Source organism: Fundidesulfovibrio sp. (assembly GCF_058402725.1).
In genome coordinates, this window is record NZ_JBZVFJ010000010.1 from 1 (window position 1) to 45,164 (window position 45,164).

At 68.4% G+C, this 45,164-nt stretch carries 44 protein-coding genes; 30 read left to right on the top strand and 14 right to left on the bottom strand.

What is annotated here, in order from left to right:
- Positions 1 to 263: toprim domain-containing protein (locus ACV4UX_RS02630; protein ID WP_491591779.1), on the bottom strand; the 263-nt coding region annotated here is incomplete at its 3' end.
- A gap of 85 nt (positions 264 to 348) precedes the next feature.
- On the opposite strand from ACV4UX_RS02630, the gene era reads away from it, so the two are divergent.
- From era to hisG, 3 genes are all read left to right on the top strand, one after another.
- Complete coding sequence (gene era, locus ACV4UX_RS02635) at positions 349 to 1,266, top strand: GTPase Era (protein WP_491591780.1); 918 nt, start codon at positions 349 to 351, stop codon at positions 1,264 to 1,266.
- Between the two features lie 104 nt (positions 1,267 to 1,370).
- On the top strand, positions 1,371 to 3,038 hold the full coding sequence (locus ACV4UX_RS02640; RefSeq protein WP_491591781.1) for a GGDEF domain-containing protein: 1,668 nt from the start codon (positions 1,371 to 1,373) through the stop codon (positions 3,036 to 3,038).
- Positions 3,039 to 3,158: 120 nt separating this feature from the next.
- A complete protein-coding gene (gene hisG, locus ACV4UX_RS02645) occupies positions 3,159 to 4,037 on the top strand; it encodes an ATP phosphoribosyltransferase (RefSeq protein ID WP_491591782.1) in 879 nt (292 codons plus the stop codon).
- 741 nt (positions 4,038 to 4,778) lie between these two features.
- Here hisG and ACV4UX_RS02650 read toward each other — a convergent pair.
- The 4 genes from ACV4UX_RS02650 to ACV4UX_RS02665 form a co-directional block, all read right to left on the bottom strand.
- On the bottom strand, positions 4,779 to 7,799 hold the full coding sequence (locus ACV4UX_RS02650; RefSeq protein WP_491591783.1) for a glycosyltransferase family 39 protein: 3,021 nt from the start codon (positions 7,797 to 7,799) through the stop codon (positions 4,779 to 4,781).
- The gene (locus tag ACV4UX_RS02655) at positions 7,796 to 8,341 is read right to left on the bottom strand and encodes a tetratricopeptide repeat protein (protein WP_491591784.1); all 546 of its coding nucleotides are present in this window, start codon (positions 8,339 to 8,341) and stop codon (positions 7,796 to 7,798) included. Before ACV4UX_RS02655 ends, ACV4UX_RS02650 begins: the two co-directional genes overlap by 4 nt.
- Entirely contained in the window at positions 8,338 to 9,198 is an 861-nt protein-coding gene (locus ACV4UX_RS02660; RefSeq protein WP_491591785.1) for a glycosyltransferase family 2 protein, read from the bottom strand. Before ACV4UX_RS02660 ends, ACV4UX_RS02655 begins: the two co-directional genes overlap by 4 nt.
- A 290-nt stretch (positions 9,199 to 9,488) precedes the next feature.
- Complete coding sequence (locus ACV4UX_RS02665; RefSeq protein WP_491591786.1) at positions 9,489 to 9,959, bottom strand: CBS domain-containing protein; 471 nt, start codon at positions 9,957 to 9,959, stop codon at positions 9,489 to 9,491.
- Between the two features lie 248 nt (positions 9,960 to 10,207).
- On the opposite strand from ACV4UX_RS02665, the gene ACV4UX_RS02670 reads away from it, so the two are divergent.
- The gene (locus ACV4UX_RS02670; RefSeq protein WP_173086153.1) at positions 10,208 to 11,545 is read left to right on the top strand and encodes a glutamine synthetase family protein; all 1,338 of its coding nucleotides are present in this window, start codon (positions 10,208 to 10,210) and stop codon (positions 11,543 to 11,545) included.
- 240 nt (positions 11,546 to 11,785) lie between these two features.
- Here the strand turns inward: ACV4UX_RS02670 and ACV4UX_RS02675 are convergent, their stop codons facing one another.
- Positions 11,786 to 12,286 carry a hypothetical protein gene (locus ACV4UX_RS02675; RefSeq protein WP_491591787.1) on the bottom strand — a complete coding sequence of 167 codons (501 nt, stop codon included), beginning with the start codon at positions 12,284 to 12,286 and terminating at the stop codon, positions 11,786 to 11,788.
- Positions 12,287 to 12,573: 287 nt separating this feature from the next.
- Between ACV4UX_RS02675 and ACV4UX_RS02680 the strand changes: the two genes are divergently transcribed.
- Positions 12,574 to 12,801, top strand: a complete 228-nt coding sequence (locus tag ACV4UX_RS02680; RefSeq protein WP_491591788.1) for a hypothetical protein — start codon at positions 12,574 to 12,576, stop codon at positions 12,799 to 12,801.
- A gap of 18 nt (positions 12,802 to 12,819) precedes the next feature.
- On the opposite strand, the gene ACV4UX_RS02685 is transcribed toward ACV4UX_RS02680, so the two are convergent.
- Positions 12,820 to 13,320 (bottom strand): hypothetical protein, encoded by a 501-nt coding sequence (locus tag ACV4UX_RS02685; RefSeq protein WP_491591789.1) that lies wholly within the window; start codon positions 13,318 to 13,320, stop codon positions 12,820 to 12,822.
- Between the two features lie 289 nt (positions 13,321 to 13,609).
- On the opposite strand from ACV4UX_RS02685, the gene ACV4UX_RS02690 reads away from it, so the two are divergent.
- Both ACV4UX_RS02690 and ACV4UX_RS02695 read left to right on the top strand, forming a co-directional pair.
- A complete protein-coding gene (locus ACV4UX_RS02690) occupies positions 13,610 to 14,740 on the top strand; it encodes an aminotransferase class V-fold PLP-dependent enzyme (protein ID WP_491591790.1) in 1,131 nt (376 codons plus the stop codon).
- 68 nt (positions 14,741 to 14,808) lie between these two features.
- A complete protein-coding gene (locus tag ACV4UX_RS02695; protein WP_491591791.1) occupies positions 14,809 to 15,051 on the top strand; it encodes a hypothetical protein in 243 nt (80 codons plus the stop codon).
- Positions 15,052 to 15,194: 143 nt separating this feature from the next.
- On the opposite strand, the gene ACV4UX_RS02700 is transcribed toward ACV4UX_RS02695, so the two are convergent.
- Positions 15,195 to 15,488 carry a hypothetical protein gene (locus ACV4UX_RS02700; protein WP_491591792.1) on the bottom strand — a complete coding sequence of 98 codons (294 nt, stop codon included), beginning with the start codon at positions 15,486 to 15,488 and terminating at the stop codon, positions 15,195 to 15,197.
- Positions 15,489 to 15,659: 171 nt separating this feature from the next.
- Between ACV4UX_RS02700 and ACV4UX_RS02705 the strand changes: the two genes are divergently transcribed.
- The 4 genes from ACV4UX_RS02705 to ACV4UX_RS02720 all read left to right on the top strand — a co-directional run bounded on the left by ACV4UX_RS02705 (position 15,660) and on the right by ACV4UX_RS02720 (position 18,568).
- Entirely contained in the window at positions 15,660 to 16,196 is a 537-nt protein-coding gene (locus ACV4UX_RS02705; RefSeq protein WP_491591793.1) for an HD domain-containing protein, read from the top strand.
- 48 nt (positions 16,197 to 16,244) lie between these two features.
- On the top strand, positions 16,245 to 16,613 hold the full coding sequence (locus tag ACV4UX_RS02710; RefSeq protein ID WP_491591794.1) for a molybdenum cofactor biosynthesis protein MoaE: 369 nt from the start codon (positions 16,245 to 16,247) through the stop codon (positions 16,611 to 16,613).
- 201 nt (positions 16,614 to 16,814) lie between these two features.
- Positions 16,815 to 17,822 carry a phosphotransferase family protein gene (locus ACV4UX_RS02715; RefSeq protein ID WP_491591795.1) on the top strand — a complete coding sequence of 336 codons (1,008 nt, stop codon included), beginning with the start codon at positions 16,815 to 16,817 and terminating at the stop codon, positions 17,820 to 17,822.
- Positions 17,819 to 18,568 carry an HAD family hydrolase gene (locus tag ACV4UX_RS02720; RefSeq protein ID WP_491591796.1) on the top strand — a complete coding sequence of 250 codons (750 nt, stop codon included), beginning with the start codon at positions 17,819 to 17,821 and terminating at the stop codon, positions 18,566 to 18,568. The genes ACV4UX_RS02715 and ACV4UX_RS02720 overlap by 4 nt, the downstream gene beginning before the upstream one ends.
- A 139-nt stretch (positions 18,569 to 18,707) precedes the next feature.
- Here ACV4UX_RS02720 and ACV4UX_RS02725 read toward each other — a convergent pair whose 3' ends face one another.
- The 3 genes from ACV4UX_RS02725 to ACV4UX_RS02735 form a co-directional block, all read right to left on the bottom strand.
- Positions 18,708 to 20,543, bottom strand: a complete 1,836-nt coding sequence (locus ACV4UX_RS02725) for a methyl-accepting chemotaxis protein (RefSeq protein WP_491591797.1) — start codon at positions 20,541 to 20,543, stop codon at positions 18,708 to 18,710.
- A 483-nt stretch (positions 20,544 to 21,026) separates the two neighbouring features.
- Entirely contained in the window at positions 21,027 to 22,154 is a 1,128-nt protein-coding gene (locus ACV4UX_RS02730; RefSeq protein ID WP_491591798.1) for an alginate O-acetyltransferase AlgX-related protein, read from the bottom strand.
- 3 nt (positions 22,155 to 22,157) lie between these two features.
- On the bottom strand, positions 22,158 to 23,531 hold the full coding sequence (locus tag ACV4UX_RS02735; protein ID WP_491591799.1) for an MBOAT family O-acyltransferase: 1,374 nt from the start codon (positions 23,529 to 23,531) through the stop codon (positions 22,158 to 22,160).
- A 148-nt stretch (positions 23,532 to 23,679) separates the two neighbouring features.
- Between ACV4UX_RS02735 and ACV4UX_RS02740 the strand changes: the two genes are divergently transcribed.
- The 12 genes from ACV4UX_RS02740 to ACV4UX_RS02795 all read left to right on the top strand — a co-directional run bounded on the left by ACV4UX_RS02740 (position 23,680) and on the right by ACV4UX_RS02795 (position 32,461).
- On the top strand, positions 23,680 to 24,105 hold the full coding sequence (locus ACV4UX_RS02740) for a response regulator (protein ID WP_491591800.1): 426 nt from the start codon (positions 23,680 to 23,682) through the stop codon (positions 24,103 to 24,105).
- The gene (locus ACV4UX_RS02745; protein WP_491591801.1) at positions 24,102 to 24,425 is read left to right on the top strand and encodes a MerR family transcriptional regulator; all 324 of its coding nucleotides are present in this window, start codon (positions 24,102 to 24,104) and stop codon (positions 24,423 to 24,425) included. The genes ACV4UX_RS02740 and ACV4UX_RS02745 overlap by 4 nt, the downstream gene beginning before the upstream one ends.
- Positions 24,422 to 25,141, top strand: a complete 720-nt coding sequence (locus ACV4UX_RS02750; RefSeq protein ID WP_491591802.1) for a FecR family protein — start codon at positions 24,422 to 24,424, stop codon at positions 25,139 to 25,141. Before ACV4UX_RS02745 ends, ACV4UX_RS02750 begins: the two co-directional genes overlap by 4 nt.
- 81 nt (positions 25,142 to 25,222) lie before the next feature.
- Positions 25,223 to 25,867 carry a hypothetical protein gene (locus tag ACV4UX_RS02755; protein WP_491591803.1) on the top strand — a complete coding sequence of 215 codons (645 nt, stop codon included), beginning with the start codon at positions 25,223 to 25,225 and terminating at the stop codon, positions 25,865 to 25,867.
- A 44-nt stretch (positions 25,868 to 25,911) separates the two neighbouring features.
- Positions 25,912 to 27,342 (top strand): hypothetical protein, encoded by a 1,431-nt coding sequence (locus ACV4UX_RS02760; protein WP_491591804.1) that lies wholly within the window; start codon positions 25,912 to 25,914, stop codon positions 27,340 to 27,342.
- Positions 27,343 to 27,488: 146 nt separating this feature from the next.
- Positions 27,489 to 28,259 (top strand): hypothetical protein, encoded by a 771-nt coding sequence (locus ACV4UX_RS02765; RefSeq protein ID WP_491591805.1) that lies wholly within the window; start codon positions 27,489 to 27,491, stop codon positions 28,257 to 28,259.
- A 12-nt stretch (positions 28,260 to 28,271) separates the two neighbouring features.
- Positions 28,272 to 28,901 carry a tetratricopeptide repeat protein gene (locus tag ACV4UX_RS02770; protein ID WP_491591806.1) on the top strand — a complete coding sequence of 210 codons (630 nt, stop codon included), beginning with the start codon at positions 28,272 to 28,274 and terminating at the stop codon, positions 28,899 to 28,901.
- 1 nt (position 28,902) lies between these two features.
- Complete coding sequence (locus ACV4UX_RS02775; protein WP_491591807.1) at positions 28,903 to 29,355, top strand: hypothetical protein; 453 nt, start codon at positions 28,903 to 28,905, stop codon at positions 29,353 to 29,355.
- A 19-nt stretch (positions 29,356 to 29,374) separates the two neighbouring features.
- On the top strand, positions 29,375 to 30,259 hold the full coding sequence (locus ACV4UX_RS02780; protein WP_491591808.1) for a hypothetical protein: 885 nt from the start codon (positions 29,375 to 29,377) through the stop codon (positions 30,257 to 30,259).
- A gap of 65 nt (positions 30,260 to 30,324) precedes the next feature.
- Entirely contained in the window at positions 30,325 to 30,600 is a 276-nt protein-coding gene (locus ACV4UX_RS02785) for a hypothetical protein (RefSeq protein WP_491591809.1), read from the top strand.
- A 19-nt stretch (positions 30,601 to 30,619) separates the two neighbouring features.
- Positions 30,620 to 31,495 (top strand): hypothetical protein, encoded by an 876-nt coding sequence (locus ACV4UX_RS02790; RefSeq protein ID WP_173082989.1) that lies wholly within the window; start codon positions 30,620 to 30,622, stop codon positions 31,493 to 31,495.
- Positions 31,496 to 31,540: 45 nt separating this feature from the next.
- Entirely contained in the window at positions 31,541 to 32,461 is a 921-nt protein-coding gene (locus ACV4UX_RS02795) for an RluA family pseudouridine synthase (RefSeq protein ID WP_491591810.1), read from the top strand.
- A 466-nt stretch (positions 32,462 to 32,927) separates the two neighbouring features.
- Here ACV4UX_RS02795 and ACV4UX_RS02800 read toward each other — a convergent pair whose 3' ends face one another.
- Positions 32,928 to 33,746 (bottom strand): TrmH family RNA methyltransferase, encoded by an 819-nt coding sequence (locus tag ACV4UX_RS02800; RefSeq protein WP_491591811.1) that lies wholly within the window; start codon positions 33,744 to 33,746, stop codon positions 32,928 to 32,930.
- A 162-nt stretch (positions 33,747 to 33,908) separates the two neighbouring features.
- Between ACV4UX_RS02800 and ACV4UX_RS02805 the strand changes: the two genes are divergently transcribed.
- Positions 33,909 to 35,873, top strand: coding sequence for a LysM peptidoglycan-binding domain-containing protein (locus tag ACV4UX_RS02805; RefSeq protein ID WP_491591812.1), 1,965 nt, complete (start codon positions 33,909 to 33,911; stop codon positions 35,871 to 35,873).
- Positions 35,874 to 36,093: 220 nt separating this feature from the next.
- Here ACV4UX_RS02805 and ACV4UX_RS02810 read toward each other — a convergent pair whose 3' ends face one another.
- Together ACV4UX_RS02810 and ACV4UX_RS02815 are read right to left on the bottom strand one after the other, a co-directional pair.
- Positions 36,094 to 36,303: a TOBE domain-containing protein gene (locus ACV4UX_RS02810; RefSeq protein ID WP_491591813.1), complete on the bottom strand. Its 210-nt coding sequence runs from the start codon at positions 36,301 to 36,303 to the stop codon at positions 36,094 to 36,096.
- A 340-nt stretch (positions 36,304 to 36,643) separates the two neighbouring features.
- Positions 36,644 to 37,441, bottom strand: a complete 798-nt coding sequence (locus tag ACV4UX_RS02815; protein ID WP_491591814.1) for a 2-amino-3,7-dideoxy-D-threo-hept-6-ulosonate synthase — start codon at positions 37,439 to 37,441, stop codon at positions 36,644 to 36,646.
- A gap of 255 nt (positions 37,442 to 37,696) precedes the next feature.
- On the opposite strand from ACV4UX_RS02815, the gene ACV4UX_RS02820 reads away from it, so the two are divergent.
- The 6 genes from ACV4UX_RS02820 to ACV4UX_RS02845 all read left to right on the top strand — a co-directional run.
- Positions 37,697 to 37,930, top strand: coding sequence for a hypothetical protein (locus ACV4UX_RS02820; protein ID WP_491591815.1), 234 nt, complete (start codon positions 37,697 to 37,699; stop codon positions 37,928 to 37,930).
- Positions 37,927 to 38,148, top strand: a complete 222-nt coding sequence (locus ACV4UX_RS02825) for a MoaD/ThiS family protein (protein ID WP_491591816.1) — start codon at positions 37,927 to 37,929, stop codon at positions 38,146 to 38,148. Before ACV4UX_RS02820 ends, ACV4UX_RS02825 begins: the two co-directional genes overlap by 4 nt.
- Positions 38,149 to 38,189: 41 nt before the next feature.
- The gene (gene moaA / locus ACV4UX_RS02830) at positions 38,190 to 39,212 is read left to right on the top strand and encodes a GTP 3',8-cyclase MoaA (RefSeq protein ID WP_491591817.1); all 1,023 of its coding nucleotides are present in this window, start codon (positions 38,190 to 38,192) and stop codon (positions 39,210 to 39,212) included.
- Positions 39,213 to 39,234: 22 nt separating this feature from the next.
- Positions 39,235 to 40,473 (top strand): molybdopterin molybdotransferase MoeA, encoded by a 1,239-nt coding sequence (locus ACV4UX_RS02835; RefSeq protein WP_491591818.1) that lies wholly within the window; start codon positions 39,235 to 39,237, stop codon positions 40,471 to 40,473.
- Positions 40,470 to 42,434: a molybdopterin biosynthesis protein gene (locus ACV4UX_RS02840; RefSeq protein WP_491591819.1), complete on the top strand. Its 1,965-nt coding sequence runs from the start codon at positions 40,470 to 40,472 to the stop codon at positions 42,432 to 42,434. Before ACV4UX_RS02835 ends, ACV4UX_RS02840 begins: the two co-directional genes overlap by 4 nt.
- A gap of 338 nt (positions 42,435 to 42,772) precedes the next feature.
- On the top strand, positions 42,773 to 45,164 hold a 2,392-nt coding region (locus tag ACV4UX_RS02845; RefSeq protein ID WP_491591820.1), incomplete at its 3' end, for a ribonucleotide reductase barrel domain-containing protein.

A 45,164-nucleotide genomic window follows, 5' to 3' on the forward strand; every position in this document is an offset into this window, starting at 1 on the left:
TCGCCTTCACGGTCCGGGTCGGGGGCCAGGAAGACGGTGCCCGCCTTGGCGGCGGCCTTGGCCAGCTGGTCGACCACCTTCTGTTTGCCCGGAATCACTCCGTACTGCGGTTCGAAGCCGTTGGCCTCGTCCACGCCGAGCTTTTTCTGGGGCAGATCCCGGACGTGGCCCACGGAGGCCTCCACGACATACTTGTCGCCCAGGAACTTCTTGATGGTCTTCACCTTGGCCGGGGACTCGACAATGATGAGGTCTTTCGTCATGACAGGGCGGCTATAGCCATCGTCAAGAGGGAAGGCAAGGGGCGTCAGCCCCGCCGAACACGAACAACCCAACCGGAGGCCATCCTTGAGCGCCCACCGCTTCGGCCACATCGCCCTTCTGGGCCCCCCCAACGCGGGGAAATCCACCCTGCTCAACGCCCTGCTGGGCCAGAAGCTGGCCATCGTCAGCCCCAAGCCCCAGACCACGCGCAACCAGCTGGCGGGCATCCTCACGCTGGAAGACGCCCAGATCGTGCTCATCGACACCCCCGGCGTGCACGTGCCACGCGGCTCTCGCCTCAACTCGCGCATCGTGGAGGCCGCCTGGCAGGCCCTGGCCCAGGCCCAGGCCATCGTCCTGGTGCTGGACTGCCCCTTCTACCTGCAGAAGCCCGATCTCCTGGAAAAGGACATCAAGCTCCTCTCGCGCCCCGTGGAGCGCTCCGGCCTGCCGGTGATCGTGGCCCTCAACAAACTGGACGCCCTGGCCGACGTGAAGAACATGCTCCCCGTGATGGCCCGCCTGGGCCAGGCCTGGCCCGGGGCCGAGATCGTGCCCGTCTCCGCGCTCAAGGAAAAGGGGCTCGACCAGCTCCTGGCCGTGATGACCGCCCGCCTCCCCGAAGGCGACTCCCTCTACCCCGAGGACGAGCTGACCACCGCCCCCATGCGCTTTCTGGCCTCGGAGATCATCCGCGAGAAGCTTTTCCTGGCCCTCTCCCAGGAACTGCCCTACAATACGGCAGTAGCCATAGAACATTGGCAGGACACCCCCAAGGGCGCGCGCATCAACGCCGTGATCTACGTCTCCCGCGACCGCCACAAGGGCATGGTCATCGGCAAGGGCGGCAAGGTGCTCAAGGACGTGGGCAGCAAGGCCAGGCAGGACCTCATCGAACTCATGGGCGGCCCCGTGCACCTGGAGCTGTTCGTGAAGGTGCGCGAGGGCTGGACCGAAGACGAGTTCTTCCTCAACGAACTGGGCGAGGAGCAGGGATCCTAGGCGTACGGATCGGGCCGCCGCCCCACGGACAAGGAGCCGCCATGACCCGCCGTCATCCTCCGCTCCGGCCGGACGCCCCCCATCAAGGCGCGACGCCGCGCTGCTTGTCGCGCATCTGGCGGCGCGCGCTCCTGCTGGCCCTGGCCCTGCTCCTGGCGGGGCAGGGTCAGGCCCCGGCCGCCGAGACCCGGCGCGTGGCGGTGCTCCTGGCCTGCGAGCCGACGCTGCCCTGGGCCCGCGAGTTCCTGGCCGGTCTGGCGGACGCCAAGGCCCGCCACGGGGCCGCGCTGGAACTCGCCATCGAGCCCCTGGACCGGATGCGCTTCTCCACCCCCGCCCAGGAAAAGGCCCTGCGCGACCTCCTGGCCGCCCGCCACGCGACCGCCCCGCCCGACGCCGTGGTGGCCGAGTCCCCCGACGCCCTGCGTTTCCTGGAGCGCCACGGCCGGGACATCTTCAAGGATGCGCCGGTGGTGCTCCTCGCCACCCCGGGGCAGGACCACAAGGTGGCAAACGTCCGCTCGGCGCTCGACAACGAGCCCTGGATCCAGGCCACGGCCCGCCTGATCCTGGCCGTGGCCCCCCGGACCGGACGCGTGCTCGCCATCGGGGACGCCGAGGGCCAGGGCCGCGTGACGCTCGACCTGGCCCTGGCCGCCCTGACGGCCCGCAAACCGACCCTGGAGGTGGAGGTGGCCGCCGGGCTCAGCGTGGAGGAGACGGCCCGGCGCGCCGCGAACCTGCCGCCGGGCTCGGCCGTGCTCTACACCCTCACCCCGTCCGACAGCCCCGGCAGCGCGACCGGAGACGCCGTGGAGCGCCTTGCGGCGGCCTCCAGCGCCCCGGTCTTCACCTTCCACGAAACGCTCATGGGCCGGGGCATCGCGGGAGGCTACCTGGTCAGCCCGCGGCGCATGGCCTCCCTGGCCGTGGACGAGGCCCTCTCCGCAGCCCGGGGCGCCCCCCCGGCCCTGCCCTCGGTGCCGGACCCGCCGACCTTCGACCGCCGCGCCCTGGACCGCTGGGGCATTCCGGCCAGCGCCCTCCCGGCCGGGTCGCGCGTCCTGTTCGATGAGCCGCCTTTCTACAGGCGCTACCCCGGGGAGACGGCCATCATCGCGGCCGTGACAGTCCTGGAGGCCGCCCTGATCGCGGCCCTCTGCCTGCTCCTGGCCCGGCGCGGGCGGGAGGCGGCCAGGCTGGCCCGGGCCCACGCCCTGCTGGAGGAGCGCGTGGGCGAACGCGCGGGGGAGCTGGCCCGCCTGGCCGTCACCGACGAGCTCACGGGCCTGCCCAACCGCCGGGAGTTCACCCGTCTGGCCGCCCGGGAGGCCGAGCGCGCCCGGCGCTCCGGCCGGGCCTTCTCCCTGGCCATGGCCGACCTGGACCGCTTCGTGGAGGTCAACGGGCTTTCGGGCCACGCGGCGGGGGACGCCGTGCTCCAGGGGGTCGCCGCCCTGCTGGCCGCAAACCTGCGCAAGGCCGACGCCGTGGCCCGCTACGAGGGCGACGCCTTCGTGATGCTCCTGGCCGACACCGGGCCGGAGAGCGCCCAGCTGGCCGTGGAGAAGCTCAGGCTGCTCCTGGAGGGCACTGCCTTCGACGCGGGAAGCGCCGCCCCCCTGCACATCACCGCAAGTTTCGGCGTGGCCGGGTCCGCCGAGACCGGCAACGACCTGGACTCCCTGCTCCAGCTGGCCGGACGCAGGCTTGCCGACGCCAAGCAGGCCGGGCGCAACCGCGTCTGCGGCCCGCCCGCCCACGCGGCCTGAACGGACCCCGTTCCCGTCACCGGACCGCCGCTTGCCAAGCGTGTCAAAGCGGGCTACCAAGCCCGTCCACGCCTTTCGATGCAAAGAATCCGGGACGCCGGGACACGACAGGAGACCGCCATGAGCGCACCCAAACTGAAACTGGGCATCCCCAAGGGATCGCTCCAGGATGCCACCATCAAGCTTTTCGAGAAATCCGGCTGGAAGATCAAGGAGCATCACCGCAACTACTTCCCCGAGATCGACGACGACGAGATCACCTGCTCCATGTGCCGCGCCCAGGAGATGAGCCGCTACGTGGAATCCGGGCTCATGGACTGCGGCCTCACCGGCAAGGACTGGATCCTGGAGAACCAGTCCGACGTGGTGGTGGTCACGGACCTCATCTATTCCAAGGTCAGCTCGCGCCCGGCGCGCTGGGTGCTGGCCGTGGCCGGAGACGCCCCCTACCGCCGCCCCGAAGACCTCCAGGGCAAGCGCATCGCCACCGAGCTGGTGGGCTACACCAAGCGCTACTTCGAGCAGGCCGGCGTGAAGGTGGACGTGGAGTTCTCCTGGGGCGCCACCGAGGCCAAGGTGGTGGAAGGCCTGGCCGACGCCATCGTGGAGGTCACGGAGACGGGCACCACCATCAAGGCCCACGGCCTGCGCATCATCGCCGAGGTGCTCGTCACCAACACCCAGTTCATCGCCAACAAGGAAGCCTGGGCCGACCCCTGGAAGCGCCGCAAGATCGAGAACATGATCATGATGCTCCAGGGCGCGCTGCGGGCCGAAAAGCTCGTGGGCCTCAAGATGAACGTGCCGGCTGCCGCCAAGGACGCCGTGCTCTCCCAGCTGCCCAGCCTCAACTCGCCCACGGTGTCCCACCTGCTGGACTCGGACTGGCTCTCCGTCGAGATCGTGGTGGCCGAGGCCGTGGTGCGCGACCTCATCCCCAGGCTCAAGGACGCCGGGGCCGAGGGCATCATCGAATACTCGCTGAACAAGGTCGTCTAGACCCGTCCGGCCGCAAGGGAATAACGCCCGCGTCCCCCAGGGGATGCGGGCGTTTCGCGTTCGTCGCGCCCGGACGCGGCCCCCCGAGTGGGCGGGCTCGTCTGGCGCGCTCGCCGAAAGCCCCCGGCCCGGAGTCGGCGGTCCTTCTCCCGCGCCCCCTCCCGAGCCCGCTCGCCGGCCCCCTGGCCCGCCCACGCGGCGGGAGTGCCACCCGCTGGCCTCGTCGAGCCCGTCGGAATTATTCGCACCCCCCCCTTGCGCCCTGCAAAGACATGCTTACATTGTTTCTCACGAGCGAGGAGACAGCGAAGACCCGGCGGACCGAATCGGCGGAACGCCCCAAGAAGAAATCCCTCGCTGGGCCGCAAGGCCCGACGGACCGCGCGGAGAACGAACGCCCTGCCCGGACGGCGAAATGCCCCGGAAGGACAGGAGCAGACCGGAAAGCTCCCCCGCGCGGCGTAACGTGAAAGGCTTCGGACCAAGGCAACCGGGAAACCAACTTCCAAAGGGGCGCTCATGGCCCCGGGAGAGCCGGGCGAGAAGCCATCCGGGAGCGCAGCCCCCAGAAATGCCCCGGGTGAAACAGAAGTCTGATGATGTCCGGCTCGGTTTTCGGCCAGGCCCCGGACCCAGGCAACAAGAAAACCAACAGGCAACGCTTCCGGAACGCGCCTCATGCGCGAACCGCTTTCGGCCCCTCTCCCCCTCGGGAGGGGGGCCTTCTCGTTGCCCGCGCCCTCACGGCGCGGAGCGCAGGCGATCCATATCCCAATCCTTGCGACGGAGACGATCCTGAAAATCCCACGGGGCGCTGGTGAGAGCCATGCGCACGGGAGCGACTCCCTCGTCCTCCCGGCGCGCCGCCCAGGGGGAGGTCTCCAAGGCCGGAGGGGCGAAGTCCCTGCAATCCATGCCCATCTCCACGCGTACGGGGCGTTCGGGGTCTGCAACCAGGGAAGCGCCGTCGCCGGAGAGCTCCAGGCGCAGGGTGACCTGCCGGGAGGGGGCCGGAAGGCGCGCCTTGCCCGTGCGCGAGGACCGGCCGCGCAGCGCGCCGAATCCCCGGGAGCGCGCTTCGTCCAGAGGATGGTAGACCGTCCCGTCGGTGGACCAGCTGACGCGCACGGCATTGACCCGCTCCGGGTCGTCGCCCAGGCCGACAACCTGCGACAGGGCGATCCAGGTGAACGGATACTCCGATTCGAAACGGAATACCGCGAAGCAGGACATCTCCCCGGCGCAGGTCAGGCCGGGCTCGCCGCGCGCGGGGGCGAGGCCCTGCCCGGAGTGGGCCAGTTCCGCGAGCTTTCCGGGCAGGCGGTTCACGTCCGGCCGGAACACGAGACGCCCTTCCCCGCCGGGCTGGAGGTACAAGGTCGCGCCCTCCGGCGCGACGAAGGGCGCGGGAAAGGGCTTGCCGCCCAACCGGAGGCGGGGCCTGTCCAGGGGGCCCTGCAGGGCCACGCCGCCGGGGACCAGGGGGAGGCTGTCCAGGGAAAAGAGGGCCTCCCCCGAGGCCGGGACCGTCAGGAAGGGGTCGGCCAGGCACGGATCGAACAGCAGGACGCAGGGCCTGCCCTGGGCGTCCTCCAGCGCCAGCGAGGGTTCCAGGTCCGGATGGAGGGCGCGCAACCGGGCGAGCCGGTCCGGCCCTTCCAGCCCCGGGCGCTTCCCGGCCAGCGCGGGGTCCGTCGTGAAGGCGTGCAGCGTCATGGCGTTGTGGAGCGGCGCCTTCTCGTCCCAGGGCAGCACGGCGACGCGGCGGGCCACGTGGTCCAGGCGGCGCAGGACCAGTTCGGAGCCCTCCGGAACGCCCCCGGCTGCGCCGGTGACCTGCAGGCCGAGACCGGACACCTCCAGGAGTCCGTCGCGCGTGCCCGGCTCGAAGCGGACCTTCACCAGAAAGCCCTCCGGTGCGTCGACGACATCCTTCGGAACGTCCAGGTCCAGGCCCAGGCGTTGTTCCTCGCGGGGCCTGGGCACGGCCGGAGCCCCCTGATCCACGAAGTCCGGACCGGCGAGCAGCGCAAGCCTGCGCCACGGCTCCCCGGGCCTGGCCACGGCCACTTCCAGCGAGGCGTCCGGCCATCCCGGGAAGTGCGGCTGGGCCACGGCCTCCAGGGTCAGGCGCGCCCCGGCGCCCTGCGGGAGCAGCACCTGCCAGGCGGCCTCGCCCGGCTTGTGCGGGTCCAGGAGTCCCAGCCGCCCCTCGCGAGGCCTGGGGGCCACGTTGTCCAGGGCAAGGCAGTCGCGGTAGAGCGCCGGGCCGCTGAAGTCGGCGCGCCAGCCCCGGGCGTCCGGGATCAGAGGGGCCTGGTTGACCAGGCGGACCCGCGACAGGCGAGTGCCCTGGGCCAGGGCGTCCAGCGGACCCCAGGGGACTGCCCCGGGGAATGGACCGGCATCGGATGTTGCCACCCACCAGACCCTGGGCGATCCGCCCGCGTAGCGGTCCAGGAAGTCGAAGCGGTTCTTCAGGTACGGGCGCATCACGGCGCGTTGCGCCCCCGAGTCGAAGGCGGCCGCCTGGAGCCCCAGCCCGTTCTCGGCCATCTCCAGGGCGGCTTCGCGGTATCCCGAGATTTCGTTGCGCACGTACCGCGGATAGGGTTCCATCAGCGGCGCGCTGAGCGCGAGCACGCCCAGGAGCCCCAGAGCGGCGCGCGCGGGACCGGCCCACTCCCCGGCCCGGGCCGCCGCCAGCCCGCAAAGCCGGTCCAGGCCTTGGGCCGCAAGGAGCATCAGAACGATCTGCAAGCTGAAGAAGTATCGCGGATGCAGGTCCATGCGCGTCTTGACCAGCAGGGTCATGACCACGGGGAGCAGCGCCCAGAGGCCCCAAAGCCACAGGAGCGCGCCATGGCCCCTGCGGGCTGTCCAGGCTCCTGCCAGAGCCAGGATCAGAACGCCCGGCGCGGCCCGGAATGTCCCCGCGTTTTCGTGCGCGAAAAGAATGTCGACGAAAGACCAGAGCTGGCCCAGGTCCAGCCGCTTCACGGCCGTCGGGTCCTGGATGATGGCGAAATTGAAGAGGTGGGCGGGCAGCCAGGGCAGGTAGGCCAGGCCCACCACGGCGAAGCTCAGCCCCCCCCTGGTCAGGACGCCCAGGGTCTCCCGGCGGGGAGCGCCCCCCCGCGCAAGCCGCCACACGCCCCAACCGGCCAGGACCGCTCCCTGGGCCATGAGGCAGGAGGACGCCATGTAGGACGTGTAGCACAGAAGGACGGAAGCCAGGGCGTGCGCCGCCCAGAACCGGATCTTCCCGGTCCGCAGCCCCTCCGCGAAGGCGGCCATGGACAGGCACGAGAGGAGCAGGAAGAGCGTGTAGGGACGCACTTCGCGCGCGTAGTGGATCTGGAAGAGGTTCAGGGCCAGCATCCAGGCGGCGAGCACCCCCGTCCAGGTCCCCAGGGTCCGGCGGGCCAGGATGAAGACGGCCGGGACGCACAGCACGCCGAAAACGACGCTCAAGAGCTTGGCCCGGGCAGGGTCGGGCCAGGGACCCGCCGTGACGCGCAGCAGCACATGGTACAGGGGCGGGAAGAGGTCCACCTGGGCGTCGGAGGGCGACTGCGTGGCCAGGGCGCGCCAGATCTGCTCCGGCTCCAGCGCTGCCCGCAACAGCGTGACCATCTCGTCCCACCACAAGCCGGGCACGTCCAGACGCCACAGGCGAAGGCCCAGTGCGGCCAGGACGGCCAGGGCGAGGATCACCCCCGGCAGCAGGGTCCGCGCGGGTTCTTCCCGTGCGGCAGTCACTGTCCGGGGCCTTTCGCGACGGAGGCCTCGATGCGTTCCCGAAGGGCCGGAGGCGTCTTCTGGCGGGCCAGGGCCGCGACCTTCCCCGCCTGCTCCCGCTCCCGGGGGGCGAGTTCGTCGCCGGTCAGGGCCAGGCTGGCCCAATAAAGTGCCCAGGCCGCATCCTGAGGCAGCCCCCTGCCTTCCAGGTACAGGTTCGCGATGCAGGCCTGCGCCGGGCCATTGCCCGCCTGGGCGGCTTTCAGGAGCCATTTCTGGGCCTCGGTGGGATCTGAGGAGCCACCCAGGCCATCCAGGATCATGCGCCCGTAGGCGTTCTGGGCGTCGGGCAGCCCGGCGCGCGCCGCAAGGCCGAAGAGTTCCCTGGCCTGGGACGCCTGTCCGGCCGCCAGCAGGTCGGCGCCCCGGGTCACCAGCGCGCGGGCCTGGGCATCGGCCCCCTGGGCCGATGCCCAGGCGTGCCGCGTCCGATCCGCTCCGAGCGAGGCCAGGGCCAGGCAGGCCAGCAACGCCGACGCCAGGAGCAGCCCCCGGAGCGTCATCGCGGGGCCTCGTCGCGCTCCCGGCGCAGTTCGCGCACGGCCCGCTCCAGGGTGTCCAGGCGGGCCTCCACGCTGCCCGGCGACCAGCCGGTCTGGCGTCCCGCGACCTTCTCGGCGATAAGGTCGTCGCGGATGAGGATTTTCTCGAAATAGATCTTGATGAGCGTGGAGAGGTAACGCCGCCCCATCTCCTTGAGGTGCAGGTTGGAGCTGCCCCAGGTGCGCCCCTGCCACGAGATGGGCATCTGGAGGATGTTGTAGTCGCGGATGAGCGCGGAGAGCGACAGTTCGATGGTGATGTTGAAATGACTGGCCCGATAGGGTCCGCATGCGCGCAGCACATGAGACCGATAGGCCTTGAAGGAGTTTGTCAGGTCGTTGAAGCGAGTCCAGAAGAGAACGCGCAGCCCGAAGTTCACGATACGGTTCACCGCGAGCTTCAACCGGGGATAGTTGCTGGCGCGCGCTCCCTTGATGAAGCGCGAACCGAACACGCAGTCGTACCCGTTGCAGATTTCCTGGTGATAACGCACCACGTCCTCCGGGTCGTCCGAGGCGTCGGCCATGTAGATGACCACCACCTCGCCGCCCGCGGCGTCCAGGCCGGCCCGGATGGCCCGGCCGAACCCCCTGGGCGGGTTGCGCTGGACGGGCCGGATGCGGGGGTTCTCCTCGGCCAGCCGGGAGAGGATGCGCCCCGTGCCGTCGGTGCTGTTGTCGTTGACCACCACGATTTCGTAGGAGATCCCCGCCGCATCCAGGCGTTCCCAGAGGGGCCGCAAGCTCCCCGCCAGGTTCATCTCCTCGTTGTGCGCCGGGATGACGACGGAAAGCGTCAGTTGCTTGGAACCGTTCATGACGAGGGTCTAGTGAAAACGGTGGCTCCTCGTCAATGCGACACGTCCGCGTCCGTGGGGGCGTCCGTCGGGGCGACCTTCATGCGCCCCTTGCCGCGTCGCCCATGGAGAGGATCGTCTCCGGGCCGTTCGCGCGTCCCCCGCGCGCCTTGCCGCGCCTCGGACGCGGCGGACGGGCCAGGTCCCCGGCGCAGGACGGGAGGCTCAAAACGACGGTTACGGATGAAAGGACGGACCGCCGGGGCCGGCGGAGGGGATCGGGACGGCGCTCCCCGGGCGGTCCGCGCGCGTCAGCCCGCCTGGGGAACCGGGCAGCCGCAGCTTTTTCCGAGGAAGGTGAGGATGTCGCGGCGCGTCACCACGCCCAGGAGCACGCCGTCGGCGTCCAGCACGGGCAGGGCGTTGACGTGGCGCTCGCGGACAAGGGCGCTGGCCTCCAGGAGGGTGTCGTCGGGGCGCAGCCAGCCGAACTCCACGTTCATCAGGTCGCGGGCGGCCTTGTGACTGTTGGATTCTGCGAGGGTCCGGGCCAGGTGCTCGTCGTCGGCCAGAGCGCGCATGAGGGTGGAGTCGAAGTAGGACGGCAGCACCTGCTTGAGGAAACCGTAGTCGCTGATCACCCCCAGGAGCCTGTTGCCGGAATCCACCACGAAGATCACCCGGAAGACCTGGTCGCTGCAATACGTGCAGAGGATGGTCTGGAAATCGGTATCGGGCGGCATGGTGAGCCGGGGCTTGCGCATCACTTCCTGGACTTTCATGGACGCCTCCGCCGCGTTCGCGCGGCCTTTGCGGTGGTTGGAACGCAACTCTTCTGATGCCACGCCCGGCGGGAATCTGTCCATATCGTTAGAAAACAAGGACAATCTTCCAACGCCGCCGCCCAGGCGCCGCGCCGGTCCCAGAGGCTGCGCTTCCGGGGCCTCATGGGTCTTGAAGCAGGCCCCTGATGTTGGTAGCGTTGCCGATCGGCCCGCAGAAGCGACCGACCCACTCAAGGAGGCCATCCATGGCTGTGTTCAAGTGCAAAAACGCCGACGACGTGCTCAAGGCCGTCAAGGATTACAACGTCTCCTTCGTGCAGTTCTGGTTCATCGACATCCTGGGGATGCTCAAAAGCTTCCAGATCACCCCGCGCGAACTCGAAAGCGCCTTCGACGAGGGCATGGGCTTCGACGGCTCGTCCATCACCGGGTTCACAAAGATCCACGAATCCGACATGGTGGCCTTCCCCGACCCCACCACCTTCCAGCTGGTGGCCTGGCGTCCCTCCGACCGCCCCGTCGCCCGCCTCTTCTGCGACGTGCGCAACCCCGACGGCACCCCCTTCGCGGCCGACTCGCGCCACGTGCTCAAGCGCATGCTCGGCAAGGCCTCGGACATGGGCTACACCTTCTTCGTGGGGCCGGAGCTGGAGTTCTTCCTCTTCGCCAACTCCAGCGAGCCCCGCATCCTGGACAAGGGCGGCTACTTCGACGCCCCGCCCCTGGACCTGGCCAACGACGTTCGCCGCGACATCATCTTCGCCCTGGAGTCCATGGGCATCGCGGTGGAGTACTCCCACCACGAGGTGGCCCCCTCCCAGCACGAGATCGACCTGCGCTACAACGAGGCCCTGGCCATGGCCGACACGGCCATCACCTACCGGGTGGTGGTCAAGGAAGTGGCCCGCAAGCACGGCTGCTACGCCACCTTCATGCCCAAGCCCCTCTACGGCGAGAACGGCTCGGGCATGCACGTGCACCAGTCGCTCTTCAAGGGCTCGCGCAACGCCTTCTACGACGCCTCCTCGCCCAACCACCTCTCGGTGGAGGCCCAGGCCTACATCGCGGGGCTTCTCAAGCACGCGCCGGAGTTCACCTGCGTCACCAACCAGTGGGTGAACTCCTACAAGCGCCTGGTGCCCGGCTACGAGGCCCCGGTGTACATCGCCTGGGCGCAGCGCAACCGCTCGGCGCTCATCCGCGTGCCCATGTACAAGCCCGGCAAGGAGTCGGCCACGCGCATCGAGCTGCGCAGCCCCGACCCGGCCGCCAACCCCTACCTGGCCCTGGCCGTGATGCTGGGCGCCGGCCTCAAGGGCATCGAGGCCGGGTACAAACTGGCCAAGCCCGTGGAGGACAACATCTTCCACATGTCGGAGAAGGAGATGCGCAAGCACGGCATCGCCTCCCTGCCCGGCTCGCTCCTGGAGGCCGTGGGCAACCTGGAGCGCTCCACGCTCATGAAGGAGGTCCTGGGCGACCACCTGCACGCCGCCCTGGTGGACTACAAGTACGACGAGTGGGACCGCTACCGCACCCAGATCACCGAATGGGAGCTGGAGAAATACCTGCCCATCCTCTAGGAGGGGCGAGGGAACGCGCAACAAAAAAGGCCGCCCGACGACGGGCGGCCTGTGGCTGCTGACGAAGCCGGCTTTGCGGCTTTTTCAGCAGCCCTGCGCGGAGCGCAGTCTGGAGCAGGGCGGCTCTGCCAAACCCCGTCTTCCGGGTTTGGCATCACGCTGAGGGCCGCCCGGCGACGGGCGGCCTCGACCCCCTTCCCGGGGGATGGGTCCGTACGTTGAGGACGGCCCGGGCACGGCCTATTTGGCCAGCTTCACCGGGTCATTCTTCAGGTTCCTGGCAAGCTGCTCCCGCAACTTCACACTGTAGGCCGCACTCCTCACTTCATGGGTCTTGTCGTTGCACTTGATCTTCAGTTCGACGTCCTCGGACATGTTGCAGCGATACTCCGTCCAGTCCCCTGATTTCTTCACTTTGATCTGCTGGCCAAAAGCCGCCTTCATACCGCTCAGCACCTCTTCCTTGTCCCTTCCGAACACCTTGATGATCCTGGCGTAATATTTTCCGTCAACAAATGCGTAAGAGATTGCAGGGCAAGCGTTCTGATGCACCTGAAGGCGGCAATGACCTACATAATTGTAGTACGAGACGCCATCGAGCTGCTTGTACAGGATAAAATTCCCGTCATCCAGATCACTGAGCTTTGCTCCGAAGTCCAGCTTTCCGCAGTCGAATGCGTACGAAGCGGTGCAGAAGAACACAGCGAACACAAACGAACACGTTGCAGTGAGAATTCGCATTGGCATCCCCCTCCTTTTCGTGTGCATCTCTTTTGAACTCTTATTGATCACTATAAAACGCCCCTCGCGCTGTCAAACCGGCTCGGCTGCATTTGGATCGACTCGGCGTTCCATGCATCAGAACTATCATGCTGCCACGCTCCGATTTGTCGGAACAGCAGAAGTGTCGCGAGCTGGCGGCGGTTCTTCACGAAACGTACGGCCATGAGGAACGATACGAGGGGCCGACGAATTGCGCAGCGCCCCAACCGGGTATCCTGCCCCCACCGAGCCACCCAGGAAGCCTTATGATTCCCTGCCAGCGCCAGCTTTTCGGCGTGCCCGAGAACGTCTGCCACCTGCACTGCGCCTACACCCCGCCTCTGCCCCAGCCCGCCCTTGAGGCCGGACGCGCCGCCATGGAGGCCAAGCGCTCCCCCTGGGCCATGACGCCGGACCTCTTCTTCCCCGGCCTGGAGGCCGCCCGTCGCCGGGCGGACCGCCACCCACCTCCCCGGGGGTTCCCACAACGTTGAGGAACGCCCGGCCACAGGCTACTTGGCCAGATCCACCGGGTCATTCTTCAGATTCCTGGCAAGCTGTTCCCGCAACTTCACACTGTAGGCCGCGCTTCTCACTTCACGGGTCTTGTCGTTGCACTTGATCTTCAGCTCGACGTCCTCGGACACCTTGCAGCGATACTCCGTCCAGCCCTTTGATTTATTCACTTTGATCTCATGCCCATAAGCAGCCTTCACATCATTCAAGACATCTTTTTTATATCTTCCGAACATCTTAATGATCATGGCGTAATACCTGCCGTCGACAAATGCGTAAGAAATTGCAGGGCACGTGTTCTGATGCACCTGCAGGCGGCAACTTCCGACATAATTGTAATACGACACGCCATCAAGCTGCTTATACAGAACAAAGTTTCCATCATCCAGATCACTGAGCTTTGCACCGAAGTCCAGCTTGCCGCAGTCGAATGCGTATGAAGCGGAGCAGAAGAAAACCGTGAACACAAACAAACACGTCGCAGTGAGAAATCGCATTGTCACCCCCTCCTTGTTCGTGTGAATCACTTTTAAAGTCGTATCAATCACTATAAAACCCCTCTCCTGCTGTCAAACCGGCTCGACTGCGTCTGGATCGGCTCGGCATTCCATGGATCAGAGCTCTCCGGCCGACACGCGCCGATTTGTCGGGACAGCGGGAGTGAGGCGTCAGGGCGGCGGTTCTTCGCGGATCGTACCGCCATGAGGAAAGATACGAGGGGCAGGCGAATTGCGCAGCGCCCCCCAACCGGGTATCCTCCCCCCACCGAACCAGCCAGGAGGCCTCATGATTCCCTGCCAGCGCCAGCTTTTCGGCGTGCCCGAGAACGTCTGTTACCTCAACTGCGCCTACACCTCGCCCCTGCCCCAGCCCGCCCTTGAGGCCGGACGCGCCGCCATGGAGGCCAAGCGCTCCCCCTGGGCCATGACGACGGACCTCTTCTTCTCCGGCCTGGAGGCCGCGCGCGAGGCCTTCGCCGCCGTGCTCGGGGCCGACGCCGACGGCGTGGCCGCCGTCCCGGCCGTGTCCTACGCCATAGCCCTGGCCGCCAGGAACCTGCCCCTGGACGCCGGACGCCACGTGCTCCTCCTGGACGAGCAGTTCCCTTCCAACGTCTACCCCTGGCTCAAGATGGCACCGGGCCGCGTGCGCGCCGTTCCCCGCCCCGCCGAGGGCGCGTGGAGCGAAGCCGTGGCGGCCCACATCACGCCCGAGATCGGGCTGGTGGCCCTGCCGCACTGCCACTGGATCGACGGCACGGTATTCGATCTTGCCGCCGTGCGCGCCGCCTGCGACCGCGTGGGCGCGCTCCTGGTGGTGGACGCCACCCAGTCCCTGGGTGCCATGCCCTTCGACATGGCCGCCGCGCGGCCGGATTTCCTGGCCGCCAGCGGTCACAAGTGGCTGCTGGGCCCCTACGGCGCGAGCTTCTGCTGGGTGGCCCCCCAATGGAGGGAAGGAGAGCCCCTGGAGGAGAACTGGCTCAACCGCGAAGGATCGGAAGACTTCTCGCGCCTCACGGAATACCGCGACGCCTACCGCCCCGGCGCGCGCCGCTACGACGTGGGCGAGGCCAGCAACTTCATCCTCATGCCCATGGCGGCGGCGTCCCTGGGGCTCATCAGGGAGTGGGGCGTGGCCGAGATCGCCGCGACCCTTGCGGGGGTCACCCGCCGCCTGGCCCTGACCGGCCAGGCCTTCGGGCTCACGCCCACCCCGGCTGCCGAGCGCGCCCCGCACCTGCTGGGCCTGCGCCTGGCCCACGGCAAGGCCGCGCCCGTGGCGGCGGCCATGGCCCGCGAGGGCGTGCACGTGTCGCCCCGGGGCGCGACGCTGCGCGTGGCCCCGCACCTGCACGTCAACGACGCCGACCTGACGCGCTTCGCCAACGCCCTCTCCCGGGCTCTCTCCACATAGGGCCTGGGGGATTTCCCCTCGCGCCCCGCCGTGCTAGCACGACGTCAACCGCCGCCCAAGGAGCAGCCATGGCCCCCGAATGGACCAAGCACGACGACGCCACCTACTACATGAGCCTGGGCAAGGCCCTGCTGGTGACCGTGGTCTACGATCGCCTCACCCCGCCGGGCTGGAAGGTCCAGGTGGGACAGCGCGCCCTCAAGGACAAGTTCGCCTCCCTGGAGGACGCCCAGAAGGTGGCCATGGCCTTCGCGGACAAGGTGGCTGCGGCCATCCGCGCCGACCTGGACGCCCTGCGCCCCCCGGCCTAGTGTCGCGATCTTGAAAAACACGAGTATGTTTTTCAAAATCAAATCAATGGCTTTGGCTGCCTCCCCTGGCAATCCGAAGGCACTGGTTTTGAGGACGCAGCACGAGCCGCCTGCCGGGCGGGCGCCCCGCGCCGGGCCGTCCCCTACCGGGCCGGGCTGCCCAGCACCTCGCGCAGCTTGCCGCCGTCCTGCAGCCCCTGGATGTAGGCGAAGCGCACGTAGAGGTGGCGCACCCGTTCCGACAGCCCGGACATCTCCGTGATCAGGGCCTGAAGCTCCGCGCGCCGCTCCGCCGGGGCCAGCTCCAGGGCCTTCTCCTCGAGCTGGCGCAGGGCGTCGAAATACTGCGGGGCCTCCTCGCCGGGCAGGGGCGCCGCCCACAGGTCCTCCAGGCGGGAAGTGATGATGTCGGGAAAGACCGTCCTCGGTGAATCCATGCGCGCCTCCTTGCGTTGATCGTTCGTCCTGCCCGCGAGCGCCAAGGCGCCGGGGCTGGCCTGCCGGAGCATCTTCCCGTATGCTGGGCGACCGCGATGCCGCCCTCGTGACCCCGCCGTGGCGGCAGGGTCACGCCTGCATACCAGAGCATCGTCCTCAGGAGAACCGCCATGACGCGAAAAGACGCCCTGGAACTGCTCGAATCCCTGACGCCGGAACCCCACATGACGCTCCACGCCCTCCAGACCGAGGCCGTGCTGCGCGCCATGGCCCAACGCCTGGGGCAGGACGCCGAACTCTGGGGCGTCACCGGACTGCTCCACGACCTGGACTTCCCCACCACCAAGGACGCCCCCGAACGCCACGGCCTGGACGCCGCCGCCCTGCTGGAAGGCAGGCTGGACCCCGCCGCCGTGGCCGCCATCGCCGCCCACAACGCCGAGATGAACGGCCGCCAGCCCGCCGCGACGCTCGACTACGCCCTGCGTTGCGGCGAAACCGTCACCGGCATCGTCCACGCCGCAGCCCTCATGCGCCCCACCGGCTACGACGGCCTGGAGCCCAAGAGCGTGAAGAAGAAGATGAAGGACAAGGCCTTCGCCCGCAACGTCCGCCGCGAAATCATCCTGGAGTGCGACAAGGCGGGCCTGCCCCTGGACGACTTCCTGGCCCTGGCCATCGAGGCCATGCGCGCGGTGCGCGCCTAGCCGCGCCCGAGCCCGCCACCCGATCACCCCATCCGCGAGGAGGACTTCATGGACATCTCCAAAGCCATCGCAGAACTCAAGAAACGCCCGGGCTTCACCGAGAACGTGGGCATGGTGCTCGTGCACAACGGCGTGGTGCGCGCCACCCGCCGCGCCGACTCCGCCCCCGTCACCCGCCTGGAAGTCCACCCCGACCAGCAGAAGATCGACGCCATCTGCGCCGAACTCTCCACCCGCCCCGGCATCTTCGCCGTGGAGGCCAAGGCCCTCTCCGGGACCTTCCAGCCCGGAGACGACCTGCTCTACATCATCGTGGCGGGAGACTTCCGCGAGAACGTCCACCCCATGCTCCTGGAGGCCCTCAACCGCATCAAGGCCGAGGCCGTCTCCAAGAGCGAACACGTCCGCGTGGACTGATCCCGCCCTGCAAACCCGCCGTCCGGCCGGACCGACGCCGGGCCGGACGGCATCGCCTCCCGATCCCCGCGGAGCTTCGCTTCCCCCCTCTCCCGCCCCCCCAATTGTTACGATCTCATGACAACCGCCCGGCAACGTGTCATACCGGAGCCGGAACGCCATCAGGCGCTCTGAAGCATCCAACGCAGCGCGGAGCGCACGATGAACATCCGGCGACTGGGCCGCCTCGACCACGGCGACCCCCTCCACCCCTACCTGCGCGACCACATCCTCCCCCAACTCGGGGCCTGGCGCGCGGACGCCTGTTTCCGCGTCTTCCAGTCCGACTGCTCGCGAGACGTCTACCTCTACGAGGAGGTGCACCACGGCCCGCGCGTGGTCTGCAAGTTCTACCCGCCCAAGCCCGGCCGCCCCGCCTGGCCCAGCCCCGGCGAGACCGAGTTCCGCAACCTCGTCCACCTGCGCTCCCTGGGCTTCCACGCCGCCCCGCACTACGTGGTGCGCCCCCTGGGCTTCGAACACCGCCTGGGCAACGTGCTCGTCATGGAATGGCTGCACGGCGACAGGCTCTGCCAAGTGATCGAGGACGCCGTGCACCAGGGACGCCGCGCCCGACTGCTGCGCAAACTCACCGCCCTGGCCTGGTTCCTGGCCAGCCTGCACAACCGCACCGCAGGCGACTGGTATGTGGACTTCGACCACGCCCACGCCTACATGGGCCGCCTCGTCGACTCGCTCGTCCACAAGCGGGGCATGGGGCACGACCGCTCCCACGCGCTCTGGAGCCTGCGCGAAGACTGGCGACGCCGCGACATCATGCGCGAAGACCGCGCCGTCCTCTGCCACGGCGACGCCACGCCTTCCAACTTCCTCTTCGGCCAAGGGCTCGACGTCCTGGCCATCGACCTGGAACGCATGCTCTGGGCCGACCGCGCCTTCGACCTGGGACGCCTCTGCGGCGAACTGGCCCACTTCTTCCACCGGGGCCTGGGCGACCCCGCCCTGGCCGAACCCTTCATCGGCCACTTCCTCTGGGAATACTGCTGCCACTTCCCGGACCGCCGCGCCGCCTTCCACTCCATCACCCGGCGCATCCCCTTCTACATGGGCATCACCCTCCTGCGCATCGCCCGCAACTCCTGGATCGATCCAGATTACCGCTGGCAGCTCGTCCGCCACGCCACAACCATCCTCGGAGCCCTGCCATGACCTTCAAAGCCATCGTCTTCGACCTCAACGGAACCCTCGTGGACATCAACACCGACGAAGGCAACGAGCAGATCTACCGGGCCGTCAGCCACTTCCTCACCTACCAGGGCATCCGCGCCTCGCGCTGGGAAGTGCGTGACGAATACTACCGCATCATGGACGAACAACGCCGGGCCAGCGGCGAGGAATTCCCCGAATTCGACGCCGTGAACCTCTGGCGCGAATACCTCAACCGCCGCCCCGAGGCCCTGGCCGCCCTGCCGCCGGAAAAGGTCCGCTGGATGCCCCTGTTCCTGGCAGAAATGTACCGGGGCATCTCCCGCAACCGGCTGGAACTCTACCCCGGCGTGAAAAACGTCCTGGACGGGCTTGCCCCCCGCTACCGCCTGGCCGCCCTCTCCGACGCCCAGTCCGCCTGGGCAGTGCCCGAAATGCTCGCCGCAGGACTTGGCGGCTACTTCCAACCCGTCGTCGTCTCGGGCGACCTTGGCTACCGCAAGCCGGACACGCGCATCTTCCAACTGGCCCTCGACGCCCTCGGCCTCCCGCCGCAGGAAGTGCTCTACGTGGGCAACGACATGTACCGCGACGTGTTCGGCGCGCACCGCATGGGCATGAAAACCGTCTTCTTCTCCTCCAATCAGGGCCGGAAAAAATTCTCCGGCGCGGAACCGGACTACATCATCTACGACTTCTGGCAGATGCTCCAGGCCGTGGACTTCCTGGAAGCGCAAGAGACAACCTGAGGGCGCAGGCGCTAGCGGAGCGGGCCGGAGGCACTTCCTCCAACCGCGCCTCCCGCACGCCGCAACCTCTGCACACGCCAACGAAAGCGGCCGTCGGGGACATCCCCGACGGCCGCCGTGCGTTGTTGCCGTGACGCGCTCAGGCTTTGAGCGCGCGGGGTTTGGCCGGTGGGAGGCTCTGGCGGGCCGGTGTGGCGGCGAGCAGTTTTCCGGAGGTTCCGCCGCCTTCGGACTTGAGTTCCACGATGAGCCGGGCGAGGGCCTGGGCCTGATCGGCCAGTTCGTTCACCGCGCGAGAGGACTGGTTCATGGCTTCCGAGGTTTCCAGGGAGATGCGGCTCACGTCTTCGATGGCGCGGTTGATCTCGTCGCTGGCGGCGGACTGCTGCTCCGAGGCCGTGGCGATGGAGCGCACCTGGTCGGTGGAGAGATCCACGAGCTGGACGATGTTCTGGAGGGCCTCGCCGGACTTTCCCGCGAGTTCGGTGGCCTTGCCGATCTGTTCCACGGTGCGGTCCACGTTGGCGATGTTCTTGCGCGTGCCGTCCTGGACCGCGCCGATGGCCTGGCCCACTTCCTTGGTGGCGCTCATGGTTTTTTCTGCGAGTTTGCGCACCTCGTCGGCCACCACGGCGAAGCCTCTTCCGGCCTCACCGGCGCGGGCGGCCTCGATGGCGGCGTTGAGCGCAAGGAGGTTGGTCTGGTCGGCGATGTCGGAGATCACGTTCATGATCTTGCCGATGGCGTCGGCCTGGGCGCCCAGGGCGGTCATGTCGCTCTTGAGTTCCTCGGCCTGGCGTCCCATCTGGCCGATCTCGCGGACCACGTCGCCCACGATGCCCGCGCCGTCCTGGGCGCGGCGTTTGGCGCGGTCGGCGGTCTCTGCGGCCTGGGAGGCGTTGCGGGCCACCTCGAGCACGGTGGCGTTCATCTCTTCCATGGAGGTGGCGGTTTCGCCCACGCGTCCGGCCTGGACCTCCGCGCCCCGGCTGGACTGTTCCACCTGGGCGGCAAGCTCCTCGGAGGCGGAGGAGATGACGGCGGCCACGTCTTCCAGGCGCGCGGCGGCCTGGAGCATGCCTTCGGCCTTGGCGCGTTCGGCCTGGGCCGTGGCCTCCTCGGCCTGGGCGGTGGCCTGGAGCGCGGCTTCGGCCTGCCGGGCGGCGTCCTTCGATTTCTGCTCGGCCTCGGCTATCTTCTCCTTGAGGGTGGCGACCATCTTGATGAGCACGGCGTAGACGCCGCCCTGTCCGCGCACGGTGCGGAAGGACACGTCGAGGTTGCCGCCCGCGATGTCGCCCGCCACGGACTGGAGATATCCCGGGTCTTCGCCGAGCTGCCCCAGGACGTTTCGCGCGATGAAGAAGGCCAGCCCCAGGCCCAGGGCCACGGCCGCCAGGATGGCCCCGATGAGCTGGGCGCGGCCGGAGAAGAAGGCGTCCATGGCCGTGGATGCGCTCTTTTCGCCCGCCTCGGTGTTGACGGTGATGAGCCGGGCCAGGATGGACACGACCTCCTGGATCAGGCGCGCGGAGTCGGCGGTGGCCATCTCGACGGCCTTGTCCCGGTTCATGGCAGCAACTTTCTTGATCTTTTCCGAGACGGCCAGATACTTGGCCCACGCTTCCTTCATCTGGTCGAACTGGCGGCGCTCGTCCTGCTGGTCGGCGGTGATGAGCTTGTCGTATTCGGCCAGGTCCACTTTGAGCTTGTCCAGGGTCTCCTTGAGCAGCCCCTCGTAGTGGGCCATTTCCTTCTCGCTGGTGGAGAGGATGTAGACAAGCTCGTAGCGCCTGTAGGACTGCACGTGATCGTTGAGCTTGCCCAGGCGGACGATGCTGGGGAGCCAGTCGCCGGCGAGCAATTCGGTCTCGGTTTCGATGGCCTGCATCTGGCGGATGCCGAAGAGGCCGATGCCTGCGGTGAGCACCAGGAGCGCGCAGAACCCGGCATAAAGCTTGGTCGAGAGTTTCATGGGCGTATCCTTACAATTTGAGATTCGGCAGGCGCTGCCCCTGAATGATGCCTTTTTTGTAAAAAGGCAACCCTGAGGCGGCCCCCTCCAAAGGCGTGACGCTCCCTCAGGCGCAAGCAGCCTCCTGGAAAAACTCCCAAAGATTTCTATATGATATCGAGCGCCAAAGAGAGAGCACGCCGAAACCCCAAACAGACGCGTCGCGCTGAGGGCATCGCCTCTCCCCCGTTGCCCGGGGGCTCTCAGGGCCAGGGAAACCGCACATTGCGGACTTCGCAGGTCGCAATCAGGAACGCAACGATAACTTCACCAAAAGGACGCAAGCGAACAGCAAGACGGCTGGCCCTGGGCGCCCCGCCGGGAGGGGGCGCGGGGACGAAAGTCGGGAGGCGCGGCCTTGAAAAACAGATGGCGAATACAATAAATCAATGCTTTTTTGGCGGGTTGCCTTGACAATCCGTCAGGACGGACTGTGAAGACGCATCACCAGGGCCTGTCGCCCTCGGCGGGGGAGAAGACGGCGTGCTGGTAGCGCTCGGCGGCCTCGAAGACCACCACGTCGGGACGTTCGGCCAGCACGACGCCCGGATTGAAGCGGTGAGTCCAGAGGAAGACGGAGCGCCGGAAGCGTTCGGCCAGGAAGGGGATGGCCTGGGAGCCGAAGGAGTCGCGGAAGAAGAGGGCGCGCGGCAGGGCCTTGTCGTCCACTGCCTTGACGATGCGCCGCCTGCCGGGGAGGTCGGCGGGGTCCTTCCAGGGGGGCGGGGGGGCGTCGTAGGCGCGGTGCGGGGCGTGGGGGACCATGCGCACGTTGGCCTCGGGGAGCTGGTTTTCCAGGAGCATCATGGCGGCCAGGTCGCCGCCGGGCGTGGTCTCGGCCACGGCCGTGTAGGCGGCCGGGTCCAGGGGCGGCATGGCGGGGAAGCGCTCGCGCAGCTTCTCCACGATGGCCGAACACCCGGCCAGCGCGCCCCACTCGTTCCAGTGGGAGTCGGTCTTCCAGTAGGCCTGGCGCACGGCCTTGGCCCCCAGCATGGCGGGGCGCAGGTCCAGGAAGGGGACGCCGCCCTCCTCCATGGCCCGGGCGAGCTGGTCGAGCCGGGTGGTCTCGCGCATCTTGCGCAGGGAGGTGGGGAGGAATTCGCCGTAGACGGTCTTCTTGTTGGGCACGATGACCACCAGCATGGCGATGCCGCGCGCCGCCAGCCAGTCGCGCCGCTCCTGGTGGAGGCGCACGTTGTCGGCCAGTTCCTGGGGATCGAAGCGGGTCGCGCCCATCCAGTCTTCCAGGGCCATCTCGTCGTTGTAGAACCACCAGCCCTCGCGGCCCCGGATGAGCGTGCGCATGGGCGATTCGCCCCACACGGCCAGGCGCAGGCGGTTGAGGGTGCGGATCATGGATTCGCGGAAGGGGAAGTTGTCGGCGTAGGCCGTGGCCGTGCGCGTGGCCCAGGCCTGGAAGTCGGTGACGGCCAGGGGCGCGGGCGGCCAGGGGCCGGGGGCGTCGGCCGCGCGGGGGGCGACGCCAAGGCCCAGGAGCCCCAGGCCCTGGGGCCAGACGAGAGGGGCCAGGAGCAACGCGCAGCACACGATGAGGGAGAAGCGTTTCATGGCCTAGAACTGCGCGTAGATGAAGGGTGTGTGGGCGCCCGCCGCCAGGGCCAGAAGCGCCAGGGCCAGAAGCGCCGGGGCGGCCAGCCCCCGCGCGAGGGGCAGCGCGGGGCCGAGACGCGCGCCGATCCAGGGGAGCGCGGGCGTGCTGCCCAGGACGCCCACGACCAGCATGCACAGGGTCTCGCGGTTCACGCGCACGGTCCAGGTGTAGTCCCAGCCGTGGAAGCTGAAGGAGGCCAGGGCCTGGAAGTAGCCCCAGGCGTGGGCGAAGTCCGGGGCGCGGAAGAACACCCAGCCCAGGCCCACGGCCAGCAGGGCGTAGGCATGGCGCGCGGGCCGGGGCAGGGCGTCCAGCCGCTTGCCGACTCCGGTGCGCTCCAGGGCCAGAAAAAGGCCGTGCCACAGGCCCCAGACCACGAAGCTCCAGCTCGCGCCGTGCCACAGGCCGCAGAGGGTGAAGACGATCAGCAGGTTGCGCTGCACCTTCCACGGGGCCGCGCGCCCGCCGCCCAGAGGGATGTAGAGGTAGTCGCGGAACCACGTGGAGAGCGTGAGGTGCCAGCGCCGCCAGAACTCCCGTACGGATTGGGCCGTGTAGGGGTAGTTGAAGTTCTCCGGCAGATTGTAGCCGAAGAGGCGGCCCAGGCCCACGGCCATGTCGGTGTAGCCGGAGAAGTCGAAATAGAGCTGCAGGGAGTAGGCCAGGAGGCCAAGCCAGGCCGTGCCCATGTCCAGCTCGGCCGAGGGCAGGGCGAAGGCCTGGTCGGCCAGGCGTCCCAGGGGGGCGGCCACGAGGGTCTTCTTGCCAAGGCCCACGGCCAGGCGGGTCAGGCCGTCGCGCAGGCCCTCCAGGGTCGGCGCATGGGGGGCCATGTCGCGGCAGCGTGCGATGGGACCGGCGGCCACCTTGGGGAAGAAGGCCAGGAAGAGGCCGAAGCGCACGGGGTCGGCCAGGGCGTCCTGGCGGCGTCCGGCCACGTCCACCAGATAGGCGATGGCCGAGAAGGTGAAAAAGGAGACCCCCAGGGGCATGGAGGCCGGGGCCAGGACGCGCAGACCCTCCAGGCCCGGGACCTGGGCCGCCAGGAAGAGGGGATACTTGGCCCAGGCCAGGAAGGCCAGGTCGAGCCCCACGCCCAGGGCCAGCAGGGCCTTGCGCGCTCCGCCTCCGGCCCAGGAGATGGCCAGGCCCATGAGCATGTTGAAGGCCATGGAGGCGAGGAAGAGCGGCAGGGAGGCGGCGTCGGAGAGGGCGTAGAAGAGAAGGCTCGCCCCCAGGAGCAGGGTCTCGCGCCCCCGGGCCGGACACAGGGCGAAGAGCCCCAGGAGCACGGGCAGGAAGACGAACAAAAACAGCGTGGAGTCGACGGCCATGAGAGGCCTTAGCCCGGAAGCGCCCATGATTCAAGAGGGGGGGGCGCGCCAGCCCGGTCACGACGTCGATGCTCCGTGAAACCCGCAAGCATTGCCATCGCCTCCCCATATTGGTAGACAGCCAGCAAACAACTGGATGTCGTACTTTATGCCGCGTTTTCTCATCACGGACGACGACGAGGTGGCCCACGCCTTCCTGCGTCATGTGTTGCTCGCCCTGGGCGAGGTGTCGCACGCCTTTTCCGGTCTTGGGGCCGTGGAGGCCTGCAGGCGCGCCCTGGACGAGGGGCGGCCCTTCGACGTGGTGTTCCTCGATGTCCTCATGCCCGGCATGGACGGCTTGGAAACCCTGAACGCCGTGCAGGCGCGCCACGACGAGGCCGGAGCGAAACGCCCGGGCTTCGTGCTGGCCACCTGCCTGTCGCTCTCCACCCCGCCCCTGGACGCCCTGGCGCCGGGCCCCCACTGGACGCACCTGCACAAGCCGTTCGACAGGCGCGAGGCGCTGGCCGCCCTCGGCGTCCTGGGCCTTGCCCAGCCTCCCGCAGCGGAGGAGGGCGAGGACTTCTGGTGAGCGACACGCCCCGGAGCAAGACCTGGAAGATCGGGCAGATCGCCGAACTGGTCGGGCTCAAGCCCTTCGTGCTCCGCTATTGGGAGACGGAGTTCCCCCAGCTCGCGCCCATCCGCACGCCCAAGGGGCAGCGGCTCTACACCGAGGAGCACCTGCGCCTGATCCGGACCATCCAGCGCTGCATGCACGAGGAAGGCATGACTCTTGAAGGAACGCGCCGCAGGTTGGCCGAAGGCGAACGCCGCGACGCGCTCAAAACCATGGTGGAACGGGAGCTTCTGTCCATCCGCTCCCTGCTCGACCCCGAGGACGCCCCATGAAACGTTCACGACATTTCGCTATTCTCACATGTCTGGCGCTCGTCCTGGCCTTCGCGGCGGTCCGGGCCAACGCGCCCGCGCCTGCCGGAACCGTCGAGGAACTCCAGGGGCAGGCCCAGGCCCGCCAGGGTGAGGAAGCCCCCCGCAAGCTGGCCAAGGGAGCTCCTTTCTTCGCCCAGGACGTGGTGACCACCCCAACCGCCGGAGACAAGGTCCGCCTGGCCTTCGCAGACGGCTCCTCACTGGACGTGGGCCCCGAATCCCAGGTGGCCCTCAAGGATTTCGCCTACGACGAGGCCGACAAGGACAAATCGAAACAGGTGATCGCCATGGGCAAGGGCATGTTCCGCTACGTCACCGGCAAGGTGGTGGCCCAGAACCCGGACAACCTGAAGATCCAGAGCCCCCTGGCCGTGGTGGGCATCCGGGGCACCGTCACCGACCACTGGGTGAAGTACAAGCCCAACGGCGAGCTGGACTCCGAACTGCACGCCCTGCGCGAGACCAAATCCGGCACGGTGGTCACCGTGCGCGACGCCGAGGGCAAGGAGCTCTCCCTGGACAAGCCCGGGCAGACCGCCTGGGTGCGGCCCAACCTGCCCGGCGCAGTGCGCCAGCTGAACGACGACGAGATGCAGAGCCTGGGCAAGGCCCCCATCAAGCGCTCGCCCTTCGACCCGCCCGCGCGCGCCTCGTTCTCGGGCGGCGCCAACTGAGCGCCCGGGCGCACAAGACCGATTGACACACGAGGCATCGGGCTCTACACGTCGTAAGTATAGGAATAGCATGGAGGCGACATGGCTTCGTTCTTTCTGGCGGCGATCCTGACGGTGCTCACGGCCCTCCCCGGCACGGCCCTGGCGTTCAGCTTCTCCGAAGAGGCCGGGAAAGACGCGGCCCAGGCCCGGGCCAAGGCCGCGCGCACGCAGTCGCTGCTCTCGGAGCCCTGCAAGGCCAGGATCAAGGGCCAGAAGATCGCCGTGATGATCGCGGAGCGCCACCAGGGCATCAACAACGTCAACGCCTCCAACCAGGGCGAGCTCTTCGAGCTGCTCAACGCCAAGCTGCGCTCCGTGGGCCTCTCCACCATCACCCAGGGCGAGATCAACGCCCGCATCGCCCGCGCCGAAGCCGAAGCCATCCTGAACAACGATCCCGACGCCGCCATGGCCGCCTCGCGCAAGCTGGGGGCCTCGTTCTTCCTCAAGGGCATCATCTCGGCCCGCTCCGGGGCCAACAAGATGGTGCGCGCCAACGAGGTGGCCGTGTCCATCCAGCTCACGCTCTCCGACGGCTCGGGCCGCGTGCTCTCCCAGGTGCGGGCCTCGGGCCAGTCCTGGGCCGGTTCCGACGTGGTGGGCGCGGCCATGTCCGTGCTGGAGGACGAGGCCGACTCCCTGGTGGCCCAGCTCTACTCCGACTTCTGCTCCAGAGGGAAATAACCGTGCGCCCCCGCGCCGACCAACCCATCGAAAGGAACCTCGCCATGCCGCTTCCGCGCCGCCTAGCCCTCGCGCTCGCACTCTTCGTCCTGGCCGCAGCCTGCGCCCTGCCCGCCCGCGCGGCCGACCCCAAGACCATGGTCATCACCGCCGAGGGCCTGGCCGACCCCAACGCCGACACCTACAAGCGCGACAAGGGCCTCCTGGTGGACGACCTGCGCGCCGACGCCAAGCGCCAGGTCATCGAGAAGGCCGTGGGCTCCTACGTGGAAACCTCCACGCTCATGCAGAACTACACCCTCATCCACGACAAGGTGCTCTCGCGCTCCCAGGGCCTGATCAAGCGCGTGATCAAGGAGAGCCCCCCCTTCCAGGGCGACGACGGCTTCGCCCACATGCTCATGACCGCCGAGGTCTACGTGGGCGACGTGCAGAGCGCCTTGAACGAGATGGGCAGGCAGGAGCGCGTGAGCCTCATCAAGGACTTCGGCAACCCCCGCATCTCCGTGCGCATCGACATCCGCGACGCCGAGCGCGGCGTGGACACCAAGGTGGAACGCTCCGCCGTGGCCGAAAACATCCTCAAGGACCGCATCAAGAGCTTCGGCTACCGCGTCTGGAGCGAAGAACAGTCCGTGAAGCTCAAGACCGAACTCATGGAGAGCAGCCAGCTGGCCGGACAGACCGAGGCCACCATCTCGGCCTCCCAGGTGAAGGCCGCAGATTTCTCCATCGTGGGCGAGGCCAAGTTCAAGAAGGTGTCGGCCAAGCTTGCGGCCTCGGGGCTCACGGTCACCAAGTTCGTGCTCACGTCCTGGTCGGTGAAGTGCGTGGACAACAACACCGGCGAGGAAATCTACTACAACAACAAGGTGCCCCAGAAGCAGAGCTGGGCCGACGAGGACCAGGCCATCGAGGAGATCGGCCGCATGATCGGCGGCGAGTTCTCCAAGGACTTCTTCGAGCAGCACCTCCAGGCCCCGGCCAAGACCTACCAGCTCCAGGTGCTGGGCCTGCCCAGCTACGACGCCGGGCAGCTGCTCAAGAAGGAGTTCATCGGCCTGCGCCCCGTGCTCAACGTGGACTTCCGCGACTTCGACCGCTCCGGACTCTCGCTCTACGAGGTGGAGTTCGTGGGCACCCGCTCCAACTTCAACCAGCTGCTCAACGCCACCATCCTGGCCCCGCTCAACGCCAAGCTGGGCGAGCAGTCCTTCGCGCTGGAATCCTCCCACGGCAACGTGGTGCGCGTGAGCTTCCGCTCGCGCCTCAAGCCCGAGGAGTTCATGACCAAGATGCAGGGCATGCCGCCGGCCAGCCTGGCCCAGGCGTCGCCCGAGCGCGTGCGCGAGGTGGTGCGCAGCGAGGAGACCCTCAAGCGCGTGGCCGACGTGGCCCCGGACGTGGCCAGGAAGGTGGAGGAGCAGGGCCTGCTCAAATCCGACAAGGCCCTGGACGCGGTGAAAGGCTTCTAGGTTTCCAGGTTTCCAGGCATGGCGTTCGTACTCCGCCATCCGACGTGGCAGGTTCCCGGCTTCAGCCTTTGGAACGGACCGGCGCGACCCGGGCGGCAAGCGCCCGCACCCGGCCCCAACGTGTCATGCATCTGAGGGAGGACAACATGCTCGTGAGAAGGATCGGACTGCTGGCGCTTCTGGCGGCGCTCACCCTGACCCTGGGCTGCCAGTCGGCGTCCCAGAAGGCCAACCAGGAAGCGGACGCCGCCATGTACCAGCCGGTGTCGTACGCCAACGCGGACAAACCCGGACCCCAGGTGGTGGTGATTCCCGGGGCGGTGAAGTCGCAGAACGCCACCTTCGCCCAGAAGTACGGCCCCAACAACATCGCCGACTTCGCGGAAATCGAGCTGGCCAAGGCCAACTTCCCCGTGCTCGAACGCCAGGACCTGGGCCCCATGCTCCAGGAGATCGAGGTGGCCGCCAACCTGGGCGACGCCAAGACCCTGAAGAAGTTCAAGAAGGGCAAGATGCAGGCCACCAACTGGCTGGTGCGCTTCGACGTGCTGAAGGCCGAACCCGTGGCCCAGGTTGAACGCAAGTTCGACGGCACCTACCTGGGCATCATGGCCGGCAGCGTGGTGGGCTCCGCCACCGGCTCCTGGGCGGCCGGCACCGCCACCGGCGCGGGCGTGGCCTCCATCAAGGCCGAAGACGCCAGCGGCATCTGGATCGTCGGCATGCGCTTCAAGGTGCTCGACGCCAACACCGGCGAGCAGAAGGCCAGCGACTACTTCGAGGACAAGATGGAGATCACCTCCAAGGGCGGCGGCGCTCTCGGCTACACCGAGAAGAAGACCACCGGCGTCACCCTGGACACCATGGTGCAGCGGCTCGTGCAGCGGGCCGTGCAGAAAATGGACGAGATGAAATAGGAGGCTGCCAACATGCGTCGCGTAACCACAATCGTCTTCGTGTGTCTCTGTCTGGCCCTGGCCGCGGGTTGCGCCAAGAAAGCCCCGCCGCCCGAGCCCACCGCCCAGGAATACTTCGATTCCGGCATGCGCTACTTCACCCAGGAAAACTACACCATGGCCCTCTCCGAGTTCGAGATGGCCGTGTCCAAGAGCCCCAGCTTCGTGGAGGCCCACTACTACCTGGGCGTGAGCGCCTTCAAGCTCAACATGATCGACCGCGCCCGCCGCGCCTTCATCGACGCGCTCAACCTGAACCCAAACCACGTCAAATCCCGCGAGGCTTTGGGCATCCTCTACTACCTTACGAACGACTTCAACGAGTCCAAACGTCATCTTGAAGCCGCTCGCAACCTGAACTCCATCAACGTGGAAGTCTACCACTACCTTGGCAAGATCTACATGATGGAAAAGCGCTGCCCCGAGGCCATCGAGGTGTTCCAGAAGGGCGTGATGGTGGATTCCACCTTCCTGCCCATCAAGACCGAGCTGGAAAACGCCAAGCGCCTCTGCGGCAAGGGCTCCGGACCCAAGCAGCCGCCCGTGATCTACGAGAAGAAGTTCCGCGGCGGCGGCATGGCTATCGACCCGAGCGACTTCTAGCATGACCGCGCGCATCATCCTGGCGGCCGGGGCCCTGGCCCTGGCCGCCTTCCTCTTCCAGCCCGGAAGGGCCCAGGCGCAGGACAAGATTCCGTTCCCCGAGGGCAAAGGCAACCAGAAAGCCCTCATGGACGACTGGGTGCGCAAGAAACGCGCCCTGCGCGACCAGGTGGCGCAGGACCTTCGCCGCAAGGGCCTTCTGCCAAAGGACGGCGTTGTCTCTTTCGAGGCAGTCGTGAAACCGGACCCCAAAAACCCCGGCAAGGTTCTGGTGCACATCGAGTCTTTGACCATCAACGAGTCCAAGTCTCCGGTGAACACCAACACGGACGCCGTCTTCGCGCCCCGCAAGGGGGGCATCGCCGAGGCGGCCTCCATCCCCGTCGGAGGCGGCACGGTGCGCGAGACCATCACCATCGTCGGGGGCAAACCCCAGGAACCGGCCAAGCCCTGACAAGGCCAAGGAGCCTGCCATGCACATCCGCCGCATCGCCGTCCAGACCCTCGCGCTGCTCGTCTTCCTGGCCTTCGCCGCCCAGGCCCTCGCCCAGGGCAACCGGCAGCTCATGAGCCAGAAGATGGCCGAACAGGACATGAAACGCCAACTCGTCGAAGCCGTGGTCGGCTTCAAGGTGAAGAGCGAAAGCGAGTTCGGCCTCACCGAGGACGCCCAGTACAAGGTCGACACCAAGGCCGCCGCCGTCATCAAGGGCATCAAGGTAGACAAGATGGTCTACGACAAGGACAAGGACATCGCCCTTTGCTACGGCCACATCGAACTGGGACGCATCAAGAACATCACCGGGCTCACCTTCCAGTTCAAGAACGTCAAGGTGCAAAGTTTCGGCTTCGGCTCCATGACCGAGGCCTCCCGCGTGCCCCTGCGCGCCCTGCGCGCCGCGCTCATCAACGCCTACGACGAGATGGCCGCCAAGCTCATCGGCGAGAAGATCCTCAGCCAGTCCTCGGCCGAAAACTTCATCCTCACCAAGGACTCCAACCGCTCCAAGGTCTGCGCCGCGCTCTTCGGGGCCTACATCCCCAACCCCGAAATGAACGCCGCCAACCGCGGCTGGGGCTGGGACGAGAACGGCCTCGCCTTCGTGCGCCTGAACCTGGACGCGCGCGTGGCCAAGGACATCATGGGCAACATCATCGTCTACACCGGCGGGGAGAACATCCTCGAGGTCACCGGCTACGGCGCCCAAAAGGACGACATCTCCCCCCAGGGCCCCGAAGGCGGCCCCTCCATGATCCGCCCCGGCGGCCCCAAGACCTCCTACCAGAACCTTGACGTGCCCATCGGCGGAGGGCAAGCCAAGCCCCAGCAGGAACTCAAGGGCATGCCCGCCGAGTAACACCGTTCCAGGGCTCTGGCGTGGAAGTTGCTTACCTGCCTGGAGACGAGGAGAGGAGGCTTGAAATGACGAAATATCGCAACATACTCGCGGCGGCCCTCGTGCTGGCCGTCGCGGGCGGCGCGGCCCAGGCCCGCGCCTGGTCCTTCGACGAGGTGTACGCGCCGCGGGCCGTGCCCGGTCTGGAGCTGGCGTCCCTGGAGGTGCCGGTGGCCGCCAAGGCCAGGCCGGCCGAAGCGCCGACGCAGGCCCCCCAGGCCCCCGCGCTGGAGTCGGCCCCCGAGCAGCCGGCGGCCCCGCCCACGCTGTGGCAGCGCTTCCGGGATTACCTGGGATTCTAAACCCACAAGGAGCATAACCATGCGACGCATCACCGCCAGCGCCCTGGCCCTGCTCGTGGCCCTGCTCGTGGCCGCCTCGGCCATGGCCCAGGGCAACAAGCAGCTCATGAGCCAGAAGATGGCCGAGCAGGACCTCAAACGAAACATCGTCGAGGCCGTCATCGGCTACAAGGTCAAGAGCCAGGGCGAATTCGGCCTCACCGAGGACGCCCAGTACCAGGTGGACACCAAGGCCGCCGCGGTCATCAAGGGCATCAAGGTCGACAAGATGATCTACGACCGCCAGAAGGACGTGGCCCTCTGCTTCGGCCACATCGAACTGGGCGACATCATCAACGTCCTGGGCGAGCGCATCAGCTTCAAGAACGTGCGCGTCGAGGGCTTCGGCTTCGGCACCATGACCGAGGCCTCCAGGCCGCCCCTGCGCGCCCTGCGCGCCGCGCTCATCAACGCCTACGACGAAATGGCCGCCAAACTCGTGGGCGAGAAGATCCTCAGCCAGTCGCGCGCGGAAAACTTCATTCTCACCAAGGACTCCAACCGCTCCAAGGTCTGCGCCGCCGTGTTCGGGGCCTACATCCCCAACCCCGGCATCAACGCCCCCAACCGCGGCTGGGGCTGGGACGAAACCGGCAACGCCTTCGTCTTCCTGGAAATGGACGCCCGCAAGGTCAAGGACCTGCTCGGCAACAAACTCGTCTACAAGGGCGAGAACATCATCCAGGTGCGCGGCATCGGCGCCCAGGTGGACGAGGTCTCCGGCGTGGGCCCCGACGGCAAGAGCGCCAACCTCACCCGCGACCCCGGCTCCAAGACCCAGTACATGGACCTCAACATGCCCGGCTCCACGCCCCCTCCCCCCCAGGAGGAACTCAAGGGCAAGCCCGCACAGTAGACACCTTCAGCGGGGAGGCGAAAGCCTCCCCGCTTCGTTCACGCCGTGACCACCACCCGCACCGTCTCCCACGCCGAAGCCGGGCAGAAACTCGTCCAATACCTGGGGCGCATCCTTCCCGACACACCCGGCTCCGTCTTCATGCGCTGGATTCGCACCGGGCAGGTCCGCGTGGACGGCAAACGCGCAAAACCCTTCGACCGCATCGCGGCAGGCCAGAGCGTCCGCATCCCCCCCTTCGCCGCAGCCGAATCGACGCCCCCCGCCGCAACCACCAGCGAACTCCCCCAGCTTTCCGGGCTCCAGCTCGCCGGGTTCGACGACCACTACCTGGCCCTCGCCAAACCCGCCGGACTCCCCGTGCATCCGGGCTCCGGCTGGACCGACTCCATCCAGACGCGCCTCGCCCGGGCCTTCGCCGGACAGCCCTTCGTCCCCACCATCGTCCACCGCCTGGACCGCGACACCTCCGGCGTGCTCCTCGTCGCGCGCACCCACAACGCCCTCACCAGCGCCCACCAGGCCCTCAAGGACCATCAGGCCGCCAAGGAGTATCTCTGCTGGACCACCGGCCGCTGGACCCTCTCCCCGCCCGGAGAATCCGCCGAACTGGCCGACCGCCTCGAAAAAACCGGAGCCCCCGGACTCCAGCGCGTCCAGGCAGGCGACTCCGGCAAGGAGGCCCGACTCCTGGCCACGCCCCTGGCCATCCTCGATGACCGCTCCCTCCTGCTCGTACGGCTCCTCACCGGCCGCACCCACCAGATCCGCGTCCAGCTCGCATCGCGCGGCCACCCCATCGCTGGCGACCCCAAATACGGCGGCGCAACGCCCCCCCTGCGCCTCCACGCCTGGCGCATCACCCTGCACGGCAAGACCTGGCGCTGCACCCCGCCCTGGGACGGGCAGTGGGACGTTGCGCCCTGGCTGGAAGGCGCAGGGCTGGACGGCGACGCGACGGCGTGACGCCGCCCTCCCAGGACTTTCCCGGCAAGGGGGAGCCCAGCCCCTGGAGAGGGCGCTGCCCTCTCCAGACCTCTCCCGCCAGGGCTCCGCCCTGGACCGGCTGGGGGGATGATCCCCCCAGACCCCGCAATTGCTTCGCGGGCTTCACCAGGTCTGCCGGTGTGTTCGGGGTCTGTCCGTCCCCGCGCAGAGGCCCGGCAAAGGCAACACAGTCCTCTCCGGTGATGCCCGCGAAGCAAAATGGGATTCCAAAGGGCGTAGCCCTTTGGCCGCCGGAGGCTTCTTTCCGTCTGGCCAGCCGCTCATCACTGCCAGATCGCGCGCCGTCGCGAAGCGGAGAGGGATTCCAAAGGGCGCAGCCCTTTGGCCGGAGGCTTCTTCTCACTCTGTCCGGCCGTATTTTGCGGCGAGTCTCGGGCAAGCGCGAGGTGCTTTTAGGGGCGGGAGTTCCTCTGGGATATGTCCGTCAGGGCTTGCCCGGCGCTTTCAGGTGCGCGTAGCGGGCCATCTGCCCCAGGACGATGGCGCCGGCCTGGGCGACGTTGAGGGATTCGAACCCCCCGGGCATGGGGATGTAGAGGCTGCGGACGCAGCGTTTGGCCACGTTCGGGCGCACGCCGTCCTCCTCGCCGCCCAGGACGAGGACGCAGGGGGTGTCGAAGCGGGCGGTGAAGAGGTTTTCGCCTTGCGGTCCGGCTTCGGCCTTGAGGACTTCGAGCCCGGCGTCGGCGCACTGGTCGAGGGTGCGGGCCAGGTTGACGCACATGTGGACGGGGAGTCGCTCGAGGGCTCCGGCGGAGGCGCGTGAGGCCTGCCCGCCGAGGCGCGCGGCGTGGTGCTTGGTGGTGACGAGGCCCGCGCCGCCCAGTGCGAGGAGGGTGCGGGCGAGAGTTCCCACGTTGCCCGGGTCCTGCACCTGGTCGAGGGCGAGGATCACGGGGAGCGGCGCGCGTTGGATGCTTTCGAGCAGGTGTTCGAGGTCCTGGAATTCCTTGGCGGCGGTGAAGGCGGCCACGCCCTGGCGGCAGCCGGGCGCGCTGCGTTCGAGCGCGTCGGGCGGCAGGAAGCGGTAGCGCACGCCGGCGGCTTTGCAGGCGTCGACGAGTTCCTTGATGTCCTGACCTTTGAGTCCCTGGCGCAGGAGGACGTGTTCCACGGTTCCGGGCCTGCTGGTCAGGAGTTCCAGGACGGGCTTGCGTCCCATCACCACGTTGTCCATGGGTTCCACCATCTGTTTGGTCTGCGTGCGGTTGTCCGCTGATGCATCGGCTTCGCAGGAGCGCATCAGTTTCAAGGCCTTGATTACACATTTTTCACGCAAAAAGCCCGTTGATTCTTTCGTCTTCTTCGGGTAGGCGGGCATTGAGACGAATCGACACGTTTCGAAGCCGGATTACGGCCTCACTCCTCTTTTGCCCATTCGGCTTCGCCCCGCCCTGGAGGCGAAATGCATAAATCTCTGAGCTGCCTGCTGATTTTCAGCATGTTGATGCTTTCGGCCTGCGCCAAGAAGTACCAGGCCGAAAACGACGACATGCGCCCCAACCTCGATCCCGAACTGGCCCACCCCGACTTTCTGAAGATCAAGCGCCCCCGGCCGCTGACCAAGCAGGAGAAGGAGGCTCTGGCCTCCAAGACGGACATCCCCTTCAACCTGGATGTGCGCGAGACGGAAGAGGTGCAGCAGTATCTCACCTACTTCACGCAGGAGCGCCGCGACACCATGGAGAAGTGGCTGGAGCGCGCCGCCCCGCACCTGCCCTACATCCGCGCCGTGCTGGCAACGTACAAGCTGCCGCCGGACATCATCGCGCTGCCGTTCATCGAATCGGGCTACAACACCATGGCCTATTCCCCGGCGGGCGCGGGCGGCATGTGGCAGTTCATGCCCGCCACGGGCCGCCGCTTCGGCCTCGCAGTGGACTGGTGGGAGGACGAGCGCCGCAACCCCTACCTCTCCACCGTGGCCGCCGCCAAATACCTCGGCGAGCTCTACAACCTCTTCAACGACTGGAACGTCGCCCTGGCCGCCTACAACTGCGGCGAGGGCAAGATGAGCCGCGTGATCAACCAGTCCGGCCACACCGACTTCTTCGACATCGCCAAGAACCCCAACCTGCTCAAGCAGGAGACGCGCAACTACGTGCCCAAGTTCCTGGCCGTCCTCAAAATTTTCAAAAATCTCGACAACCTGGGCTTCAAGACCGTCAACTGGGGCGCGGGGCAGGTGCTTGAGGAGGTCTCCGTGCCCGGCGGCACCGACCTTGCCGCCCTGGCCGAAGCCTGCTCCATGAACTGGGAGGAGTTCCACCGGTTCAACTCCGGCTTCCGCCGCCAGGTGAGCCCTCCGGACCGCCAGAGCCCCGTCTACGTGCCCGTGGCCAAGAAGGAGCTGGCCCTGGCCTACCTGGCCAACCCGTCCTGCCACGCCTCGCGAGGCATCAAGTCCTACACCGCCGCCGGGCAGGACTCCTGGTGGAACCTCTCGCGCCGCACCGGCGTGCCCATCGCCGCCCTGCGCCAGATGAACCCCACCGTGGGCGAGAACGTGGCCCCGGGCCAGACCGTCTACATCCCCCTGGACAGTTCCGCCCAGGACACCGCCCTGGCCAACCTCGACGACATCCCGGCCCGGCCCGACGCCCAGCGCCTGCAGACCCACCGCGTGAAGAAGGGCGAGAACCTGGCGGCCATCGCCAAGCGCTACGGCGTCTCCCAGGCCGACCTGGCGCGCGTCAACGGCATGAAGTCCGGCAAGGGCGTGGCCTCGGGGCAGACCATCACCATCCCCGTCAAGGCCGGTGCGGCCTGCCCGCCCATGCCCGTTCCCCAGGCCCAGGCCCAGGCCCCGCAGGCCGCCAAGACCGTGGCCATGAAGAAGGGCCTCACCCTGGCCGAGGTGGCCAAGGCCAACAAGGTGGACGTGCAGGCCATCCTGGCGCTCAACGGACTCAAGTCCGCCGGAGACGCGAAGCCGGGGATGACGCTCAAGATTCCCGCCGAGGCCGTGCAGCCCCAGATGGCCGCCCAGGCCCAGGCCCAGGCGGGCAAGCTGGCGGCCCTGGCCAAGGGCCAGCCGCTGCCGGTGCAACCGCCCGCGAAACCCGAACCTCAGCAGCTGGCCAAGGCGCAACCCGCGCCGCAACCCCAGCCTGCGGCCCTGCAACAGGCCAAGGCGCAACCTGCGGTCCAGCCCGCCGCCAAGCCGGACCCGAAGGCCCCGCAACAGGCCCAGGGCAAGGATTCCCGCAAGCCCTCCGGCCCCATCCAGTACAAGGTGGAGAACGGCGAGACCGTCTGGAGCATCGCCCGCAAGTTCAAGGTGGACCCCATCGCGCTGCTCTCCTGGAACAAGCTCGACCGCACCGCGCACCTCAAGCCCGGCGACCGCCTGACCATCAACGTGGACTAGGCCTGACCCGCCCGGCACGACCGCATGAAAAAGCCCCCGCCTCGGCGGGGGCTTCTGCGTGTCGGCGCCTTTCGAAGGGGTTCGCAAGGGCCGCTCGCGGGCGGCAAGGCCGCCCTGCACAAACTGCGCTTCGCGCAGACGTGGCGACGTCGCGAGCGGGAACCGGGCGCGTCACCGACGGGCGTGTGCGCTCGCCTAAGACACGCCGTCCCGGCGGAAACTAGTCCACCACCACCATCACGCTGGAGGCCTTCATCATGGCCTTCACGGGCGACCCCACCTTCAGCTCCAGGGCCTCCGCCGAATGCTTGGTGATGATGGAGACCACTTCCACCCCCGGGGCAACTTCGATGACCACTTCGGAATTGACCGCGCCGGGGGTGATGGCCTTGACGACGCCGGGGATCAGGTTGCGTGCGCTGACTTTCATGATGTTCTCCTTGGATTTGCCCGGACGCCCTTGCGTCCGGTGGTTGCAGACAAGGATAACCGTGCAGAAAAGTCATGCAAGATATTTTATTCGTGATTTTAGTTCCGCCCCCTGCGCCTTGGGCAGCACGCGCCGGTGCTCGTAAGGGCTCCGGCACCGAGGCCCGGCGCGTCGCGCCATCGCGGCTCGGGCGCGCAGGGCGAAGGGGCGCAACGGGAGCGGGAGGACCACGCCCGCGCCACACACGGAAAAGCCCCCGCTCGCGCGGGGGCTTCCTCCAGGGGCCAGGTTCCGGGCATCCAGCCGGGGCCATGCGGCCCGGCGGTTCCCGTCCGGCAGGCTATTCGCCCAGCCCCTCCAGGGCCTCCTCCACGCTCCCGCCGTCGTGGACGATCTTGGCCAGCGACTGGAGGAGACGTCCAGGATGCTTGTGCTGGAAGATGTTGCGGCCCACCGAGAGGCCCATGCCGCCCGCCTGCACCGAGTCGAAGACCATGCGCAGGAAGTCGCGGGTGGTGGGGGTCTTGGGTCCTCCCGCGATCACCACGGGCACCCTGGCCCCGGCCACCACGCCAGCGAAGCTCTCGGGGTCGCCGGTGTAGGGCACCTTCACGATGTCCGCGCCCAGCTCCATGCCCACGCGGGCGCAGTGGGCCACCACGGCGGGGTCGAACTCGTTGGAGATCTTGGGGCCGCGCCCGTAGACCATGGCCAGCACCGGGATGCCCCAGCGCACGGCGTCCTTGGAGATGCGGCCCATGTCGGCCAGCATGTCGCGCTCGGAGGCGTCGCCCAGGTTCAGGTGCACGCTCACGGCGTCCGCGCCCAGGGAGACGGCTTCTTCCACGTCGCAGACCAGGGTCTTGGCCCCGGGGAAGGGCGAAAGGCTCGTGGAGGCCGAGAGGTGCACGATCAGCCCGATGTCGCGGCCCCTGGCGCGGTGGCCGCAGGGCACCACGCCCTTGTGCATGAGCACGGCGTTGGCCCCGCCTTCCACCATGTTGGTCACGGTGTCGCGCATGTCGATGATGCCCTCGATGGGGCCGACGGTCACGCCGTGGTCCAGGGGCACGATGATGGTGCGCCCGGTGTCGCGGTTGATGATGCGTTCCAGCCGGATGGTTTTCCCGATGTGCATGAGCGCCTCCTGATGGCGTCTGGGGTTGCGCGTCCGGGCCAAGAAAAACGGGGCCGCGAACGCTCGGTTCGCGGCCCCGCGAAGGGGCATCTCCGTTGCCGGTTGCTAGAAGCGCCCGCCCCGCCGCGCGCCGCGAACGCGGACACCGTAGCAATAATAGGCCCTGCTGACGGAGGAGGAGGCGGCGAAATGGGACTTGCGCATGTGCGAAGCTTTAGTCATCCTTGGCGGCGGCTGTCAAGACGGAGGAGTTTCATGCGCCGTACCGCTTTGTTCGTCCTTGTCGCGCTGCTCGGGGCCTGCTCCGGGCCGCCCCGCATCGTCAACCCCAACAAGTCGCCCGCCGAGGCGCGGGGCGACTACGACGAATGCCGCGCCCGCTCGGCCGTTTCCACGGCCCTGGCCCCGGCCAGGGAGGCCGAAACCCTGGCCCAGAAGATCCTGGACGGCTGCATGCGCGCCAAGGGGTACACCGTGGAGGAGCCGTGACCGTAACCCTCGCGCCCATGCCCTCCCTGCCCGGGGCCGCCGCCCTGCCCGCGCGCCTGGAGCTGCCGCCCGGCGCGCGCGTAGCCGACGCCCTGGCCCTCCTGGGCCTGGACCACGGGGCCGTGGTGGCCCTCGTCGACGCCGGACCCGCCGGACCCGACACCCCCCTGGCCGAGGGATGCGTCCTGGAGTTGCTGCCAATGGTCGAGGGAGGGTGATGGTTCTTTCCATCATGGGCGTTTTGGCATAAATGATCCCGATGGACCAGTTCGCCAAAGACTCCCGGGACGTTCTCGCCGACGCCTTCGGGCGCGTGGTCAACTACCTGCGCGTGAGCGTCACCGACCGGTGCAACCTCCGCTGCGTCTACTGCCGCCCCGTGAAGGACTTCACGGCCCTGGACCACGCGGACATGCTCTCCTACGAGGAGTACCTGCGCGTGATCCGCCTGGCCGCGCCGCTGGGGCTCACCAAGATCCGCCTCACCGGCGGCGAGCCGCTGGCCCGGCGCGGCTTCGAGCGCTTCCTCTCCGAGGTGATGGCCGCCGCTCCCGGCATGGACGTGCGCCTCACCACCAACGGCACCCTCCTGGCCGGCCGCGCCCGCTCCCTGGCCGCCCTGGGCCTGGCCGCCGTGAACATCTCCCTGGATTCGCTCGACCCCGAAAACTTCCGGCGCATCACCGGCGTGGACGCCTTCCGCCTGGTGCGCGCGAGCATCGACGAGTGCCTGGAGGCGGGCATCCGCGTGAAGGTGAACGCCGTGGCCCTCAAGGGCGTCAACGACCACGAGCTCCCGGCCTTCCTCGCCCTCGCCTCGCAATACCCCCTGGACGTGCGCTTCATCGAGTTCATGCCCATCGGCGGCGACACCCTCTGGGATTCCTCCCGCTACTGGGCCGCCTCGGACGTCCTGGAGCAGGCCCGCAGCCTGGCGGACATCGCGCCCGTGCTCCACGGCGACGAGGGGCGCGGCCCGGCCCGCATGTGGACCATCCAGGGCGGCAAGGGCCGCCTGGGGGTGATCTCCGGGCTCTCGGGGCACTACTGCCGCAGCTGCAACCGCCTGCGCCTCACCTGCGACGGCAGGCTCCGCCCCTGCCTCTACTCCGACAAGGAATACCGCCTGCGCCCGCTCCTGCGCTGCCTCAAGACGAGCGACGAGCGCATCCTCGACGTGCTGCGCCGCGCCCTGGCCCGCAAGCCCATGGGCTACAAGCTCCTGGCCGAGCGCGGCCCCGGCGGCGTGTGCCACAAGCCCATGACCGCCATCGGCGGCTGACCCCTTCGCCTCAAGGACCTCCATGGAAAAAGGCTTCCTCGATCTCATCTCCCCCGACGCCTTCCGGGGCATCCTGGCCGGATTCGCCACCCTTCCCGGCGAGGACGTGCCCCTGGAGGAAGCCGCCGGACGCTTCCTGGCCCGCCCCGTGACCGCCGGGGAGGACCTCCCCGCCCTGGCCCGCTCCGGCATGGACGGCTACGCCGTGCGCCCCGAGGACACCTTCGGCGCCACAGAGACCAACCCCGCCTACCTGGACCTGGCCGGAACCCTGGACATCGCCGCCGTCTCCCGCGAGCCCCTGGAGAACGGGCGCTGCGTGCGCCTGGTCACCGGGTCCAGCCTGCCCCCCGGGGCCGGGGCCGTGGTGATGGTGGAGCACACCCAGGACCTGGGCGCGGGGACCATCGAGATCAGGCGTCCCGCGGCCCCGGGCGAGAACGTCATGCTGGCCGGAGAGGACGCCCGCGCGGGCGAGACCGCCCTGCCCGCCGGGACCCTCCTGCGCCCGGCCGAGATCGCCTTCCTGGCCGCCCTGGGCGTGGAGAGCGTGCACGCGGGACGCCGCCCCCGGGCCGCCGTGCTCTCCACCGGCGACGAGATCGTGCCCCACGCGGCCCGCCCCCTGCCCGGGCAGATCCGCGACGCCAACCGCCCCGCCCTGTTCGCCCTCTGCGCCCAGTCCGGCGCGTCCACACTGGACCTGGGCATCGCCCGCGACGACCTGGGGGCCATCTCCGAGGGCATGGCCCGGGGCCTGGAGGAGGCCGACGCGGTGTTCCTCTCGGGCGGCAGCTCCGTGGGCGTGCGCGACCTCACCGTCGAGGCCCTGGCCCGCATCCCCGGGGCCGAGGTGCTGGCCCACGGCCTGGCCCTCTCCCCCGGCAAGCCCACCATCCTGGCCAGCGCCCGGGGCAAGGCCGTCTGGGGCCTGCCCGGCCAGATCACCTCGGCCCAGGTGGTGATGTTCCTTTTCGGCTGCCCGTTCCTGGAGCGTCTGGCCGGGGATGTCCACGCCTTCACGCGCGCGCGCCCGGCCGTGCAGGCCCGGCTCGCCCGCAACCTGGCTTCGCGCCAGGGCCGGGAGGACTGGGTGCGCGTGCGCCTGGCCCCCACCGGCGGCCCGTTCCCCGACGCCTTCCCCGTGCTGGGCAAGTCGGGCCTCGTGAAAACCCTGGTCCAGGCCCAGGGGCTCCTTCGCATCCCGGCCGGCCTCGAAGGCCTGGAGGCCGGCTCCTCCGTGGAGGTCATGCTGTTATGAGCCACAAGCGCAACATCTACCTGCGCACCGTGCCCATCCCCGAGGCCCTGGAGCGGTTGAAGTCCCTCCTGGACCGCGCCGCCCTGGTGGGCGTGGAGAAGGTCCCCACGGAACAGGCCCTGGGCCGCGTCACCGCGAGCCCCGTGATGGCCCGGCTCTCTTCGCCCACGTTCCACTGCGCGGCCATGGACGGCATCGCCGTGCGGGGCGAATCCACCTTCGCCGCCCGCGAGGGCAGCCCCGTGACCCTCGCCCCCGGCGAGGGCTTCGCCCTGGTGAACACCGGCCAGCCCCTGCCCCCGGGCTTCAACGCCGTGGCCATGATCGAACACGTGGTCTTCGACGATGCGGGCAACGCCTCCCTGGAAACCCCCGTGGCCCCCTGGACCCACGTGCGCCGCATCGGAGAGGACATCGTGGCCACGGAGCTCATTCTGCCCCGGCGGCGCAAACTCACCGCCTACGACCTGGGCGCGCTGCTCTCCTGCGGCGTCTGGGAGGTGGAGGTCTACGAACAGGTGCGCATGGCCGTGATCCCCACCGGAGACGAGGTGCTCGACTACACCTCCCGCCCCGAGCCCGGCCCCGGGCAGGTGGTGGAATCCAACTCCGTGATGCTCTGCGCCCTGGCCCAGGGCTGGGGACTGGACGCCCGGCGCAGGCCACCCGTGCGCGACGAGCCCGGAGCCCTGGCCCGCGCCGTGGAGGAGGCCCTCAACTCCCCGGCCCACGTGGTGGCCATCCTGGCCGGGTCCTCGGCGGGCAGCAAGGATTTCACCCGCGCCGTCATGGAGCGCTTCGGAGAGGTGGCCGTGCACGGCATCCAGGCCATGCCGGGCAAGCCCTCGCTCCTGGGCGTGGCCCAGGGCAAGCTCCTGGTGGGCGCGCCGGGCTATCCGGTCTCGGCCGTGGTCTGCTTCGAGGAGCTGCTGGCCCCGCTGGCCGCGTGGCTCTCGCGCTGCGAGCCCGCGCGCAGGCCCTGCGTGCCCGTACGCCTGGCCAAGGACGTTCCCTCGCGCCCGGGGCTCACGGAGTTCCTGCGCCTGGCCGCCGGTCGCGTGGGCGAGGGCTACTCGGCCATTCCGCTCTCGCGCGGGGCCGGGCTCATCACCACGCTCACCAAGGCCCAGGCCGTGGCCCGCATCGCCCAGGACCGCGAGGGCGTGGCCCGGGGCGAGGTGGTGCAGGCCGAGCTGCTGGTCTCACAGGACGAGCTGGAGCGCACCCTGGTGGTGGTGGGCAGCCACGACAACACCCTGGACCTGCTGGCGGACGAGCTCATGCGCCTGGACGGCCCCCTGCGCCTGGCCTCCTCCCACGTGGGCAGCCTGGGCGGGCTCACGGCCCTGGCCCAGGGCGCGGCCCTGCTGGCGGGCGCGCACCTCCTGGACACCGAGACCGGCGACTTCAACTTCCCCTTCATCGCCCGCCACCTGCCGGGCGTGGAGGTGGCCGTGATCAACCTGGCCATCCGCCACCAGGGGCTCATGGTGGCCCCGGGCAACCCCAAGGATATCCAGGGCGTGGGCAGCCTGTCCCGGCCCGACGTGCGCTTCGTCAACCGCCAGCGCGGCGCGGGCACGCGCATCCTCCTGGACTACAACCTGAAGCTCGCGGGCATCGCGCCCTCCCAGGTGCAAGGCTACGCCCAGGAGGAGACCACCCACATGGGCGTGGCCGCCAACGTCAAGAACGGCGCGGCCGACTGCGGCCTGGGCGTCTTCTCCGCAGCCAACGCCCTGGGCCTGGACTTCGTGCCCCTGGCCCGGGAGCGCTACGACCTCGTGCTGCCCCTGGCCAGCCTGGAGGAACCGCGCGTCCAGACGCTCCTCGCGGTGCTGGGCGACAAGGCCTTCCAGGACAAGATCGCGGCCCTGGGCGGCTACGAGACCACCTGGACCGGACGCAGGATGGAGCCCGGCATGGGCCTGCCCCCGGACAACGTGGACATGGCCGACTAGCGGCTGCCGGGAATCCCCCGTCGCGCGGAGAGGCGGCCCTCTGGTGGCCGCCGGGCGCGGCTAGCCGAACAGCCTCGTCCAGAGCGCCGAGAGGGGCATGGCCAGGAACATGGCCGGGATGAGCCCGGCCACGGCGAACTGCCTGATCTCGCAGATGCGCCGGGACGTGTCGCACGCCACCAATATGATCCGTGAATCCGGCTTGATGCGACGTGCCCAGGCGGCTCGCGCCCCTGGCGCTGTGGATTTTTCATCCGGCTTGGAGTAAGCCGTTTTCAAGCGGCCGTCCGGCCGCTTTTCCCATGCCCGACGTTCCATCACGCCTTGAAGGAGAGCGCATGCCCGCCCACGTCCCCGCCGACCTGCCCGTACCCGACCTCAACCAGAACGCCAAGGTGGTCCTGACCAAGCGCTATCTGCGCAAGGGCCCGGACGGCAAACCCGTGGAGGACGAGCAGGCCCTGTTCTGGCGCGTGGCCCACGCCGTGGCCGCCGAGGAGGCCCGCCACCCGGGCTCTGCCTGGAAGCCGGAAGAACTGGCCCGCACCTTCTACGACCTGATGATCTCCTTCAAGTTCCTGCCCAACTCGCCCACGCTCATGAACGCGGGCACCGAGCTGGGCCAGCTGGCCGCCTGCTTCGTGATCCCCGTGGGCGACTCCATGGACGAGATCTTCGACGCCGTGAAGCACGCGGCGCTCATCCACAAGTCGGGCGGCGGCACGGGCTTCTCCTTCTCGCGGCTTCGCCCCGTGAACTCCCGCGTGGGCTCCACCGGGGGCGTGGCCTCGGGGCCGGTCTCGTTCATGCGCATCTTCAACACCGCCACCGAGCAGGTGAAGCAGGGCGGCACGCGCCGGGGCGCCAACATGGGCATCCTGCGCGTGGACCATCCCGACATCCTTGAATTCATCCGCTGCAAGGAGCGCGAGGGCGAGCTCAACAACTTCAACATCTCCGTGGCCCTCACCGAGCCCTTCATGCTGGCCGTGGAGCAGGGCGAGGACTACGACCTCGTCGCCCCCCACTCCAAGGAGTCCAAGGGCCGCCTCAACGCCCGCGAGGTGTTCCAGCTCCTGGTGCAGAAGGCCTGGGAATCGGGCGACCCGGGCATCATCTTCCTGGACCGCATCAACCGCGACAACCCCACCCCGGCGCTGGGAGATATAGAATCGACAAATCCTTGCGTCACCGCAGACACCTGGGTGCTCACGGCCGACGGACCGCGCCAGGTCCGCAGCCTGTCGGGCGGCGGAGTCGTGCCCCTGGTTGTGGACGGCCGGGTGGTCCCCAGCACCTCCGAGGGTTTCTTCAGCACCGGGGTGAAGCCCGTTTTCGAACTGCGCACCCGCCAGGGCCACCGCCTGCGCCTCACGGCCGACCACAAGCTCCTGCGCGTGAGCGCCCCCGGGATGCGCCAGTGGGTGGAGGCCTCCCGCCTCGCGCCCGGCGATCGCCTCGCCCTGGACGACCACCGCGCCCTGGCCGGATGGCCCGGCCTCTACGGCGAGGCCGAGGGCTACCTCCTGGGCCTGCTGGTGGGCGACGGCACCCTCAAGCAGGACAAGGCCGTGCTCTCCTGCTGGCCCAAGGCCAAGGCGGGCAACGGTGACGGCATTCCCACGAACGGCGTCATGGCCCACGCCCTGACCCTGGCCAAAACGCTCCCCCACCGAAGCGACTTCACCGGCTGGGTGGAGGTGCCCGGCCGCGGCGAATACCGCATGGCCCCCGCCTCGCTCAAGCGCATCTGCCACGAACTGGGCCTGGCCCCCGGCCACAAGCGCGTCACTCCCGCCGTGGAGGCCGGCTCCAGCGAGTTCACCCGGGGCTTCCTGGGCGGCTTGTTCGACGCCGACGGCTCGGTGCAGGGCTCCCAGGCCAAGGGTGTGAGCGTGCGCCTCTCCCAGAGCAGCCTGGAGACCTTGGAGGCCGTGCAGCGCATGCTCCTGCGCCTGGGCATCGCCTCCACCATCTACGCCAACCGCCGGGAAGAGGGCGTGCGCATGCTGCCCGACGGCAAGGGCGGCAGCGCGGGCTACGCCGTGAAGGCCCAGCACGAGCTGGTGGTCAGCGGCGAAAACCTGCGCCGCTTCCGGGACGTGGTCGGCTTCAAGGACCACGACAAGGCCGCCGCCCTGGACGACCGCCTTGCCGCCTACAAGCGCTCGCTCAACCGCGAGTGCTTCCTGGCCGAGTTCGAATCGCTCACGCCCGCAGGAGAGGAAGAGGTCTTCGACGTGCAGGTGCCCGGGCTCAATCGCTTCGACGCCATGGGCCTCACGGCTCACAACTGCGGAGAGCAACCCCTGCTCCCCTACGAGGCCTGCAACCTGGGCTCGCTCAACCTGGCGCTGCTCAAGTCCGGCGACGGGGTGGACTGGGAGGAGCTTAGGCGCGTCACCCACCTGGCCGTGCGCTTCCTGGACAACGTCATCGACGCCTCGGTCTACCCCCTGGACCGCATCACCGAGATGGTGCGCTCCAACCGCAAGATCGGCCTGGGCGTCATGGGCTTCGCGGACCTGCTCTTCCAGCTGGGCATCCCCTACGACTCCCGCGAGGGCCTCAAGCTGGCCGAAAAGATCATGGACTTCATCCAGACCGAATCCAAGGCGGCCTCCAAACAGCTGGCCCAGGAGCGCGGCCCCTTCCCCAACTTCGAGGACTCGGTCTACGCCAGCCGCAAGCAGGGGCCCTTCCGCAACGCCACCACCTCCTCCATGAGCC

Excerpts from the sequence above, each read along its gene's own strand:
- hisG (WP_491591782.1), top strand. The coding sequence starts at position 3,159 with ATGAGCGCACCCAAACTGAAACTGGGCATCCCCAAGGGATCGCTCCAG.
- ACV4UX_RS02740 (WP_491591800.1), top strand. The coding sequence starts at position 23,680 with ATGCCGCGTTTTCTCATCACGGACGACGACGAGGTGGCCCACGCCTTC.
- ACV4UX_RS02730 (WP_491591798.1), bottom strand. The coding sequence starts at position 22,154 with ATGAAACGCTTCTCCCTCATCGTGTGCTGCGCGTTGCTCCTGGCCCCT.
- ACV4UX_RS02670 (WP_173086153.1), top strand. The coding sequence starts at position 10,208 with ATGGCTGTGTTCAAGTGCAAAAACGCCGACGACGTGCTCAAGGCCGTC.
- ACV4UX_RS02695 (WP_491591791.1), top strand. The coding sequence starts at position 14,809 with ATGGCCCCCGAATGGACCAAGCACGACGACGCCACCTACTACATGAGC.
- ACV4UX_RS02705 (WP_491591793.1), top strand. The coding sequence starts at position 15,660 with ATGACGCGAAAAGACGCCCTGGAACTGCTCGAATCCCTGACGCCGGAA.
- ACV4UX_RS02720 (WP_491591796.1), top strand. The coding sequence starts at position 17,819 with ATGACCTTCAAAGCCATCGTCTTCGACCTCAACGGAACCCTCGTGGAC.
- ACV4UX_RS02805 (WP_491591812.1), top strand. The coding sequence starts at position 33,909 with ATGCATAAATCTCTGAGCTGCCTGCTGATTTTCAGCATGTTGATGCTT.
- ACV4UX_RS02820 (WP_491591815.1), top strand. The coding sequence starts at position 37,697 with ATGCGCCGTACCGCTTTGTTCGTCCTTGTCGCGCTGCTCGGGGCCTGC.
- ACV4UX_RS02690 (WP_491591790.1), top strand. The coding sequence starts at position 13,610 with ATGATTCCCTGCCAGCGCCAGCTTTTCGGCGTGCCCGAGAACGTCTGT.
- ACV4UX_RS02660 (WP_491591785.1), bottom strand. The coding sequence starts at position 9,198 with ATGAACGGTTCCAAGCAACTGACGCTTTCCGTCGTCATCCCGGCGCAC.
- ACV4UX_RS02725 (WP_491591797.1), bottom strand. The coding sequence starts at position 20,543 with ATGAAACTCTCGACCAAGCTTTATGCCGGGTTCTGCGCGCTCCTGGTG.
- ACV4UX_RS02810 (WP_491591813.1), bottom strand. The coding sequence starts at position 36,303 with ATGAAAGTCAGCGCACGCAACCTGATCCCCGGCGTCGTCAAGGCCATC.
- ACV4UX_RS02710 (WP_491591794.1), top strand. The coding sequence starts at position 16,245 with ATGGACATCTCCAAAGCCATCGCAGAACTCAAGAAACGCCCGGGCTTC.
- ACV4UX_RS02715 (WP_491591795.1), top strand. The coding sequence starts at position 16,815 with ATGAACATCCGGCGACTGGGCCGCCTCGACCACGGCGACCCCCTCCAC.
- ACV4UX_RS02655 (WP_491591784.1), bottom strand. The coding sequence starts at position 8,341 with ATGACGCTCCGGGGGCTGCTCCTGGCGTCGGCGTTGCTGGCCTGCCTG.
- ACV4UX_RS02770 (WP_491591806.1), top strand. The coding sequence starts at position 28,272 with ATGCGTCGCGTAACCACAATCGTCTTCGTGTGTCTCTGTCTGGCCCTG.
- ACV4UX_RS02775 (WP_491591807.1), top strand. The coding sequence starts at position 28,903 with ATGACCGCGCGCATCATCCTGGCGGCCGGGGCCCTGGCCCTGGCCGCC.
- ACV4UX_RS02840 (WP_491591819.1), top strand. The coding sequence starts at position 40,470 with ATGAGCCACAAGCGCAACATCTACCTGCGCACCGTGCCCATCCCCGAG.
- ACV4UX_RS02755 (WP_491591803.1), top strand. The coding sequence starts at position 25,223 with ATGGCTTCGTTCTTTCTGGCGGCGATCCTGACGGTGCTCACGGCCCTC.
- ACV4UX_RS02675 (WP_491591787.1), bottom strand. The coding sequence starts at position 12,286 with ATGCGAATTCTCACTGCAACGTGTTCGTTTGTGTTCGCTGTGTTCTTC.
- ACV4UX_RS02735 (WP_491591799.1), bottom strand. The coding sequence starts at position 23,531 with ATGGCCGTCGACTCCACGCTGTTTTTGTTCGTCTTCCTGCCCGTGCTC.
- ACV4UX_RS02780 (WP_491591808.1), top strand. The coding sequence starts at position 29,375 with ATGCACATCCGCCGCATCGCCGTCCAGACCCTCGCGCTGCTCGTCTTC.
- ACV4UX_RS02665 (WP_491591786.1), bottom strand. The coding sequence starts at position 9,959 with ATGAAAGTCCAGGAAGTGATGCGCAAGCCCCGGCTCACCATGCCGCCC.
- ACV4UX_RS02680 (WP_491591788.1), top strand. The coding sequence starts at position 12,574 with ATGATTCCCTGCCAGCGCCAGCTTTTCGGCGTGCCCGAGAACGTCTGC.
- ACV4UX_RS02760 (WP_491591804.1), top strand. The coding sequence starts at position 25,912 with ATGCCGCTTCCGCGCCGCCTAGCCCTCGCGCTCGCACTCTTCGTCCTG.
- ACV4UX_RS02765 (WP_491591805.1), top strand. The coding sequence starts at position 27,489 with ATGCTCGTGAGAAGGATCGGACTGCTGGCGCTTCTGGCGGCGCTCACC.
- ACV4UX_RS02750 (WP_491591802.1), top strand. The coding sequence starts at position 24,422 with ATGAAACGTTCACGACATTTCGCTATTCTCACATGTCTGGCGCTCGTC.
- moaA (WP_491591817.1), top strand. The coding sequence starts at position 38,190 with ATGGACCAGTTCGCCAAAGACTCCCGGGACGTTCTCGCCGACGCCTTC.
- ACV4UX_RS02785 (WP_491591809.1), top strand. The coding sequence starts at position 30,325 with ATGACGAAATATCGCAACATACTCGCGGCGGCCCTCGTGCTGGCCGTC.
- ACV4UX_RS02800 (WP_491591811.1), bottom strand. The coding sequence starts at position 33,746 with ATGCGCTCCTGCGAAGCCGATGCATCAGCGGACAACCGCACGCAGACC.
- ACV4UX_RS02835 (WP_491591818.1), top strand. The coding sequence starts at position 39,235 with ATGGAAAAAGGCTTCCTCGATCTCATCTCCCCCGACGCCTTCCGGGGC.
- ACV4UX_RS02815 (WP_491591814.1), bottom strand. The coding sequence starts at position 37,441 with ATGCACATCGGGAAAACCATCCGGCTGGAACGCATCATCAACCGCGAC.
- ACV4UX_RS02700 (WP_491591792.1), bottom strand. The coding sequence starts at position 15,488 with ATGGATTCACCGAGGACGGTCTTTCCCGACATCATCACTTCCCGCCTG.
- ACV4UX_RS02685 (WP_491591789.1), bottom strand. The coding sequence starts at position 13,320 with ATGCGATTTCTCACTGCGACGTGTTTGTTTGTGTTCACGGTTTTCTTC.
- ACV4UX_RS02790 (WP_173082989.1), top strand. The coding sequence starts at position 30,620 with ATGCGACGCATCACCGCCAGCGCCCTGGCCCTGCTCGTGGCCCTGCTC.